The organism is Ruminococcus sp. BSD2780120874_150323_B10 (assembly GCF_015553695.1).
In the GTDB taxonomy this organism is placed as follows: domain Bacteria; phylum Bacillota; class Clostridia; order Oscillospirales; family Acutalibacteraceae; genus Ruminococcoides; species Ruminococcoides intestinale_A.
The window spans coordinates 1-57,671 of the sequence record NZ_JADNHD010000014.1 but is presented as its reverse complement, the minus strand read 5'-3'; the positions used below and the strand labels follow the sequence as shown (position 1 = coordinate 57,671).

Genomic DNA, 57,671 nt, shown 5'->3' with positions numbered 1-57,671 from the left:
CAATTCAAATGAACTGTCAGGAAAGTTTTATGCTTTTTCGGCTTTTGCATTAAGCTTTTTATCATGAATTTTTCTTGCAATATAAACGAACGGGGTATCGAGCAAACTTGTGAAAATATAGATAACATAGCTTGAAATGAAAATTGAAATAAGTGTCGGAATATCGTATGTGCCCCAGAAAGCGAATGCTGTGAAAAGAGCAGTGTTAAGAATCTGACTGATAAGTGTTGAACCGTTATTTCTAAGCCACAAAAATCTGCGTTTGCTGCCAAACCTCTTTTCTGTAAAATTCCACCATTTATGGTAAAGCCAAACATCAAACATCTGGCTTACGGCATATACAACAAGAGATGCAAGAATCATTCGTGGTGTGTTTGAGAACACTGCTTTTATTGACGGCATAATTGTATCTGTTGCGCTTGGTGTATAAAGCATCCAGCTTTGCGAAAGCACAAGGAAGAATATTGAACAGAATATACCGGCATATACGGCGGTTTGTGCGGCTTTTTTGCCTTCACATTCCGACAAAATATCGGTTATCAAAAATGTTACGGCAAAAAGAACATTACCAAGTGTTTGTTCCATTCCGAATGCGTTTATCATTATTGTAACTTCAATATTTGCAAGAATAGTTGCAATTACAGATATACAATAAAGTCCTGTTTTTCCAAAAAATTTGTATCCTAAAAGTGCTGCACCGTAAATAAATACTACGGAACATATAAGTATAAGTTCGTTTGGCATATCAGTCACCCACTCCAAAATCAGTATTGTTAATTAAAATATCGGCTCTGTCGTTATCCTTATATATAGGATAAATTTCTTTTATAAAAGCCTTTATAAGTTCTTTATCGGGTTTTACGCTTGTGGAATTTTCGCACATTATATTAATGCAAATTCGTTCAAAATATTTGAGTCCAAGTTCAATATCGTTTCTTATAGACTCAACGGTCTGACCTTTAATTCCAAAAAGGAAATTAGCTTCATCGAAATTTTCAGAGATTTTTTCGGGATTTTTTTCTTTGATTCCCTTTTTAAGCACATTCTCTCTGAAATCATAATCAAAGGTTTCAAGACCGAGTTTCATTTTAAGCGTAAAGTCGGAAAACTCTTTTCTCAAATCAGCAATTCTGTTGTTGTAAAGATAGTGCGACTCAAAATGAATTGTGTGGATATTCTTTTGTTTGCAAACCTTTTTTATAAGCTCGACGGTATTTTTGTCAAGTTCAAACACCGACCCCGAGTTTATTACTTCAAGGTTTTGATAGATGCCTGTTACATTTTCAAGCACCTTGCTGTTCAGCCTGAAATTTTCTTCTTCATTTTTACAGCTGTCACTGTAATAGTCGCAGAATGTGCATTTGGTATAAACACACCCACTGCCACGCAGAAGGACAATTTCACGACTGTTTTTTTTGTGAATTATACTGTACCTTTCCATAAATTTGGCATAAAAAAACACCCACAGGGGGTGTACGGACACAGTAAGTCCTATGCCTTTCCTCCTTAGTTTTGATTGAGCAAGCCCCTTTTGGTTAATTGCTCGAGCAGGATGGTTACGAACTGCTTGACTAATATGTTATCACAATAGAGGCTTTTTGTCAAATTATCAAGAAAAATATATTTAATAGCAATTATACTTGAATTTATAAGCAAAATTGTATATAATTTATATGGCAAATGATAATATGAAATTGTCGTTTGTTGATAAATATTTTATGAAGTTTTGAAAGGTGAAAAAATGAGAGGATTTAGTTTTTATGGAGATACTACTGACAGATTTCCGTTTAGCGGAAAAGAAATGCAGCAGTATCAGGAGCAGGTAAAGCGTATTCGCAGTAATCACAGACTTACGGTGCTTTCTTTTGTACTGTTGGTACTTGCAATAGTCGAAACTATGTTTTTTGTTACGGTTCAGTTAATGCTTAAAAGTTCGGAGTATGTCGGTTTGCTCGTCGTAATTCTTGAGGCTCTTACATTAATAATTGTTGCCGCCACAGTACATGGATACAGAAAAATGTCAATTGACTTGCGTTCGGTTGATTTAGCGGTTCTGATAATAGCGGAATTGCTGTTTGGTTTTTCCGAATTTATGATGTATGTATACAAACAGCCGTTTTATATGTATGTCATTGCAGGCATATCATTTGTACTGATTTTGTATATTCTGCTTTTTGTTAAGGCAAAAATAAAAGAAAGAGTTACTTTTGCCGCTCTGCCGCTTGTAATGCTTGTTGCGGCAGGTTTTTTGAGTATAAATACATCAATATTTACGGTAAGATATGTCTATCTTTCTTCCGATGGTTATTATAATGATGTGAGCAATAATGATATGGCTCATTTTTACTACACAGAGTCTGTTAATGTAACAAACTTTTCAAAGCTCCCGTCATACGGCACAAAAGGAATATACAGTATGAGCGAGTATGAAAATTTTTGCAACTCTTACAAAGGTTCGGTAAATATGAGTGAATTGCTTAATTTCAGCCGCAACTACAGTGACGGATTTTTTAACAGCAATTGCCTTTATGTTGCTCCTGTTGAGCTTGAATCGTCGGCAGACAGAGTCAGCTTTAGGGGACTTAGCTATGCAATCAGTTCGCAGGTTCCGTGTGTTCAATATCAGAAATCAAAGGACAGCAATCAATCAAAGGGCGTTTGTCTTATGCTTATTGAAGTACCTCTAAAAGATGACGAAAAAATCAATAACATAGTAGAACTTAAAACCGATAGCGTGATTATGGCTCGATAATTTTTTAAAATCAGATTAAATCAGTCCTAAGTGTCATATAAATACATTACATTATATCTACTCATAAAACAGGAGATTTGCTATGAAAGCAGTAAAAAAAGCTTTTGCTTTTTATGATAAAATAATGAAAAAATATGATCCTATAATAAGCAAATGTATTCACGATAATATTTTTGCCATAGCCGGACAGTCTGCTTTTTTTATTGTGCTTTCATCTGTTCCTTTGTTAGCGTTTTGTTTGTCGATTCTGCAAGGCTTGCATATATCGACTTCGTTTATTGAACAGGCGCTGCAAAGTGTATTTACAGATGTATTTCTTACACAGATAAAGTATTTTTTAACCGAAACATATCAGAATACTATCGGAATTTCTTTTGTTTCAATTGTGGTTACATTGTGGTCTGCATCGCAGGGAATACATGCAATCACTAACGGACTTAACAGAGTTTATGATGCATATGAAAACCGTATGTGGATAGTTTTGCGCTTTCGTGCAATGTTTTATACTGTTATTTTCTTTATATTAATGTCTGCGTCGTTGGTAATAATTGCTCTCGGTTCATATCTTGACGATTGGATCCAACCGTTTATAAGCAGTTTACCAAACATAATTACAGCAATTTTCAGATCAAGATATTTACTTGTATTTTTAATTCTGACTTTTACTTTTGCGTCTATATACAGGAATTTCCCGTGTATTTCCAAAGAGCAGAAAAAGGAATATAATTTTAAATCTCAACTTCCGGGTGCGGTTTTGTGTACAATTTCGTGGTTTGTATTGGCTCTCGGAATCTCAATATATGTAAAAAGTTTTAACGGCTTTTCTGTTTACGGCGTAATTACAGGTCTTGCTATCATAATGGTTTTGCTGTATTTTTTAATGCTGCTGTTAATGATATGTGCTGAAATAAATTATGTTTATCACGACACTATAAAGAAATTTTCATTTAAAAAATTAGTTTCACTGATAAAACGGAAAGTTAAAAGGAAAAGTAAATAATAAGTGTGTTAAAGCGCCTTTTTGAGTTATACTAACTCAGGAGGTGCTTTTTATGTTAAAAAAATTTACCTGTACGGCACTTGCTGTTTTAATATTGATTTCCGGTATGATATGCGTATCTGCAACTTCAAAGGCAGATTTTTCACTTGAAAATGCCAAAGAATACTTTACACTTATGAACGGATGTTCAAGGACCGCTCTGAAAAATTATAATGACGAAGATACTGTAGACGCAATTGTATATTGCGGTCTTGATTTAAGCAGTCCGAAAATAATGTTTTATTTATCAATGTTTTATATTGCAAATGATATTGATACGGAAAAAATAACCGCAGACCCCGCATATTGTACACAGATAATCGGTAATCTTAACGCATATCTTGAGAAAAAAGGTATTGTAAACGGCAAGTCGGACGAGTTTTTCAGTAATTATAAAAATGAAATTTCACAGAATAAACTCAGGTTTTCAACGGTAGGCGCATACACTTTTAAGGCTAAAAAAACCGTAGTGCAAAAAATGCTTGATGACGGCAATACGGATTTTGTGATTGTGGGAACAGGATTTATGCTGAAAGAGTGCGATGTAAATGCCGACGGTAAAATTAACGATAACGATGTTAAAACAGTGCAGAATTTGAGTGCGGATATTATTAAAACAGAATGTTCTGATGAAGAAAAATTTGTGTTATATTCGGCAGATTTAGATGATAACGGAAAAATTAATATAAATGACGCTACAGCGCTACAACAAAAAATGACAGCGTAAAGCTGTCTTACATAAAATTAAAATTAGTTCTTGACAAATAAAAACAAAAAGACTATAATGTTATAAAAGTTCGGTATCAAACAATTTAATATATAACAGTTTTATACCGAACTTATATTGAGTTACGATTCGGAGGTGTTTTTTAGTGTGTGATATGTTTGGGGAGGACGAAAAATTAAATGCGGATACAGAGAAAAATTTTGAAAAGGATTGCCATATGTGTGACGCAATAGGTCACGAAATTAAGGCGGTAAACCACCTTATGCACAGGAAAATGCTTGAAAGTGCGGCAAAAAACGGTGTGGATAAGGTAACGATTATGCACGGCTGGATAATAGCGTATCTTTACAATAATCAGGACAACGATATTTTCCAGAAAAATCTTGAAAGCGAGTTTTCAATTTCACGCTCATCCGTAACTAATATTTTACAGCTTATGGAAAAAAAGGGGTACATAAAGAGAGAGTCTGTTGAAAATGATGCAAGACTTAAAAAAATTGTGCTTACCGAAAAGGGAATGAGCATAAAAAGCTCGATAGATAAAGCAATTATATCTAACGAGCAGGAATTTGACAGTATTTTTACACCCGAAGAAAAGCAAACCTTTTTGTTTTTAATACGAAAACTTAAGGCAGGCATTTCGGGACAATAATATGGTAAAGGAGAAAAAGTATGATAAAAACTTTATCAAAACAGATTAAGGGATTTGTAAAAGAATCTGTACTGACGCCTGTTTTTATGATACTTGAGGTTGTTTTTGAAACGCTTATCCCGCTTCTTATGGCCTCAATTATTGATGACGGTATCAACAAAGGCGATATGAATCATATTCTCTTTGTCGGAGGAGGAATGGTTCTTTGTGCTATCGGCGGACTTATCTGCGGTATTCTCGGCGGCAGCTTCGGTGCAAAGGCATCAGCCGGTTTTGCACGAAATCTTCGCCGCTCAATGTTTGCGAATATTCAGACATTTTCGTTTTCAAACATTGATAAATACTCAACCGCAGGTCTTGTTACAAGACTTACTACCGATGTAACCAACTTACAAAATGCGTATCAGATGATACTCAGAATGTGTATGCGTGCACCGACAAGCCTTATTTGTGCAATGGTTATGGCATTTATAATCAACGCAAAACTTGCAAGTGTGTACCTCGTTGCAATTATTTTTCTTGCGATTGTTCTTGCTTCCCTTATGAAATTTACTATGAAATACTTTAATCAGGTATTTAAAAAGTACGATGATTTGAACGCAAGCGTTCAGGAGAATGTATCTGGTATCAGAGTAGTAAAGGCTTTCGTTCGTGAGGATCACGAAACCAAAAAATTCTCAAAAGCCGCAAACAACCTTTACAAACTTTTTGTTAAGGCTGAAAACTGTATGGTATCTGTAACGCCTATAATGCAGCTTACCGTTTATGCTTGTATCATTGCAATAAGCTGGTTTGGCGCAAATATGATTGTCGGTTCAACACTTACAACAGGTGAGCTTACAAGTATGCTTACATATTGTATGAACATTCTTATGTCACTTATGATGCTCGGTATGGTATTTGTAATGATTACTATGAGTGCCGCAAGTGCAAAGCGTGTAGCAGGTGTTCTCAACGAGAAGAGTAACCTTACAAACGGCGAAAATCCTGTTAAAAATGTGCCTGACGGCAGTATTGAATTTAAAGATGTATATTTCAGTTATAACAAAACAGGCGCAGAACCTGTACTTGACGATATTAACTTAAAGATCAAGTCAGGCGAAACAGTCGGTATCATTGGCGGTACGGGCAGCTCTAAAACAAGTCTTGTAAACCTTATCGGCAGACTTTACGATGTAACAAGCGGTGAAGTTCTTGTCGGCGGCAGAAATGTTAAAGAGTATGACCTTGAAAAGCTCCGTGACGAGGTATCTGTAGTTCTTCAGTCAAATGTACTTTTCAGCGGTACAATTTTAGATAACCTCCGTTGGGGTAACGAAAACGCAACGGAAGAGGAATGTGTAAATGCCTGCAAACTTGCGTGCGCTGATGATTTTATTCAGACATTCCCCGAAAAGTATAATACATTTATTGAGCGTGGCGGTACTAATGTATCGGGCGGTCAGAAACAGCGTATCTGTATTGCGAGAGCATTACTTAAAAAGCCTAAAATTCTTATTCTTGACGACTCTACAAGTGCGGTCGATACAGCAACGGATGCAAAGATAAGAAAGGCTTTTGCAGAGGAAATTCCTAATACAACAAAGCTTATTATTTCACAGAGAATTTCAAGTGTTCAGAATGCCGATAAGATTATAGTTCTTGATAACGGTAAAATCAGCGGCGTAGGCTCACACGATGAACTCTTGAATAAAAATGATATTTACACCGAAATTTATGAGGCCCAAACTAAGGGCAGCGGTGACTTTGACGCAAAGGGGGAGATGTAATGCCGGGTCCTATGGGTGGCAGAAGACGCCAGATGGGTGCAAAACCTAAGGTTAAAAATCCGGGTAAAATTCTCGGAAGAATTTTAGGATATACCTTTAAGAATTATAAAATTCATATGATAATCGTGTTTATCTGTATTATCGTAAGTGTTCTTGCTAATGTTCAGGGTACTTTGTTTATTCAGTCGCTTATTGATGATTACATCACTCCGCTTATGAATACAAGTTCGCCTGATTTTACTCCCTTGCTTTTCGCAATAGCAAGAGTAGCAGGTTTTTACTTGCTCGGTGCTGCTTCAACTTTTGCGTATTCAAAACTTATGGTTTATGTAACACAGGGTACAATGCGTAATTTGAGAATTGATATTTTCTCACATATGGAGAGTTTGCCGATTAAATTCTTCGATACTCATTCTCACGGCGATATTATGTCGGTTTATACAAATGATATTGATACCCTCCGTCAGATGATTAGCCAGAGTATGGTTCAGCTTTTCTCAAGTACAATTACAATCGTATCTGTAATTGTAAGTATGATTTCAATCAGTATTCCGCTTACACTTCTTACACTTGTTATGGTTGCGGTAATGTTTATTGTATCGGGCAAAATCGGCGGCAAGAGCAGTAAATATTTTACGGCTCAACAGGATGACCTCGGCAAGGTAAACGGCTACATTGAAGAAATGATGAACGGTCAGAAAGTTGTAAAGGTATTTAATCACGAGGGTAAGGCTGTTGAAGAATTTAACGAACTCAACGATAAACTTTTTGACAGCGCATATAATGCAAATAAATTTGCAAATATTCTTATGCCTATCAATGCACAGCTCGGTAATATCAGCTATGTGCTTTGCGCAATAGTCGGCGGTGTGCTTGCTTTTAATCACTTTGCAGGACTTACACTTGGCGGACTTGTGGCATTTATGACATTTAACAAAAATTTCAGTCAGCCAATTAATCAGATCAGTATGCAGCTCAACAGCATTATTATGGCTCTTGCAGGTGCAGACAGAATTTTCAAACTTCTTGACGAAAAACCTGAAGAGGACGACGGATATGTAAATCTTGTCAATGCTAAAATTGTTGACGGCAAAATCGAACCGTCTGAAGAGAGAACAGGTGTGTGGGCTTGGAAACATACTCACAGCGAGGACGGCACAACAGAGTACCGTCAGCTCAAGGGCGACCTTGTAATGGACGATGTTGACTTTGGTTATACCGATGATAAAATGGTTCTCCATAATATTGACCTTTATGCAAAGCCGGGTCAGAAGATAGCATTTGTCGGCTCAACAGGCGCAGGCAAAACTACAATTACTAACCTTATCAACAGATTTTACGATATTCAGGACGGTAAAATCCGTTATGACGGCATAAATATCAATAAGATTAAGAAAGCTGACTTAAGACGCTCTCTCGGTATTGTATTGCAGGAAACGCATCTTTTCACAGATACAGTAATGGAAAATATCCGTTACGGCAGACTTGACGCTACCGATGAAGAAGTTATTGCGGCGGCTAAACTTGCCAACGCAGACAGCTTTATCCGTAAACTTCCGCACGGATACGATACGGTTCTTACAGGTGACGGCGGAAACCTTAGCCAGGGACAACGCCAAATGCTTGCAATCGCAAGAGCCGCAGTTGCCAATCCGCCTGCACTTATTCTTGACGAGGCAACAAGTTCAATTGATACCCGTACAGAAAAGATTGTACAGGACGGTATGGATAAGCTGATGAAGGGCAGAACAACATTTGTAATTGCTCACAGACTTTCAACCGTAAGAAATTCAGATTGTATTATTGTTCTTGAGCATGGCAGAATTATAGAAAAGGGCACACACGAACAGCTTATAGAGCAGAAGGGTAAGTATTATCAGCTCTATACGGGTAAAACAGCTTAAGGATAGTTAAACACTTTATAATATAGCGCCGACCGATACATAAAAACTGTATCGGTCGGCGTTTTTTAGTAAATATTAGGTTCATCACGATTTTTTGTGGGATGGTGAACGGACAGAAGGAATAGAAAGATAGCGAATCAAGGTGAAGAAGAAGTCGTCGTCACGGTAACCGTAGCCGATTCGTTTAGCGACCTTGATCTTGTTGTTGAAACCTGCGAGCTTCATCCAGACGAACAGCGCCGAGAACATCTCTGCCAAATTGCGACTGCATATGAAACCGATCATATACAATCCGTGCTTTGGGCAAATGCTTTGTTACAAGCTTGTTGTAAGATGCGTTCATGTCCATCGCTACCACGATGACTGCCGATAAGGAGTCGGAGGGCACATCTTCAAAGAACTTTTCAAAATCCTTCATCGCTCTGCCCTCTCCGACCCATAAGATATCTCCCTGCTCCAGATCCATCACGCAGGTTGCGTAACTATGTCCTTTATGGATTGCAAATTCATCAACAGCAAGTATCCTCGGCTTGTAGCCTTCCTCTCTTAACATTTTTTCGTGATGAGGGAATTATTTAAAATTTATTCTAAAATTTCAAAAACTCGAAATCCGGTCAATCTGAATTTCGAGTTTTTCTACAGGCTGAACTGCATTCCTACCTTTAGGTTAGAATGCAGTCGTTTTTTATTTGGGCTGTTTTTTTACAGCTCACTTTTTTTACAGCTCACTTTTGATTATTTTTATTCTTCACCGTTCCAGCAATAAGTACAGAGTTTACATTTATCTATACCGCAGGAATCAAGCATATCGTCAAGGCGGTTAAAGCGAAGTGAAGTAAACTTGAGTTCCTTACAAATCTCGTCAACCATCTTTTCATATTTTTCGGAATCCGGATTTGTGTATTCCTTTAAAACTTCATCGGTAATATTGCCGTTTTCAAGTCTTTCGATAACTCGTCTTGTAATAAGATCCATCTCAGAAGATGAGCGTGAGAAATTGAGATACTTACATCCGTAAACAAGAGGAGGACAAGCAGGTCTGATATGAACTTCCTTTGCACCGCTTTCAAAGAGATACTCTGTGGTTTCTCTAAGCTGAGTACCACGCACGATTGAATCGTCAATTAAAAGCAGGCTCTTATCTCTGATTAAATCTTCAACTGCAAGCAATTTCATCTTGGCAATAAGATTACGCTGGCTCTGAATTGTCGGCATAAATGATCGTGGCCATGTAGGAGTGTATTTAATAAACGGTCTTGAGAACGGAATACCGGAAGCATTTGCATAACCTACTGCGTGTGCAATACCCGAATCCGGCACACCTGCAACAACATCAGGCTTTACATTATCTCTCTTTGCCATTTTTGCACCGCAGAGGTAACGCATCTGCTCAACGCTCATTCCCTCGTATGAGCTTGCAGGGTAGCCGTAGTAAACCCAAAGGAATGTGCATATTTTCATATCATTTCCGGGCTGTTTTAAGGTAACGCAGTTTTTATCTGTAATAACAACAATCTCACCAGGGCCAAGCTCTTTGTAATTGCTGTAACCGAGGTTTTTATATGAAAAGCTCTCAAAAGCGGCACAGAAAGCGTCCTCTTTCTTGCCGATAGCAATAGGAGTTCTGCCGTACTTATCTCTTGCGCAGTAAATGCCGTTTGGATTCATAAGCAAAAGTGAAAGTGAGCCGTCTACCTTTTCGAGTGCGTAATTAATACCGTCAATAAGATTTTCTTTCTGATTTATAAGTGTTGCAACAAGTTCTGTAGGGTTGATTTCACCGCCGCTCATTTCAAGAAAATGAGAATTGCCGTTTGAGAAAATCTCCTGAACGAGCTCGTCTGTATTGTTAATTTTACTTACGGTTGTGATAGCGTATGTACCGTGATGTGAACGCACCATAAGCGGCTGCGGCTCATAATCGGAAATACAACCGATGCCAAGTCTGCCTTTCATACTCTGCATATCTTTATCAAACTTAGTTCTGAAAGGTGCATTTTCAATATTATGAATAGATCTGTCAAACCCCTTTTCGTCATCGTAAACTACCATACCGCCTCTTCTTGTGCCGAGGTGTGAGTGATAGTCAATACCAAAATACAAATCAAAAACGCAGTCCTCTTTGGCTGCTACTCCCATATATCCGCCCATATCTTTTCTCCTTTTTAATTCTGTCTGCCATATGCAAACTAATATAACAGTAATATTAATTATATTATTATTTCTTGCTGTTGTCTATACAAAAATAAAATAAAATGTCATAATTAAGGTAATATTATCATAACTGATTTTTAACATATATACTTTTTTGCTTATTTGTTTATTATATATAATATTTCACGCAAAGAATCACAATTATTTTTAAATAAGAGATTTACACAATTTATATTTTATGTTATAATATAGTAAATTCCTATCAAAACAGTAAACATTAATTTTAAATAAAGGAATATTAATATGACTCTGCAACAACTGAGATATGTTATCACGGTTGCTCAAAAAGGTACAATAAGCGAGGCGGCAAAGGAACTTTTTATTTCACAGCCGAGCCTGACCAATGCAATCCGTGAACTTGAAAAAGAAATGAACATTACAATATTTAACAGAACCAACAAAGGCGTTGCTGTTTCTACCGAGGGTGAACAATTTTTAGGCTATGCAAGACAGGTGCTTGAACAGGCTAACCTGCTTGAAAGTGCATATAAAACCTCGGTAAGGGATAAGCAGCGCTTTTCTGTTTCCACTCAACATTATGCATTCGTTGTAAATGCGTTTGTAGATTTAATTAAAGAGTTGCCTCAAAACGAGTATGACTTCTCAATCAGAGAAACTCAAACTTACGAGATAATTGACGATGTAGCTACAATGAAAAGCGAAATCGGAATTATTTATTTAAACGCTTTTAACGAAGCGGCTCTTACGAAAATCATTAAATCAAAAGGTTTGTGCTTTAATGAGCTTTTTGTAGCAAAGCCTCATATTTTTGTAACGGCGGAACATCCGCTTGCAAATAAAGAATCCGTTACTATGGAAGAGCTTGCAGACTACCCTTATCTTTCTTTTGAACAGGGCAATCATAACTCTTTTTATTATTCGGAAGAAATTTTCAGCACTGTAGAACGCAAAAAAAATATTCGTGTAACAGACCGAGCCACACTTTTCAATTTATTGATAGGTCTTAACGGTTATACGGTTTGCAGCGGAGTAATTGACAGCGGTCTTAACGGTTCGAATATTATTTCAATCCCATTAATCAAGGAAGGAGATATGCGTATAGGATATATCAGTCATAAAAAATTAGTTTTAAGTCCGCTTTGCAAAAAATTCTTAAATCACTTGAACAAATACATTAAGTGATATTTAATACAAGGAGGCATAAATGAAAAATTTTATCAGTGCATTTAAAGAATTAAAAATAGTAAATTTCCTGTTCTTAACGCTTGCAGGCATTATAAATGCTTTTGGCGTAGTTGTGTTTCTTGCTCCGGTAAAACTTTACGACAGCGGAATTTCAGGTACATCAATGCTTATTTCGCAAGAAACTCCTGCATGGTGCAGTTTATCACTTATACTTATTTTACTTAACATTCCTCTGTTTCTGCTCGGTCTTAAACGAGAGGGACTAAAGTTTACCGTATATGCAATTTACACGGTATTCATTTACTCTTTGGTTGCATGGATAATAACTGATATTTTACCGATAGATGTCAGCTTTATATCTCCCCTTGCGGGCAATGACCTGTTCTTATGCGCAATATTCGGCGGTGTAATTTCAGGCTGCGGCAGCGGTCTTGCAATGCGCTTTGGCGGCGCTATGGACGGAATAGATATTCTCGCCGTAATGTTTGCAAAAAAACTTCACTTAAGCATAGGCACATTCATTATGATTTACAATGTAATTCTCTATATCATTTGCGGCATAGTAATAGGCAGTTGGATATTGCCGCTCTATTCCATAGTAACTTATGCCGTGGCTGTTAAAATGATAGATTTCTTTGTAGAGGGTTTTGACCGTGCAAAAGGCGCTTTTATTATTACAACCAAGTCAGATGCTGTTTGTGAGAAACTTTCGCAAACATTTGAAAACGGTATTACTATGATAGACGCCAAGGGTTACTATTCAGGTTCAAAAAAGACAATGATTTACTTTGTAATAAACCGTTTTCAAGTTGATAAAATGAAAAGACTTGTACACGATATTGACCCGAAAGCCTATATCTCCATAAATGAAATAGCCGATGTTTATTCGGCAAATTCCGACGATAAAAACTAATATTTTTATTAACGACAGGTGCAGTCGGTTATAGTTGAAAACTATAGCCAACTGCACTTTTTATGTATTTTACAAATATTGATTTTCGCCTTATACTTTTAACAAATGAACAAGGAGGTAATATTTATGAGTAAAAATAATGTACCATTCAGATTTGACTATGTAGGAAGTTTTTTAAGACCGGATTATCTAAAAAAAGCCAGAGCAGATTTTGAAAAAAGAAATATAACAAAAGAAGAACTTACAGAAGTTGAAAACAAAGCCATTACAGACCTTGTAAAAAAGCAGAAAGAATTAGGATACAAGGTTATAACAGACGGTGAATTTCGCAGAGCAACATGGCATCTCGACTTTATGTGGGGATTTAACGGTGTTGCACACAAAAAGACAGAAAAGGGCGTAGCATTCCACGGCGAACCTGCGTTGATTGACGATACATGGCTTACAGGTAAAATCTCGGCTGACAACCACCCGTTTGTTGAGCACTACAAATTTATAAAAACTTTTGAAGACGAAAACACTGTTGCCAAGCAGACAATTCCTGCACCTGCTCAGTTTTTCCAGCAGATGATTATTCCTGCAAATATTGAAACAACAAGAAAATTCTATGCAACCGATGACGAGCTTATTACTGACATTGCAAACGGTTATAAAAAGGTTATTAACGATTTATATAACGCAGGTTGCAGAAACATTCAGTTTGACGATTGCACCTGGGGTGTACTCGTTGCCGAGGGCAGTGTAATTCGTTACGGCAAAGAAAACAACCTTGAAGATATTAAAGAAAAGCTCTTAAAAGTAAATAATCTTGCAATTGAGGGCAAGCCTGAAGATTTGGTTATTACAACACACATTTGCAGAGGTAACTATCATTCCGCATATTTCTCAAGCGGTGCATATGACTCAGTTGCAGAGCCACTGTTCGGCAGAGAAAATGTTGACGCTTATTACCTTGAATTTGACGATGAGCGTTCAGGTGGTTTTGAGCCTTTAAAATATGTAAGCGGCAATAAAAAGGTTGTGCTCGGTCTTATTACAACAAAGTCGCCAAAGCTTGAGGATAAGCAGACAGTAATCGAAAGAATACACGAGGCAAGTAAGTACATTCCGCTTGACAGACTTTACCTAAGTCCGCAGTGTGGCTTTGCGTCATGCGAAATCGGCAACAAACTCACCGAAGAACAGCAGTGGGCTAAACTCGCACTTGTAAAGGAAATTGCAGAAGAAGTTTGGAAGTAAATTCTTTATCAAAAGTTGGGGTAAATTATGGTTTAGCAAATTGATTTGCCAATTAATTATAAAAGTTTGGTCGACCTTTTCAAAGGTCGTGGGTGTGGGCAAAGCCCACAAATACTTTCCGCTTACGAAATCTAACGATAGTCAAACAGCTCGCTGTTTGGCGGCTTGAACACAACGGCGTTAGCCTTTAAAAGTGCGATAGCAACAAGGAAGCCATTCGATATACAATGAAAAGTTAATCATTTCTTTTATAAAAGGCTGTCGCCTGTTTTAACAAACTTAGTTTGCGCCTGATAAATTGTTGTATCGGAAGATTTTATGGGCGCTGCCCAAACCCGCAATTTTTGAAAAAATTGAGTAAACTTTTTTTGTTTTTGGGAGGATAATTCAGCGTTAGCTAAATTTCAATCCCCTACCGACACTCCGCTAAACCATAATTTAAAATAATAGACTTATAATAAAAGCAGTTGTAATCTTATTTGGATTGCAACTGCTTTTCTGTTATTTAAATTATAAAAAATGAAAAATAGCCATAAAGAAGTGAGATTGCCATACCTGCTATGACATCGCTTATAAAATGCACCCCGGCAAGGACTCTTGAAATCATAATCAAAGTGCTGATTATAAGATAAGCAATTCCGAGCGGAATACTTACATACATAAATGCCATTGCAATTATAAAGGCGCAGGCGGTGTGACGGCTCGGCATACTTTCGCCTTTCTTGTTTTTACCGAATACAGATGTAGTAGCAAATTTTTCGTACGGTCGAGGTCTGTTAAATATTTTTCTGAAAAAAGTAACTATTGCAAATACTGTAAGCGGTGACAGCGTAATTCTTGCAAAAATTTTAATATCGGAAAAAAACATAAAAACAATAAGAATGCCATACGATACAAACATTATAAGCGGGAGAAAGTTATAGCATAATTTTAATACGGTATTGCAAGTCTTATTTCTTTTAAAGAAACCAACAATGCTTTTATATGTTTCCGTACTTATAACAATCACCCCGTTTGAACATTCTTACGCTATTTTAACACAAGATTTAAACTATTTCAACATTATATTTTTCAAACCAATAATCAAGTTCAATAATATACGCAAGTATTTGCGGTGCTTGCATAAGCTGACCGTACCAAGGTGTTGTTATACTGTCGGGATTTTCGATTATATTCATTATACCTTCTTTGCTTAGCATTTCGGTAAGTGGATTTTTCTTTTGCAGAATATTTATAACTCGCTCTTTACAGATGTCAAAATATATCGGGTTGTGGGTTTTAGGGTAAGGACTTTTCTTTCGCCAACAAATTTCTTCGGGCAAAATATCCTCAAAGGCTTTTCGCACAATTCCTTTTTCACGGTTATTATATGCTTTGATTTTCCAAGGCATATTGTATGCATATTCCGCAAGTCTGTAGTCGCAGAACGGTACACGCACCTCAAGTCCGTTATACATTGAACAGCGGTCTTTTCGTTCAAGCAAACATTGCATAAACCAGTAAAAATTAAGATAAAACATCTCTCTCATTCGTGCGTCTGCTTTTGAATCTGTTTTCAGTTTTGGGGCAAGGTTAATTGTATCAAGATATTTTTGCCGCACATATTCTGCACCCTTTGGCAAAACTCCGTCTTTTAATATTGAGGAGCGGACATCCTGACTTTTTGACCATGGAAAATTATCTTCAAATAAAATTTCTTTGTTGTGGTACCACGGATAACCGCCGAAAAGTTCATCAGCACATTCACCCGACAACGCAACGGTATAATCTTTTTTGATTTCGCCACAGAACAAAAGTAACGAGGAGTCAACATCTACATAACCGGGCAAATCTCTTGCTATTACACTGTCATAAAGTGCGTCGGCAACCGCCTTGTTATCAAGTATAATTTCCCTGTGCCGACTGTCAGCATTGCGTGACATAAGTGAAATATATTCAAAATCGGCATTTGGCTGAAACAGACTTTTCTTAAAATATTTTTCATTGTCACGATATTCAACCGAATAAGTGTTGATTTTGCCGAGCTTATTTTCCTTATAATATTGCGAGGCGGTTTTTACAATTATGCTGCTGTCAAGTCCGCCCGACAGGAAAAAGCAGAGCGGCATATCGCTGACAAGCTGCCGGTTTATAGCGTCGGTAAGCAAAAAGCGTGTTTTTTCAACAGTTTCTTCAATGCTGTCCGTGTGTTCTTTCGCTTGAATTGTAAAGTAACTTTTTTTAGTCAGTTTTTGATTTTTATAAAGTGCCGATTCACCCGGTTTTAATTCTTTAATTCCCTTAAAAACGCCGCATGACGGAGTACGGGCAGGACCTAAGAAGAAAATTTCATATAGACCTGTTTCGTCAATCTGCGGTTTTACAATTTTACTTGCGAGCAGAGCCTTTATTTCTGACGCAAACAAAATTCCTCCGTCGTATTCATAATAAAACAACGGTTTTACTCCGATTTTATCTCGGCAAAGGAAAATACTGTTTTCGCTTACATCATATATCGCAAAAGCAAAAATGCCGTTGAGCATATCGGCGCATTTCTCTTTGTATTTCATATATGATTTAAGCACAACTTCGGTATCACTGTGCCCTCTGAAATGATAGCCGCTTGCTTTTAAATCTTCTCTTAATTCATCGGTGTTGTAAAGCTCTCCGTTATAGACGATTATATATGTTTTTCCTCTGTGTCGTGCCGCCATAGGCTGTTTGCCGTTTTCTTTGTCAATAACAATAAGCCGTCTGTGCAGCAGAGCACAACCTTTATTAATGTAAAGCCCGTTTTCGTCAGGACCTCTCTTGATAAGAGTTTGTGACATTTTATATAGAACAGGAATCTGTTTACTCATATCAATTTCGTTGTCAAACCAACCTGCAATACCACACATAAGTAACCTCCGTTAATTGTTTCTGTAATTTTTAAGTAAAAATAAAAAGCAAATCATCAGCGCCGTAAGTGCAATTCCCGAAAATGCCGTGCCTCCGTAAACGGAACTGCCTGAAACCGTACCTACGGAAAATACGCTTTTGGTATCGTAAAATATCAGCATACCGATATAGGTGAAAAGTGCGGTTAATATTCCTTGAATAATTCTGTAACAGAAAAATATCAATTTATTAATCTTAAGATTGCCAAGCACTGAAAAAATTTGAAAGTGTACGCATATTCCGCCAAATCCCGCCACAAACGCAACTGCCCATACAGGTAATTTGGAAGAAGCCGTTTTAACACCCGTGCACACTTCAAATATTGACAGCACGGCGGTTTTTACAAATCCGTCATCAAGCACTGTCGAAAGAATACCTGCGACGGCGGAAAAAGCTATAACAAACGAGCATATTGAAAACATACCTTTTGATGCATCGTACACCGCTTCCACAAGAGATTTTGTAAAGCTTAGCCTGATTTTATTGCTTCCTTTGGCAGTTACGAAAATTTTCCCTCTGTTTATTATTTTATTCGCAATGCCTGTAATGAGTACCGACAAAATTTGTGAGCAGAGCATTATTATGCCGATTTTTTTATCGTTGTAAATTGACATTCCTATAAAGCTTACTAAAAAACCCGGACCCGCACACACCATAAACATACTTGCTCTTTTACATTCTTCTGTTCCTGCATTTCCGCTTTTGTAAAGTTCGTTACAGCTTTTTGCACCGATAGGATAACCTCCCGTAACCGAAAGCAGTAATATGGGTGCAAAGCATGGACTTAGACCGAATACCGATTTCATAATTTTGCCGAAAGGTTTGCCTAAAAAATCGGAAATACCGCTTTTTACCGTAAACGATGACACTGCCATAAACGGAAACAGAGAGGGGATAAGCACATTTATGCACATTTCAATTCCAGAAAACGCTCCGTCTGCACATTCTTTTGAAAAAATTAAAAGCATTATGCATACAATAACTATTGCAAGCGAAAGCAGTGCGGCTGTAAATTTGTGAAAATTTGCCTTAATAAACATAGCAATCACCATTAATATATATGTAACACTCTGCATAAAAATAATAATAAAGCTATGAAACGGGAGAGATATATTTTGCAGAGAAAAAACGATAAGCCGAAAAACGAATCGGCAAGTTCGCTTACGCTTGATTTAAATTCAGGTTTGCCGACACTGGATATGCTTGGCAACAGGCGAATAACAATCGAGGGTTCGACAGGCGTGTTGAGGTATGAAAGCGAAAATATAAAGATTAACACAAACAAAATGGTTGTTTCCGTATGCGGCAGAGGACTTACGGTAAAGTGCATTTCTGCAGTTGATGTTGTAATTGAGGGATTTATAACGGGAATTGATTTTATTACATAAAGCGGGGCGTTAATATGCTGTTAAAGCTTATAAGATGGAGCAAGGGCTATGTCGATTTTTCTGCAAGCGGAAAATTTCCCGAACGATTTATTAATCTTACCACCCGTAACGGAATTAATGTATGGAATTTAAAGCCCACAGAAAAAGGCTTGACCGCTACAATGCAGGTGTATGATTACAAAAATATACGCAGTATAGCTTATAAATCAAAACTGAAAATGCGTGTTACAGGCAGACACGGACTTCCTTTTTATGTACAACGCTATAGGCAGAGAGTGGGACTTTTGATTGGAGCAATAATCGGAATTGTTTTGATTGCGGTCTTGTCAAAATTTATATGGTATATTGACGCACCGCCTACAAAGAGTTTGAGTACCTCACAAATTCTTTCCGCTCTTGAGGAGGATAATGTAAAAGTAGGTTCGTATATAAATTCTATAGATACCGAAAATACCGAGCGCAGACTGATTTTGAAAAACGAGCAGATTGGCTGGATAAGTCTTAATATTACGGGCAGTACGATGAGTGTTAATATTGAAGAAAAAGCTCCGAAACCCGATACTCCGGACTTTAAAACTCCTTGTAACATAAAAGCAAATAATGACGGAGTAATAACAAGTATAAAGACATCAAGAGGGGAAACAAAGGTAATGAAAGGCAGCGGAGTTGTAAAAGGAGATCTGCTTGTAAGCGGTATAGTGGAAACAAAGCAGGAAACAATAGAATATGTGCACGCAAGTGCCGAGATAATGGCGGATGTAATATATAAAAAAGAATATACATTGCCCAAAAGCTATGATTATTATTCGATAACCGATAACCGAACCGACAGATATATGTGCGGCTTTTTAAATTTTAAATTTCCCTGTTCAATAAGTTTTTTGTCTTATGATGACAGTGTGTTCGTAAAAAATAAAGAGAAATTGTGTTTTAACAATACAAATATACCGATAGAGTTTACGACGCAGAGTGAAATTGAAGTTAGTAAAAGCTGTGTAAATATAGATAAAGCCGTTCTTGATAAAAAATTACTTGCACAGTCAATGCTTTATGAAGTGTTTGAAAAGCAAGATAGTACGCTTGTAAGCAGGAAAATCAATATAAAAAAGAGCAATAATAATTTTAATGCTGAAATCAGCTATATTTTTAACGAAAATATAGCACAAACATCAGAATTAAGTGTGACAGATTAAAATATATGTGGTATAATTAAACTTATCAGATTATTATAGGGTGATATTATGCGGATTTTATGTATAGGTGATGTCGTAGGCAGTATAGGCTGTCGCTTTTTGCGTGATAAGTTGCCGACTTTGAAGAAAGTAAAAGGAATAGACTTTGTGCTTTGCAACGGAGAAAACTCGGCAGACGGCAACGGAATTACACCGTCATCTGCAAATTATCTTCTCGACAGCGGTGTAAATGTTATTACTCTCGGCAACCATTCTTTCAGGCGTAAAGAGGCTTATGACTTTATTGACGAAAATCCGTTTATAGTTCGTCCCGCAAATTTTCCTGACGGAACTACTCCGGGTATGGGAATTGTAAATGTTGATACAGGCAGAAAGATAATTACCGTAATCAATATAATGGGTAATACCTTTATGGACAACAACCTTGATTGTGCGTTTGATTGTGCCGAAAATATGCTTAAGAAAGCGGAGAGCAATATTATTATAGTTGACTTTCATGCTGAGGCTACGGGCGAAAAAAGAGCTATGGGATATTTCCTTGACGGTAAGGTATCTGCAATGTTTGGTACACATACTCATGTGCAGACTTCTGACGCACAGGTTTTGCCTAACGGCAGCGGATATATAACCGATGTAGGTATGACAGGAACAATTCATTCGGTTTTGGGTGTAAAAAGCGAAATAATTATCAATAAATTCAAAACCAAGCTGCCTGCAAGATTTGACCTTGCGGACGGTGAATGTAAAATGGAATGTGTGCTTTTCGATATTGATGACAAAACAGGCAAAACATTGACCGCAGAGTCATTCAGAATTGAATAAGGTAACCAAAATTTTAAATTTGCTATATTTTTGCGAATTTCACTTGCAAAATTTCGTTCTAAAATATATAATAACTATGTCTATGAATTTAATTGTATGATAAAGGATGTGTTCGCAATGTTTAACGGCGAAATCTTAAAGAATGCGATAATTTCTGGTGCAAACAATATAAGCTCACAGAAAAATCAGATTAATGATCTTAATATTTTTCCTGTTCCCGACGGTGATACAGGTACAAATATGTCTATGACTATAATGGCTGCCGCAAAAGCTCTTGCCGATTATGACGGTGACGATGCAGGCGAGGTAGCACAGATTACAGCTTCCGCTATGTTAAGAGGAGCAAGAGGTAACTCGGGTGTTATTACATCTCTTATTTTCCGTGGCTTTGCACAGGGACTTAAGGGTATGAAAGAAGTAAACGGCAAAAGCCTTGCCGCAGCTCTCGGTATCGGTGTTGACGCAGCGTATAAGGCTGTAATGAAACCTACAGAGGGCACAATCCTTACAGTAGCCCGTATGGCTTATGAAGAGGGTGTAGAGGCTTCAAGAATAAACTCCGACAGCCTTTATGTATGGCAGTGCATTTGCAATAAGGCAAACGAGGCACTTGCAATTACTCCGGAACTCTTACCTGTTCTTAAAAAGGCAGGAGTTGTTGACGCAGGCGGTAAGGGCCTTTGTGTAATCTTTGAGGGTATGCTTTCCTACCTTAAGGACGGTGTAATGATTGAGTACACCGAGGCAAAAAAAGAGGCTACTGTTGATAATTTTGAAAGTGCGGCTGCTGAATTTGACGATGATATTCAGTTCACTTACTGCACAGAGTTTATTATAGGCAGAAATATAGAGGACGCTCCCGACCCGGACGAGCTTAGATCTTATCTTCAGACTATCGGCGACTGCGTTGTAGTAGTTAATGACGAAGAGATTATTAAAGTTCATGTTCATACCGAACAGCCGGGTAAGGCTCTTACGAAAGCTCTTTTGTTCGGTCAGCTTTTGACAGTAAAAGTTGAAAATATGAAAGAACAGCACAAAAATGCCAAGGCTGCCGCTAAACCTAAGAAAGAAACCTTTGAACCGGCAGAACCTGTTGAAGATTTCGGCTTTGTTGCGGTTGCGGCAGGCGAGGGACTTAAAAACCTCTTCAAGGATTTAGGTTGTGCCAATGTTGTTTCCGGCGGTCAGAGTATGAACCCGAGCACAGACGATATTTACGCAGCGGTAATGGCTACACCGGCTAAAAATGTATTGGTGTTCCCAAATAATAAAAATATCATTCTTGCTGCCGAGCAGACTATACCTATGGTTAAGGACAGAAATGTTGTTATTGTTCCTACAAGAACAATTCCGCAGGGTATGACAGCACTTCTTAATTTCGATTCGGAGATTTCCCCCGAAAGCAACGCTCAGCTTATGATGGATGCCGCAACAGGTGTAGGCACAGGTCTTGTTACATTTGCAGCAAGAAACAGTGAGTTTGGCGGTAAGAAGATTAAAGAGGGCGACATAATTGCTCTTGAAAACGGTAAGCTTACCATTACAGAGAAAAATCCTGTAAAGGCAGTTGTAAAGCTTGCCAAGAATATGGTAACCCGTGATACTTCGTTTATCACACTTATTTACGGTAATGACATCAGCGAAGAAGATGCAAAGACAGCATTCAACGAGCTTTCGGATAAGTTCGGTTCACGCACAGATGTTACTCTCGTAAAGGGTGATCAGCCGGTTTATTACTTTATCCTCAGTGTAGAATAATTTTGTAAGCATTGTCTTGCTTGCCCTGTGGCTGAGTATAAAAGTAGAAAGTTATTTGATTAAAAGGGGCGTGCATTCACGCCCTTTTGTTTTTCGGTGGAATTATGGCTTCTCTGTATAAAATTTCAATTGATAAATTAAACGGAATAGGCAAAAAAAGAGCCGAGCTTTTTAATAAGCTGGGCATTTACAGCATAGGAGATTTGCTTAGTTTTTATCCGAAAGGATACGAGGATTGGAGTTCAACCGTTAAAATCGAAAGCTTGCAAGACGGTATGAATGTATGTATCAAAGCGGTGCTCGGAGCACAGATAAAAGACGGAGTCTTGCCCGGAGGACGAATTATATCCAAAGGTATGGTGTATGATGACACGGGTACACTGCAGCTTGTCTTTTTTAATAACCGATACATAAGCGCTATGATTCACGCAGGTGAAGAATATTATTTTTACGGCAGAGTTACAGGCGGAATAGGCGGTTGGCAAATGATTTCTCCGACTTTTTCACCTGTCGGCGAGGGCTCAAAAATTCACCCGATATATAAGCAGACAGCAGGTCTTAATTCAAAGATAATTGCAAATGCGGTAAAGCAGGCTCTGTCGTATTTGCCTGAAAAGGTAAACGACCCGTTGCCCGAAAGCGTACGAAGCACATTTGCTCTGTGTGATTTGAAATATGCAATACAGAATATACATTTTCCAAATAATTCAGAGTCGCTTGCGTCGGCAAGAAAAAGGCTTGTTACAGAGGAACTCCTTGTGCTTAATCTCGGTATGCGTTCACTCAAAGAACACAGTCGAGGTGAAAGCGGAGTTGATATTACTAAAAGTTATTTTGATGAATTTAAAGAACTTTTACCTTTTACAATGACGAATGCACAAAGTCGGGTTGTAGGCGAATGTATATCTGACCTGACAAAAGGTACAAAACCGATGAACAGACTTGTTCAGGGTGATGTAGGTTCCGGAAAAACGGCTGTTGCAGCCGCCGTTTGTCATACTGTAATACGCAACGGATTTCAGGCGGCTTTTATGGCTCCCACCGATATTCTTGCAAGACAGCATTATAAAACCTTTACCGAACTTTTTAAAGGTACCGATATAAAAACAGCTTTGCTTACGGGTTCAATGAAAGAGTCCGAGAAAAAAGCTGTAAGAGCGGAACTTGAAAACGGCGACATCTCTTTTGTAGTCGGCACTCATGCACTGATAACCGAAAAAACCAATTTTTACAATCTCGGAATAGCTGTAACGGATGAACAGCACCGTTTCGGAGTATCACAGAGGGCAAAACTTTTATCAAAAGGCAGTAATCCGCATTTGCTTGTTATGAGCGCAACCCCTATTCCGAGAACTCTCGGACTTGTTATTTTCGGCGATCTTGACATTTCGATAATCGACGAACTTCCGCCGTCAAGAAAACCTGTTAAAACCTATGCAATAAGCACGCTTAAGCGTAAAAACTGCTATGGATTTATAAAAAATGAAATAGCACAGGGCAGGCAGGCATACATAGTTTGCCCGCTTGTCGAAGAGGGTGAACTTGAAAATGTAGCCTCGGCGGAGGAATATGCGGCGGAGCTTATGCTGAATGATTTTTCCGATATTTCAGTCGGTATTGTTCACGGACATATGAAACCTGCCGAAAAGGACGAGGTTATGAAAAAATTTGCGGATAACGAAATTTCTTTGCTTGTTGCAACGACTGTAATTGAGGTAGGCGTAGATGTTCCGAACGCTACCGTTATGACAATAGAAAATGCTGAGAGATTCGGTCTTTCTCAACTTCACCAGCTAAGGGGAAGAGTAGGTCGAGGTAAGTATGATTCTTATTGCTTTTTAATAAGCAATAACAGAAATCCCGAAACTATGCAAAGACTGAAGGTTATGTGCAGTACGAATGACGGCTTTAAAATTGCCGACGAAGATTTAAAATTGAGAGGTCCCGGCGACTTTTTCGGAGAGCGACAGCACGGTCTGCCGCAAATGGCGATTGCCGATTTTGCAGATACCAAAAGTTTGGAGCTTTCGCAAAAAATGGCTGATTTTATTATATTTAATTATAAAAATCTTTATCATGATGATTTAAGATTGTTGAGGGCAGAGGTTGACCGACTTTTCTCTTCAAACGGTCATAATTGTCTGAATTAATATATTATTAGGAGTAATCGAGTTTATGAAAAGGAAATTTATCAGGGTATTGTCAGTGCTTTGCACGCTTGTTGTGCTTGCCTGTGTATTTGCACCAACAGCAGGAGCTGCTTCGTTTACAAACAGCGTTGCAACAAAATCGGAGTCAATCTTACTTGTAAATACGGATACAGGTCAGACTGTTTATGAAAAAGAGGCTGATACCAAGCGCTATCCGGCATCTACCACAAAGATTATGACTTACATAGTTGTTATTGAAAATGTGGACGATATTGAAAATACAAGGGTAACTATCAAAAAAGATGTTCTTGACAAGCTAAAGGGTACGGGAAGTTCTGTTGCCAACCTTGAGGCTCATATCGGAAAAACAATGTCTGTTAAAGATTTACTTTACAGTATGATGGTTCCATCCGGCAACGACGCCGCAATGACTCTTGCCGATTATGTAGGCGGCGGAAGTATTGACAAATTTGTTGATATGATGAACGATAAGGCAAAAGAGCTTGGCTTAAAGAATACACACTTTAAAAACCCCGACGGCTTGCACGATGAAGACCACTACACAACAGCAAGAGATATGTATACTATGGCTTCATATGCATTAAAACTCCCTTATTTTGAAGAAATTACAAATACAACCGAGTATTATTGTGAGGGCGATGACGAACCGCTTACCACAACAAACTACCTTATCGACCAGTGGCGTGGCGGAGATTATTACTATATGTACGCAAAGGGTATAAAGACAGGTACTACAGACCAGGCGGGCAGATGTCTTGTTACATCCGCATCGGCAGACGGATATTCGTACTTGCTTGTACTTTTAAAAGCTCCTTATAAAGAGGGTGTTGAGGAAGAGTATTATACCTTTACAGATGCCGCCGACCTTTTTCGCTGGGCGCTTACAAGTCTTGAACTTAATACCGTAGCATCAACAAAAACTCCTATTTGTGAGCAAAAAGTTAAACTTTCGTGGGGTAAAGATTCTGTTCTCCTCGTTCCCGAAAAGAACTTCAGTGCTATTGTTCCATCGGACTATGAGGAAAAATGGATTACCATAGAAACCAATGTTCCGGACGAAGTTGACGCACCGCTTGATACAAATACGGTTGTAGGCACAGCTACTATTTATTACCAGGACGATAAAATGACTGAAAAACAGGAACTTGCTACAGTTAATCTTGTGCCGAGTGAAAAGGTAGAACTCAGCGGATTCCTTTATGTAATGAATGTAATCGGCACAATTATGAAATCTTATTGGTTCTTGGTAGCAGTCGGAGTTATTGTAATAATTCTTGTAATTTACTATATTACCTCTAAAATCAACCGCAAAAAAGCCAAAGCAGCCAAAAAGGTAAAGCATTACCGCAATCTTTAATTTTTAAACTAAGCCACCGCAAAGCTAAGCGGTGGCTTTTGTAATGCCTATAAATAAGATTTAAGCTCTCCTATGTTTTCTTCTTCGGTATCCAGCATCTTTTTGGCGAGCATCGTTATATGCGGGTCACTGCCGTCGTATTCACGCATATGTCTTGCCATTTTGTTTACGCCCATTGTGTTGCCTTTAATCATCATTTCCGCAATGTGCGAGGCTGATGAATCACGCTTTAAATCACGGTTTGCGGCATAGCTTGTCATTGCCTTTGTCATCGGACTGACATGGTGTACATCCGCACCTCGCCTTTTAAGCATTGTATTTGCACAATGGTATAACTTGCTGTATTTTATAAGCTGTTCGCAAAGTACACCGTCAACTTTGTTGTCCTTTAATTGCTTGCGAACAGCAGAAATACCGTTGCAGCCCATCTCGGCATTTTGCAGAACATAATTAAGCATTTCGTTATCGTTAATCACAAAAATCACCTCTGAAAATATTATTATTCAACATTTGGAAAATATACATCTTGCAAGAGGCTTTGATTTGTGGTTTAATATAAATGGTGATATTAATGGTTAATTCAGAATTAAAAACTTTTACACTTCCATTTCCGAACGAAAGAGGAGAGCGTAAAATTTGGGTATATATTCCAAGTCATAGCGAAGATGAAAAATTACCTGTAATTTATATGACTGACGGACAAAATCTGTTTGACGAAGAAAGTACGGAATACGGAAGTTGGAATGTTATTTCTGCTGTTGAAAATGAGCAGAATAACACAGGACTTTCAGCCGTTATAGTCGGAATTGACAACGGCAATATATATCGTGACAGTGAGCTTACTCCGAAATGCATAGGTGAAATTCAGCACAGAGATTATTTTAATGATATTTTCTCTCCCGAGGGCGAGGTGTTTGACAGCTTTCTTACGGATACTGTTATCCCTTATATCGAAAATAATTTTCCTGCAAAGAAAAATAAAGAAAGCGTTTCGGTATGCGGAAGTTCATCGGGCGGTTTGCAGGCTTTCTTTGAGGGAATGGAGCACAGCGACAAGTTTGGATTTGTAGGAGCATTGTCGCCTGCATTTGCAGTTTATACGGAAGACGATTGGAGAGCATATTTGCTTTCAAAAGTGAACGATGATATGCCGTATATTTATATGTATTGCGGAAATGCAGACCCACTTGAAGAAATCTTGATGCAGAGCACGGAAATGATGTACGACCTTTTACCGGAAGTCGGTTATCCGTACGATATGTTCAACGAAGTTTTGCTTTTTGAAAATGCACATAATGAAAAAGCATGGAGAGAAATTTTCCCTGATTTTCTGCACACATTTCTTGATAAAGCAAGGTAAAAAAGCTGTGGAAATCTTGAGAATTTATATCGGTAAGTTTAAATAAGCGATAAAAGCAACAAAAAACGCTCTGCCTTTAAGACAGAGCGTAAATGCCGATATGTAACTATTAAAGAATAACCTCGCCGTCAACAGTACCGCTAAGACCTGCTGCGTTTGATTCATCGGTATCAATGTGCATTGCAGGAGCATAGCTTGGGCTTACTCTTACAACAACATCACCGAATGTTGTTGCTCTGCCTGTGCTTTCGCCAACCTTAACAGAAACAATCTGCTTATCGGTTACGCCAAATTCAGCGGCAGCTTCCGGAGTAAGGTGAATGTGTCTTTTAGCAGCGATTACACCGCACTCAATTTCACACTCGCCAACAGGGCCAACGAGCTTGCAGCCCGGTGTGCCTGCAATATCGCCTGACTCACGAACAGGAGCAGCAATACCGAGTTTTCTTGCATCTGTAAGAGCAACCTCAACCTGTGTAGCGCTTCTTTCAGGGCCAAGAATTGACATCATCATTTCACCCTTAGGGCCAACAACCTTAACCTTTTCCGCACAGGCAAACTGACCGGGCTGAGAAAGATCTTTCTTTTTAGTGAGAGTTGCGTCTGCACCGAAAAGTGTTGCGAAAACTTCCTTTGTCACATGGATGTGACGAGCAGAGGTTTCTACCATAATTTTCATATTTTTTACCACCAATCATAAATAAATACAGCCAATGGCTTTGAATATATTTTACTACTAAATTATTTAAATTTCAACACATTTACGCTAATGTATTTAATTTTCGGACATATTTTAGTTTGGAAATTTTAATTTCTAAAAATAAGGAATGATAAGAAAATGTATAGAACATGGGAAGAATTATACAGCGAGTGCAAAGCGTGCCAAAAGTGTGAACTTTGCAAAACACGCACAAATGTAGTTGTGGGCGTGGGAAATCCGAATGCCGATATTATGTTTATAGGCGAGGGCCCGGGAGAGAACGAGGACTTACAAGGTGAACCTTTTGTGGGCAGAGCAGGCAAACTGCTTGACAAGATGCTTGCTGCGGTTGACCTCGACAGAAACGAGAATATTTACATTGCAAATATTGTAAAATGCAGACCGCCGCAAAATCGTGATCCTAAACCCGAGGAACAGGAAATGTGCATTGGTTGGCTGCGCTCACAGGTAAAACTGATTAACCCTAAAATAATAGTTTGTCTTGGAAGAATTGCAGCGGCAAAACTTATTAAGCCTGACATAAAGATTACCAAAGAACACGGAATGTGGTTTAAAAAAGGTAATTTTGAAATGATGGCTATGCTGCATCCTGCCGCTGTTTTAAGAGATCCACGCAAAAAGCCCGAGGCTTTTGACGATTTTTTAAAATTGCGTGACAGACTTGAAGAATTAAATAAAGGAGACGTTTAAAATGAATGAAACAGTAAACCTGATGATTACAAGAAGAAGCGTAAGAAAATTTAAATCTGATATGATTCCAAAAGAAATTATAGATGAAATCATTACAGCCGGTACATATGCGGCATCAGGCAGAAACAGTCAGTCACCTATCATTATTGCCGTTACAAATAAAGAATTAAGAGATAAAATTTCAAAAATTAATGCGGAGATTATGGGTAAACCCGACGGTTTTGACCCGTTCTACAATGCGCCCGTAATGCTCATAGTTCTTGCGGATAAAAGTGTACCTACTTATCTTTATGACGGTTCGCTTGTAATGGGCAATCTTATGCTTGCCGCTCACGGACTCGGTATAGGCAGTTGTTGGATTCACCGTGCCAAAGAATTTTTTGAAAGGGAAGAGGGCAAAGATTTGCTCAAATCGCTTGGCATAGAGGGCGATTATGAGGGTATCGGCAACTGTGCGCTCGGTTATGTTGACGGTAATTATCCCACAGAGCTTCCACGCAAAGAAAACAGAGTTTTTTATGTAGATTAAGAGGTAAGTTCTATGATTATTCTTGCATCGGCATCTCCCCGCAGACAGGAGCTTTTAAAGCTGATTACCGAAAATTTTATTGTGATACCGTCCGATATAGACGAAGGAGTGCCAAATAATATTGAAATCGAAAAAAGTCCCGAATACCTTGCTGTGAAAAAGGCAAAGCATATATATGAAAACGGACATAGAAATGATGTTGTAATCGGTTGTGATACAGGAGTTTTTATTGACGGTAAAATGCTTGGCAAACCTAAAAACAAAGAGGATGCAAAGCAAATGCTGACTGAACTTTCGGGCAGAAAGCACAAGGTAATTACAGGCTGTTGTATTTGCGGCAACAGTAAAGTAAACAGCTTTTCACAAGTTACGGAGGTTGAGTTTTACGAACTTACCGAAGAAGAAATCGAAAGCTATATTGCCACAGGAGAGCCGATGGACAAGGCAGGCTCATACGGAATACAGGGCAAAGGCTCATTGCTTGTGAAAGGCATTGTCGGCGATTATTTTAATGTGGTAGGTTTGCCTGTTGCAAGGCTCAATAAAGAATTAAACGGATAGGATAAAATGAATATTGAATTTAAAAGAGTAACAAAAAAACTTCCCGAATATAAGCAAATCAAACAGCTGTATTTTTCGGCTTTTCCGTCTGAAGAAAGAGCACCGTTTTATTTGATGATAAAACGAACCAAAAGAGAAAATGTCGATTTTCTTGCAATTTATTGTGAGAAAAAATGGGTCGGAATGATTTATATAATTAATTATCTTGACCTTTCGTATGTTTTCTACTTTGCTCTTGATGACAGTCAAAGAGGGCAAGGAATAGGCTCTGCCGTGCTCCGAGAGATTCATAAACTTTACAGTGGCAGAAGATTTTTTCTTGCACTTGAACAGCTTGACAAAAATGCGGAAAATTATGCTCAACGCCTTAGCAGAAGCAGATTTTATCTGAAAAACGGACTTAAAAAGCTCAAAATTTCCATTAAAGAGGGAAATGTGGTGTATGATTCTATGGGCTTTGGCGGCGAGGTTAAACCTGACGAATATATGGCAATGATGAAAAATTACACAGGCTTTTTCTTTTCAATGCTCTATAAGGTTGAAATGTTTGAGAACTGATATAAATTATGGTTTAGTGCACAGTTTAGCCAAGCAATCAGTTAAACCATAAATTACTCCAACTTTTGATAAAGATTTCTTACAAAAAGCAAAAAAGCTATCACAAATCGATGTGATAGCTTTTTCAGCGTTAATATTCAGTTGTTGGCAAGTGCTCTTTCGAGCCAGATGTCAGCAATATCCATTGCAACAAAAAGTCCGTGCTTTTCGCTTGATTTTACAAGCTTCTTTCTTGGTGAAAGGTCAGGGTCAGTAGCAAGTAACTGAACAGTAACTTTATCCGCAACCTGAAGTCCGTTTACCTCGTTTTTGCTTTTTACCTGAAGTCTGATAACATATGGTTCAGACATATTGCCGTAATAAATCTCATCGCCACACCTTACGAGCGGTCTGCCCTTATAGGTGGAAAATTCCTGAGCTGTTTTTTTAGCTTCTGCCACGAAGCATCAGTCCTTTCTAAACATTAAGGTAAGATTTTACGAGTGCTTCAAGTAAGTCGTCACGGTCAATTTTACTGATAATGTTGCGTGCGTTGTTGTAAGTTGTTATATATGTGGGATCCTCACTAAGAATATAGCCTACTATTTGGTTTATTGGGTTATAGCCCTTTTGTCTGAGAGCGTCATAAACGATGGTAAGACTTCTTTTAATAGCATCGTCCCGTTCCTCACCAAGTGAGAAAATCATAGTCTTATCCAACATACCGAAACACCTCCTGTAAATTATTCTTTTTATATTATATACTAAATCAGTTAATTTTTCAAGCCCATTTTCGTGAATTTTATGTGAATTGTTTAAATTTGCTATTTTATTGGTTTTTATAAATCAAAAAGCCTCCCAATTCAGGAAGGCTGTAGATTGTGCCACAAATATGTAGCACATAATCAGACATTAAGTCCGAAAGAAATAGAAATTGCGTCATTTATTTCGCTCATATAGTTTTGGTCAACCGAGCCCATTTTTTCTTTGAGTCGTTTTTTATCTATGGTGCGGACTTGTTCAAGCAAAACAACGCTGTCTTTGGCAAGTCCCGAAGAATCTGCATTGAGCGGAATGTGTGTGGGCAGATTTGCCTTTGACTGCTGACTTGTGATGGCCGCCGCTATAACGGTAGGACTGAATCGGTTTCCCACATCGTTCTGAACTATAAGTACGGGTCTTATTCCGCCTTGTTCAGAGCCTATCACCGGACTTAAATCTGCATAAAAAATATCCCCTCGTTTGATATTCAAGACTTTCACGCTCCAAATAATTAGATTACTGATATTTTTCCCTTTCCAAAAGTTTTTATACAGCTACTATATAATATTTTTGGGCGTAAAAATTGTGAAGGCTTTTAGTTTGCATTTTATTAACCAAGCTCGTATTGATTGCTGAAATCAATACGAAAATTTTTAGAATTTATTTGCGCAGATAATATATATCCGTTTTTATCTACGGAATATGTGCATTTGCCCTTTGAAGTTTCCAGTATATATGTATCGGATTCATTGTTTTTTTGATAAAGAATTTCTCTCCCGTCACAAATCTCTGTTGCAACACAATGTATAAGTTGCAAAAGATTGTCATTTGGCAAATATGCCTCGTCTGCAGTACTTGTTAAGTCATCTATTTCAATGGATATTTCACCTCCGTCATTGCCGATTTTTAACCCGTCAACAGTTTGCGGTTTGTTAAAAACAAGTTCGGTTTGACCGTCATTTGCCGTTATACTTCCTCCTGCCGAAAAATCTCCTTTGCTTGCCGTAAAATCGGCATTAAAATTTGTAATTATACTTTTTTTAACTTCATTACTTTGGCAAGCAGAAAAAATTATTGCCATTAAGAAGAATAATACAAAAAGCCTTAGTTTTTTCATATTACGCCACACTCCTGTCTTTGCTTAATTATATGTAAAAAACAAGGCAAAAATTATTTATACAAAAAATAAATGGCAACATAAATAACTTTAATTATCTATGCTGCCAATATTTAATTTGCTTTTGAATTGTCAATTAAAACAATCCATTTACCGTTTCTTTTTCCGCTTTCACGCTTTATAAAGCCTTTTTCCTGTAAAAGTACGGTTTTCCTTTTTATAGAGCGTTCTGATTTTCCTACCTTAACGGCTAAATCCTTTTGAGTGATTTGCGGATTTTCTTTTAACGCTTTTATGATTACTAAATCTTCAAGAGATAATTCCAAAGTGCCATTTTCTTTTCCAAAAGTGTCATTTTGGCACTTTGAAAATTTTTATTATAGTCGATGTGTAAATACCTGTTTTTTAAATCATGGTTTGCGTTTAATAAGAGATTATATTTTGATTCTAAATCAATATATGCGATTTGTGTAAAGGCACGCAGTTGCAAGTCATTATACATTTCATTTCACCTCTGTTATATACTCAAATTCATGTAAACTTGGTGTACTTTCTCCTTTGCTTACACACAAAGTAAAAGTTTTATAAGGATTATAACGCTTTATTAATGTATCTCCGTAAGAAGGATAAGTATCAAATTTTTGTGAGCATTGTCTATAATTTTCAATATCAAAGAAATAACCGTTTATTACAAGTTTAAAACTATAACTCTTACTAATATTTTCAAATATCGTAACCAATTGTTCTTTACTTATATTATCATCACAGTAGATTGCCTTTACATACATACCGCTAACATTGTGCTTTTTAACAAACTCTTCAATTGATAAATTTGTATTGATTTCAGGCTTAATATCCGTAACTATTTCAACATCAACCGCACAGTCTATGTTATATTTATTAAAACTCTCTACAATATCATTTTGAACTTTATATGTCATAATATTGCTCACATAATCATCTGTTACATTGCCGTCATTATCTATTACAGCTGTAAACATCAGTTTAGGGGTATCTTTCGGATGCACATAAAGTGTTGCGGAATTAGTATCTATTCTGTTTCCTATGTATTCAGCCTCAAACTCCTCGTTGTATTTTTCATTCAGCCTTTCGCATACTGTATTTGCCGTAGTCTTGTTGAAAGTGCCGAGCATTGAGCAAGCACCCATTGATAAAGAAAATCCTAATGTTAAAGTTAAAACAACTGCCTTTCCTATAAATTTTATCATTTTATTTCTCCCAACTTTTTGAAAATATAGTATTGTTTTTAATTTTATAAATATTACATTAGTTTCAAATAAGCTGTTGGAATCATATCTATCATATCGGTTGGCAGCATTGATATTTTACCGAGTTTTTCTGCGGCAAGGTCGCCGATTGTGCCGTGAAGAAATACTCCTGCCGCTGCTGCATTGATAGGGGATGCACCTTGAGCGAGCAGTGAGCCGATTATTCCTGACAAGACATCACCGCTGCCTCCGGTTGCCATTCCCGAATTGCCTGTGTGATTAATATAAACTTCACCGTCAGGTGATGCTATTATTGTTCCCGCACCTTTTAAAACAGTTACTACACCGAATTTTTTTGCAAAATTAATCGCAGTATTTTCTCTGTTTAAATTAACCGTCTTTGGAGTTGAATGTAAAAGTCTTGCCATTTCGCCGGGATGAGGTGTAATAATGGCAGGCGCTTTTAAATTTTTAAGAATTTCCGGTTTATTGCAAATGCAGTTCAATGCGTCGGCATCAATCACAAGTGGCTTTTCGCAATTTGTAATTACAGATTGTACTAAATTTTTTGTGTCATCACAAACCGAAAGTCCGCAGCCTATTACTACGGCAGAAGATTTTTCGCACATTTCAAGCAAAAAAACGGTGTTTTTACTTGAAATTACACCGTTTGAAGTTTCTTCAAGCGGATAATATACGCTTTCAAGAATATTTGTTGCACAGACAGGATAAATGCTTTTCGGTACGGCAATTTTCAATAAACCGATTCCGCATCTTAAGGCTGCCTTACCTGCCATAATTGCAGCGCCTGCCATTCCGTAACTGCCGCAAATGCACAGTAAACTGCCGAGAGTACCTTTATTGGAGTCATCGGGACGGTTAAAAACAGCCTTGTTAAAAAGCAATCTATCTGTTTCTTTCATAATTTAGCCTCTTTTGTAAAAAATCTTGAGTACAATGTCTTTCTTAAGATGACCTTTCATTGCATTGAGAATTTTCTCGTTAGGCGCAAATACAAGCAAAGTTTTGCCGTATGCCGCAGAATTAAAAACAGCATAATAGTTGTTTTCGTCATTAATATCGGCACAAGCCTCAATGCGCTTAGCAAATCGCATTGTATCAATTACTTTTTCATCTTTGTCAAGAATTTCAATGTCGCTTATCTGCAGTTTGCACATTGTTTTTCTTTTTCTTAGAGCAATAATCTTTGAAACCTCAATAATTCCGCCTGAAACCGAATATTCATATTCTACACGCTGAATACTGAAAACATACCAAACTATGTATATTCCTATAAGGAAAATAAAAAACGCCACATAGATAAGGTAAGCAAGGCGGAGCGGATATGCAAGCGCAATGCAAAGGGCGGGAATTGTTATAAGCAATGCTACCGATAAAATTTTAATGATAAGCTGTTTTGGCTTTTTAACTCTTTTTACAAGCTGTTCGTTAAATATTTCCAATTTTTTTACTCCTTTTTTAAGTAGATTAATAGTATAATAACATAATAAGCGTTTTTTTTCAATAAAACTATTGCAAAATCAAAAAGAAAATGATATTATACTAATGATAACACGCTGACGAAGAGAGTAGCGTTTTTTATGCCGAAAAGAGAGCAATGTCAAGGCTGAAAGCATTGTGCGGCGGAAATTGCGTGAAGTTCACTTCCGAGTGGTGAGACTGAAATAACAGTAGGTTTCAACGGCTGACTCCGTTACAGGTCGGGAAGTGTTTGCTTCTTTAAGCAAAAATCAGGGTGGTACCACGGATATTATTCGTCCCTGCGTAAGTGATTACGCAGGGATTTTTATTTTTACGGAGGTATGTATGAACGAGAAAATCATAAGCCTTATGGGCGAAATCAACGCCAAGGTTTCAGAAATTTCCGATCTTGTCGAGCTTGACAAGCTCAGAGTTGCTTATCTTGGTAAAAAGGGCAGTATTACTGCACTTTTAAAGGGTATGAAAGATCTTTCTCCGGATGAGAAAAAGGCTTTTGGCTCTGAAGTAAACCAGCTTAAGGCTATGGCGAGCGAAAAGATTGAGCAGAAAATCGAAGAACTTAAGAAGAAAGAGGTAGAAAGAGAAATTGCCTCTATGCGTCCTTTTGATATTACCGCTCCGTCAAATATTGTAAAAGGCTCATATCATCCAATCACACTTGTACAAAGACAGTGTGAGGCTATTTTTAAATCAATGGGCTTTACTGTAGAAGATTATTCTGAAATTGTAACCGATTACGAATGTTTTGAGTCACTTAACATTCCTAAGCATCACCCTGCAAGAGATATGCAGGATACTTATTATCTTGATAACGGTCAGCTTTTGAAGTCACAGACTTCTGCCGCACAGAACGCTATTCTTAAAAAATACGGTAAAAACCTTATTGAAAACGGTGTGCCGATTAAGGCAATTTTCCCGGGCAGATGTTTCAGAAATGAGGCAACCGACGCTTGTCACGAAAACACATTCTTCCAGATGGAGGGTGTAATGGTTGACAAAAATATTTCGATTTCAAACCTTATCTTCTTTATGAAAACTATGCTTTCGGAAGTTTTCCAAAAAGATATTAATGTACGATTAAGACCCGGATTTTTCCCATTCGTTGAACCGGGATTTGAGCTTGATATCAGTTGTCTTATCTGCGGTGGCGAGGGTTGTCCTTCATGTAAGCACAGCGGTTGGCTTGAGCTTTGCCCATGCGGTATGATTCATCCGAATGTACTTCGTGAGGGCGGTATTGACCCGGACGAATACACAGGCTTTGCGTTTGGTCTTGGCCTTACAAGACTTGCAATGATGAAGTACGGCATTAAAGACATCAGAGATTTGAACAGTGGCAGCTTAAAGGCATTGTCACAGTTTACAGACGATAAGTAAGGGGGAGAATAGTAATGTTTTTATCAATGAACTGGATTTCAGACTTTGTTGATTTATCGGGACTTGACAAGGTTGAGCTTATACATCAGTTTTCTCTCTCTACAGCCGAGGTGGAAAACGAAATTTTCTTCAAGGGTTCAGAATTAAGCGGTGTTGTTGTAGCTGAAATTAAATCAATTGAAAATCATCCTGATTCTAAGAAACTGCACTTACTCAAGGTTGACGCAGGTGAAAGCGAACTTGTTGATGTAGTTTGCGGTGCACCGAATGTAAGAGTAGGTATGAAAACCGCTTTTGCAAAGGTTGGCGCTAAACTCGGTGAAATTACCATCGCACCTCGTCCGCTCGCAGGTTATACTTCATACGGTATGTGCTGCAGTGAAGCGGAAATCGGAATCAGTGACGATAATTCGGGTATTATGGACATCACAGATGATGTTGCAAACGGTACAGATATTAAAGAAGTTTACCAGATTGACGATATAGTTTTTGAAGTTGACAATAAGTCACTTACAAACCGTCCTGACCTTTGGGGACATTACGGTATTGCAAGAGAGTTTGCCGCACTTTCGGGCAGAGCATTAAAGCCGCTTGAGGTTGAAGATCTTACTCCGTACAATGAGCTTGCAAAGGTTGATATGAAGATTGAAGATCCGCTTTGTCAGCGTTACAGCTGTTTGCAGGTTGAGAACATCAAGAGAAATGTAAGCCCCGTAAATATGAGAATCAGACTTTACTACTGCGGTCTTCGTGGTATTAATTTCCTTGCTGACCTTACAAACTATCTTATGCTTGAAATGGGTCAGCCAATGCACGCTTTTGACTCAAGAAAAGTAGAGAAAATTCGTATTAAGCGTTTTGACAAGCCTTTTGTATTCCGTACACTTGACGGTGTGGACAGAAACATTGACGAAAATACACTTATGATTTGTAACGATAATACTCCTGTTGCAATCGCAGGTATTATGGGAGGTCTTGATTCGGAAATTGTTGACGATACAACAACTCTTACTCTTGAGTCTGCTACATTTAATGCAGTATCGGTTCGTAAGTCAACAGTAAGACTTGCTCACAGAACAGACGCATCTATTCGCTACGAAAAGTGTCTTGACCCTGAAATGACAACTGTTGCAATCGCAAGATTTGTTAAACTTTTAAAGACATATGACAGCGATATTAAGGTGGTTTCAAGCCTTACAGACGAGTATGCTTTCCACTATGAAAAGATTACTCTTGAATTTGACAAGGCATTTGTTGACCGCTATACAGGTATTGAAATCAGCAAAGAAAGAATCGTAAAAACTCTTGAAAGCCTTGGATTCGGTGTGCAGCTTGCAGGTGATGATTTCACAGTAACCGTTCCGTCATGGAGAGCTACAAAGGATGTTACAATCAAGGCTGACATCATTGAGGAAATCACAAGAATTTACGGTTATGATAACTTTGCCGTCCATACAACCCGTTCACCTCTTTATCCTGTAAGAACAGGCGAGTTAAAGAGTAATGAAGATAAAATCAAGGATATTCTTGTTCAGAGATATAATCTTCATGAAGTCCATTCATATGTATGGGCATATAACGACGAGCTTAAAGCACTTGGCATTGAAGTTGAAAACAATGTTAAGCTTGCAAACGCTACTAACCCTAACATTGAAACAATCAGAAATTCAATTATTCCTACACAGCTTTGTCAGGTTAAGTCAAATATTTCGTATTCAAATGATTTCGGTATTTTTGAAATTGGCAGAGTTGTAAAAGGCCTTGACGAAAAAAACCTTTGCATTGAGCAGAAAAAACTTGCAATCACACTTTTCAGCAAAGTTAAGGATATTAAAACACTTTACTTTGAGCTTAGAGATATGCTTGTTGTACTTTCAGAGGACATTAAGCACAAATCGCTTGGCTTTAAGAAAGCAGAGCCGACACACAGCTATGAACACCCTGTGAACCTCTACACAATTATGATTGACAATGAGGAAATCGGTACAATCGGTATTGTTCACCCGACTGTGGGCAAAAAGCTTGACAAGAAAGCAAGCGTGGTATTTGCTGAGGTTGATATGAATGCATTTACCGATGCGCAGACCGCTCCGATCGTTTACGATGAGCCGTCAAAATTCCCGCCGATTGATTATGATATCAGTGTAGTTGTTCCTGATAAACTTTTCTTTGAGGATCTCAGCAAGTGCTGGATCGGCAAGGGCGAGGGTATCTTAAAAGGAACAAAAATTGTTGATACCTACGATACAGACACAGTACACAGTATCACAATCAGATTTGAATTTTCATCAGCCGAGAGAACTCTCTCATCAGCAGAGGTTCAGACTGTAATGGACGAAATCATTGCAGAACTTGCAAAAATCGGTGCAAATTTAAGATAATAAATTAAAACAACCGACCGTAATTAATTTTTACGGTCGGTTTTGCTGTGTTGTTATATTGACAGTGAAAGAAATAATTTTAAAATAAAATATATGAAAAATTTACATATTATAAAAAGAAAACTACCGCAAACAATACTATTGCGGAAGGAAATCAAGAGGTTGAACCTGACGCTTAAAATATAAAATTAACTAAAAAATAATTAAAAAGGAGAAAACCAATATGTCAAGCAATAACAATCAGCTTAATGTACCACAGGCAAAGGAAGCAATGGAACGCTTTAAGATGGAATGTGCAAACGAAGTGGGCGTAAACCTTAAACAGGGTTATAACGGCGACTTAACATCAAGAGAAGCCGGTTCGGTAGGCGGACAGATGGTTAAAAAGATGATTGAATCATACGAAAACAGTATGAAATAATTTGATTTAATAAATAAATCATAAAAATATATCGGGGCATATGGCAACAGCTGTATGCTCCGATGTTTATTATGCAATATTATTTTTAAAATATCAGTTGATTTTCAAATTATGCTCTTTTATGTACTCAAAAAGTGCTCTGCAACCATTGTCAATGTCGGTGTAAGTAACATCAAAATTGCCTGTGTACCATGGATCTGCCACATCTCGTGAATAATTGGTAAACTCAAGCAGGCGGTGAATTTTCTTTTCATTGTCAAAACCGACTATCCGCTGTAAATTGCGCAAATTCATAGAATCCATAGCAATTATGTAATCATAATTTTTGTAATCGTCTTTGGTAATCTGCACAGCATGGTGTGAGGTGAACGGAATGTTCATTTCTGTTAATTTTGCCTTTGTTCCACGATGAATACCGTTGCCGATTTCCTCCGTACTTGTCGCAGATGAATTAATTAAAAATTTATCGGCAAGCTTGTTATCCGCAACAATTTTTTTCATTACAAATTCCGCCATAGGTGATCGGCAAATATTCCCATGGCACACAAACATTATCTTAATCATAACAAAATTCCTCCCGATTTGCCGTAATATGCGTCATTTGCAAGGATGAATTGAGTGTAACAGGAATGAGTATCACTTTTAAAATTCCCTCAAAACACGCAAATCAAGGCAAAATGTGGCATATTAGATTTTCCAAAAGTAGTCAAATAGTAGTCAGTTAGGGGGGGCAGACTACTTTCAAAATCAACAGTATAACGATAGTTTTTGAGTAGGGGGGTGCAAAATGGATTTTACATCAAAATAATTCTTTATCAGAACTATAATTCCGATTCAATCTATCATCAACGGCATTAAACAGTAATTATATTATAGCATATAAGAAGTTGTTTTCCTATACTTTAGTTAGCATTCATTCCTAGAAAGATGTTACATATTTTTATTGCATAGTAGTTAATAGATTTTTTAGTGTGAACTCTTGAAATACTTTGAGAAAAATGGTAATATAATAAACATAAAATACTTTATAAAAGGATTTTGATTATGAATTCTGTTCCAACAAACAATATGGATGTAAAAAAGCAAAATAGAATAAATACTCTTAGATGTCTGCTGAAATATGATAGAATTTCACAGCCTGAGCTTGCACAAAAGCTTAACCTCAGTTGGCCGACTGTTTTGCAAAATGTGAAAGAGTTAATCAATCTTGGATTGGTTCATGAGGTTGGTGCTTACAAGTCTACAGGCGGAAGGAAAGCAAAAGCTTATGCTTCAATTCCTGATGCAAAATTAGCCATCGGAGTTGATATTACAAAAAATCACATAGGTTTTACGCTTGTTGATTTGTCCGGAATGGTTATAAGATATACAAGAAAGACAAGAGCTTTTTCTTCTGATGAAAATTATTTTAAAAACTTAGGCGACTTGATGAATAGTTTTCTAAAAGATGATGAGTTTGACAGAATTATAGGAGTAGGTATTTCTATCCCCGGTATTATAAGTGATGACGGAAAGAGAATAATTTTTTCTCATGCACTTGACATTTATGATTTCAGCACAGAAAGATTTGTTGAATTTATCTCATACCCTTGCTTATTTATCAATGATGCAAATGCTGCCGGTTTTGCGGAAATGTGGGATAAGTCAGATATTGATAATCTTATTTATCTGTCATTAAGCAATACTGTCGGCGGTGCAATTATTTTTTCGGGAAAGTTGTTTTGGGGCAATAATCTTCGAGCAGGTGAATTTGGTCATAATACATTAGTTCCTAACGGAAAACAATGCTATTGCGGTAAAAAAGGCTGTCTTGACGCATATATTTCGGCAAAGGTATTATCTGGGCAGGCTGACGGAAATCTTGCAATGTTTTTTGAAAAACTCCGATGCGGTAATGCTGAAGCCGAAAAGGTATGGGACGATTATCTTAAGTATCTTGCAATAGCTATTAATAATCTGAGAATGACTTTTGACTGTGATATAATTGCCGGTGGATATGTAGGAGCTTTTCTCGAGGAATTTGCACGGGAATTAAAAAATTATGTTGCTGAACGAAATACATTTGAAAGTAATGCCGATTTTTTGAAATACTGTACCTTTAAATTAGAGGCATCTGCAGTAGGTGCAGCACTTATGAAAATAGATTCGTTTTTACAGGAAATATAAATTATTAAAAGCAGTGATTCTGATAAATGTCGGAGTCACTGTTTTTTTGCACAAATCATAGTGTTAATATTTAGCAAATGTGATGATTTTAAAAAAATCTATTGACATCAATGTGTGTTTGTGATTTAATATAGTCACTTAATAAAACACTTTATAAAAGTATTTTTAAACAGGAGGACTAATTATGAAAAACACTATGAAAGTTGCTGTAATGACAGGCATTAAAAAAATGGGATATGTTGATCGTCCGGTGCCGACACCAAAGCCTAATGAGGTATTGGTAAAGCTTGAGTATATCGGCATATGCGGCAGTGATATGCACTATTATGAGACAGGTGCAATCGGTGACTATGTTGTAAAGCCCCCTTTTGTTCTCGGACATGAACCGGGCGGTGTTGTCGTTGAGGTAGGTTCAGATGTAAGTCATTTGAAAGTAGGTGACCGTGTCGCTTTAGAGCCGGGGAAAACTTGCGGACACTGCGAGTTTTGTAAAACAGGCAGATATAATCTTTGCCCCGATGTAATCTTTTTTGCTACCCCCCCGGTTGACGGAGTATTTCAGGAATATGTAGCTCACGAAGCAGATCTTTGCTTTAAACTTCCCGATAATGTATCGACACTTGAAGGTGCTTTAATTGAGCCTCTTGCTGTTGGTTTCCATGCTGCAAATCAGGGCAATGCCCACGCAGGACAGACAGCGGTTGTTATGGGTGCAGGATGCATCGGTCTTGTAAGTATGATGGCACTGAAAGCAGAGGGTGTCAGTAAGGTATATGTGGTTGATATTATGCAGAAAAGACTTGATAAGGCTATGGAACTCGGTGCTGATGGTGTTATAAACGGTAAAGACGAGGATGCTGTTTCGTTAAATGAAACTACAGCAACATAATTTTCACCTTTAGCATTAATTAAATCCATGAGGAAACTGTTTGCAGACTGCTTAACATACTCTATAGCTGAGGGTGCTGTGTAAATGGTTTCTCCGTGCTCACCGATAAAACTTGCTGTGTCAGAAACATCTAAAACAAGTACAGAATATCTTTTAACAGTGTTTGTTTCTTCAGCACTAACAGCAAAAAGAGATAATGGCAAACAAGAAAGTGTAAGAACTAACGCAATCATAATCGAAAAAATCTTTTTCATTAGACAACCTCCTATTTTATGTTTGGTATATTAATTTTTTAAAATAAATACTTTCTCACCTCCTATTATGTTTTCACATTCCTCAATTTCTGTGTCAATTGGAATGCAAAAAGCTGGTCTAACCGCATTTTCACATAAACCGTCTAAACCATTTATCCCTCCTATCCCTGCACATCCAGTTTCGGAAATTCCAACAATACTGTTCCCACCGTTAAAAGCAGCAGAACGAAGCATCCAAGATCCTGGACATGAGTTTTCATAATAAGCAATTTTGTTTTCATTTTTCTTAAAAAAATTAATTGGAATACCTTCCTGTGCTTGAGAAGAGCCTAAAGTGGAATTCACTTCAGTAGCTGACAATAAAAATATTTTCCTTTCTATTGTTTCTGTGGAAGAATCATGTGTATCGATAGCGTTTTTTGTAGCAATTAGTATAGATGAGTTAACTATTATTTTTCTTGTATTCTCATGAAGAGTATAGAAATATGAATTGTTTAAAAAATCATCTATTATGCTTCCACTATAATATGATCCATATTCACCTGATGAATTATATGGCTTAGGTTCATCAAGTAAAAATTCTCGTAGCAAAAGACAATTTTTTGAATAATCAGAAGATAAAACTAAAAAAGGAACATATTCATTATTTTCATTTATATAAATCCTGTATCCATATAAATTATTTGTATCATAGCACAAATCTTTTATACAACATGGTTTATTAGACTCCGGATTGTTATAAATAGTTTTCTTATTAAATTGTTTGTTACAAGATGCTAAAGATAATGAGCCAAACAAGCAAATCAAACAACAAAAACATTTTATTATACTAAAACTCAAAAATCTTGTTTTTTTTATCATATTAAACCTCATCGAAAGCAAAATTCTTTCGCAGAATATATTACTTCTGCGATATTGTAATTATATATAAAACTACTGTATAATTATATCATAGGTTGATATAAATGCCAATATGTGTATTATAAATATAGAAAAAGTTGTGTAAATTAAACAACATCGCCATAGACATTTTATGCAATTCGCCGTCAAAATTCTGGTCAAAAAAGAAGTAAAATCATTTGCACGAAATCCGGGGGGAGCACCGGCAAATGTTCTTGCAATGAACAGTAAGCTTGGCGGTTCATCGGCTTTTATCGGTAAGGTCGGCAACGATGCATTCGGTTCTTATTTAAATGACACATTAAGCAACCATAATATTGATATTACAGGTATGGCAACTGACAGCAATGTGCCGACAACACTTGCTTTTGTTCAGCTTGACAGCAAAGGCGACCGTTCGTTTTCTTTTTATCGAAATCCAGGAGCAGATATGATGCTTAATGCCGATGAAGTGAAAAAAGAACTTATTGATGAATGCAAAATTTTCCACTTCGGTTCATTATCTTTGACAGATGAACCTTGCAGGAAGGCGACATATGATGCTGTAAATTATGCAAAGAAACTCGGAAAAATAATTAGTTTTGATCCTAATTATAGATCTCTTTTGTGGAGTGATAGGGAAAAAGCGGTAAATGAAATTTCAAGAGCGATTACAATGGCGGATATTTTGAAAGTGTCTGAGGAAGAAATGTATCTTGTTACAGGAGAAACAAATCTTGAAATCGGCTCAAAAAAGCTTTTAAATATGGGTGCGTCATTAGTTTTGGTATCGCTCGGAGAAAAAGGTGCTTGCTATCGCAACAAAAATCATTTTTGTGTATTTCCTGCATACAAGGTCGATGCGGTTGATACCACAGGTGCCGGGGATGCTTTTGTAGGTGCAATGTTGTGGCAGTTAAAAAACTATAAACCCGATGAGATTGCTGATATGGTGCTTGATGATAAGATACTTTTTGCAAATGCTGCGGGTGGACTGACTGCAACAAGAATAGGTGCAATTCCTGCGTTGCCCACATTAGATGAAATTAAAATATGTCAGAAAGGTTGACAAGTATATGAAAATAGCAAAAATCAGACTCACACAAGTGGATCAGGTCAGAGAATTTGTTGAATTAACTTCCAACTGTAATTATGATGTTGATTTAGTTTCAGACCGTTATACAGTTGACGCAAAATCTTTACTGGGCATTTACAGTCTTGATTTAAGTAATCCATTGCAAGTTGTTATATACGGTGATGACAGCGAAGAATATGAAAAAGCATTGGAAAAATATAAGATTTGATGATCTGCGTTAAATAGTTTATAAGTTAATATATAGCTTTCCTTAAAACAAAAGTCATGTTGCAAATTTGCAGCGTGACTTTTGCTATTATGAACTAAAAAGCAATCACATCAATTTTGACAATTTCAGCAATTCAATAAGAGTACATATTTCTGCATTACGAAAGAAACTGCGTGCGGCGCTCGGCTATGACCCGATTCGCAATCGCATTGGTGAAGGATATGTTATGGAGGAAGAAAAAGAATGAAAAAGCTATCCTTGCAATGGCGCATAACTTTGATGACTGCACTTCTTATCGGAGCTACCTGCATTTTTATGAATGTTCTTATCGGCTATTCCGGCAGCCGTTACATGGATTCCATAGGTTCTTATGTTACAGGTTACGGAGATACGGACAAAGGAGAACCCGAATTTTTCGATCCCGAACACGAAAAGCTTGATCGTGAATTGACTATTGTAATTAACGGAGTACAGGAATCCTTTATCGCTACCAATTGGTATATTACGGCGGCGGCAACATTGTTAGGCGGTGTGCTTGCGTATTTTTTAAGCGGGCATGCGCTGAAGCCTCTGCGTACTTTTACAGCTCGGGTTGAGAAGGTTCAGCCTAACAATTTGACGGATATGAAGATAACCGAAGAGGTTTTGCCTGAAATGAGACAATTTGTCAAGTCATTCAATCTGATGCTTGACCGTCTTGATGAGGTATTTACCGCTCAACGACAGTTCACGGGAAACGCGGCGCACGAGTTGCGTACGCCGCTTTCGCTGATGCAGGCACAGCTTGAACTTTTTTCGGCAGAGCATCCCGAGGTATTGCCGGAAACGGCTGAGTTTCTCCGATTGTTATGTGAGCAGACCGAACGAATGACGCAAATGACAAAAACCTTGTTGGAAATGAGTAAGCTTCGTACAGTATCGTGTGCCGACCGCATAGAGATATGACCTATGGTAGAAGAAATTTTCACTGACCTTGCGCCCCTTGCAGAGAAGAACAATATTGCACTTGAAAGCACGGGCGACGCTGTTATGACAGGCAGTGACACGTTGATTTACCGTTTGTTATATAATCTGACCGAAAACGCTATACGCTACAACCGTTTTGACGGTACAGTGAATATTACCGTAACGCACAAAGACAATCAGCTTGTTATTACGGTTGCGGATACCGGCTACGGCATCCCCGAACAATACAGAGAAAGTATTTTTCAGCCCTTCTTTCGTGTGGATAAATCTCGAAGCAGGGAATACGGTAGCGTAGGCTTGGGACTTTCTTTGGTGTGGAAAATCGTCACATTGCACAATGGTAAAGTCCGTGTGGAAGAAAGTTCGGAAAAGGGTACGGCTATAGCCGTAAAGTTTGCGACAGATACGATAAAATTTTAATATTTTGCAAAATTTTTTTAATAAATTGTTGAAATTACCGTAGTCGTGTGTTATACTATAGTTAATTAATTGATTAGTTATCAAAAGGAAGCGAACATTATGAGAACAACAGAGGAACAACACAACGAGCGTAAGCGGGAAATGATGGAAAAATGCTTTGAATGTTATGCTGAAAACGGGCTGACCGGTACGGGTATCAAGGCTTTGGCGGCAGCGTGTGGGTGTACAACGGGAAATCTGTATTCCTATTTCAATAATGTGGATGAACTGATTATTGAGTCAACGGCCTACTGTATGGAAAAGGTCGAGGACGATTTCATGGAAATGGCGCCCACCGACCCGAATGATGTTGTCCGATTTGTGAGAGAGGTTCCGTATTGGACCGCAAAGAAGCACGGCAAAAAATATCGGCTGATGTATCAGGTCTATACTCATCCGAAATATATTGAGCACGGCAAGAAATTCTTTGAGGGAGTGAATGAGCGCTATACCGAATATGCCAAGCGGTTGGAGCCGAAAATCGGTATTCCATACACGGTGATTACACCGTTGATTTTTATATTTGTTCGTGCCTGTGTACACTATGCTATGTTTGAGGATGAATATTATTTAAAAACCCAAATGGAGGTCTTAAAACAGGGTGTCGCTCTGTTTGCGGATAAATACCGTTCACAATATTTGAAGGGAGGAAACGGAAAATGAAAAAACGAATACTTTGTACCCTGCTCACCCTATGTATGGTGATGTGTGTTGCTTTACCTTTTATGAGCTATGCCACTCTGGGAGTATCGGCATCCGACTCGAGTGCATACGGCACACTGCTCACACCCGACACAACCCCACCGGTCGGATGGGCAGAGGATGAAAGCAACCCGTACGGCACAAAAAAGGGTCAGCCCTTTGCCATCACCCCATGGTATGAGCCGATCATTTACAGCTATCGCAACGCAGAGGGGCAGGCGGCGCAGGATCATACCAAGGTATACAGTAAGTGGAATTTCGGTATCAACATTGCCGAATGTACACCGAGTGCCCATCGGGTTTCTGCTGTCGATAATGTTGCATTTGCTGTTGGAACAGCTTACGACCCACTCGGCACGGGCAGAAACGATCATGCCATCTTTGTCGGTCTTTGCGATATGGATAATTCCAAGAACACTGCGAAGATCTGCTACTGGGTACAAAACCTTGTAAACAACAAGCGCTCCGAGCTTCAGAAAATTGCCGACGCTCCGATGTGGGCGTGCAAGAAACCCGGTTACGGCGAGCTGGAATACCAGGAATTCCGCCACTATTTCAATGTCACGGCGGGCGACTATGATGGTGACGGAAAGATGACCGCCGTTATCACCTACGTCGGCAATGATGATTTATGGGGAATCGCCGGCACGGGAATTGCCGGAGAGCAGGGACTTTCAAGAAAATCGTTTGTCAAATCCAAGGGCAGCGGCAATGCCTATTTCGACGGCTGGAACACGACTCTGTATGAGCGCGACCAGATCACGAAGTCGCTTGTCTCGGCGGATATTGACCGTGACGGCTGCGATGAGCTTATCGTGTACGCAGGCATTGCCGAGCCGGATAAGATCGAAGGCAGGGACAAGGAGATTTCCGGCGATTCCTTCCGTAAGGCTGTTTCAAAGCTCTCGGTATACAAAGCCGAAAACGGAAACCTCAAAAGAGTGGATCAAAAGTCCCTGATGACCCTGAACCGCGAGGATGAAAAAGCGGACGGCAGCCGTTACTACGATCATATCCGCTACGGAAACCTTGCCGCGGGAGACATCGACGGCGACGGCTGGCAGGAAATCATAATTGCCGGATATTTCCGTGAAGTCAGGGAAGAAAAGAAGAAGGGCTTTATCTGGGACAAGAAAACCGACAACGAAAACATGGGCTTTGCCGTTTATTACGGTCAGAACAAGTCAATAACGAATGTGCAGAAAACCACCATGAGCGGTTATACCGCAAACGGAACAAATGATCTGGGCGTGAAGCCGAAGCCCGCTATGACAAGCGTTGCGATCAACGGCAGAGGTACGCCGGAGCAGGTATGGATCGCAGGCGGACTGTATGAGGTTCAGCAGAACGGCGCGCTTAATCTTCTGCGCGACACCGCGCGCGAAAAGAATTCAAGCGCGAGATGGTGGTGGTATCAGGATGTCATCGCAGGCAATTTTGACCACAACACGGAAGGCCGCGAGCAGGTGATCGCGCTTGCCGCCGAAAGGCAAAAGGGAAGCGGTTCGGCGCGTAAATTCGACCTGTTCACCGATGTTTTCTACGGCGAGGATTTCGGCAGCGGCACGCTGTCGGTCGCCGGCAAGTATACAGTGACAGCCGAAAAGGACGAGTTTTCCAAGCTCTGCCACGATGCCGACCTAGCATGGGATATGCCGTATAACTGCATACTGCTTGCGGCGGATGTGAATAAAGACGGTCTGTTTGCTCGCTATGAGGGCAAGGGCTACGGATATTCCGATGCACAGGTGCAGGCGGTGCTCCAGGCGGCTCCGTATTTCTCGGAGCTCGGTGACTATGATCTTGATTTCTCCGACGGCTCAACCACCTACACCTTCTCCTCAGGCTATTCGGACACGAAATCCTCATCGCACAACACCTCCTTCGGTGCGTCCATCGTCGCGCAGGGAGATCTGAAGGTGTGGAGATACGAGGCGACCCTCGGATACACCATGGATTTTACAAAGAGCACCGAGGATACCCTTTCTAAGGAATACAGTGCCTCATTCAATGCCGGAGGCAACGATTCTGTGGTGCTGTACCGCGTGCCGGCAACAACCTATTATTACTCGCTTTATGACCCGCAAAAGGGCGATTTTGACCTCAGCGAGCGAAATACCATTGCCCTGATGATCCCCGGGCAACCGGTTTACACCATGCTCGACCGGGAGTATTACGATGAGTTTGCGGTACTGTACAACGAAACCTACAAGAAAGACATTGCAGCGGGAAAGGCAAAGGCTTTGCCGATACTGAACAGCCATGTACTGCCGGAAAACGCCGAGGGCGACCCGTTCGCCTATTGGTCGAATACCGCTACTACCGCCGACTATGTTTCGAAATTTGAGTCGCTGAGTAAGCAAAAATATGAGCTTGGCTTCGGTGCAAGCAGTATCACGAACGACTGGACTACCACATCTGAGCATGCCGAGGGAGTTGAGATGGCTCACGGCTTCTCCGCTTCGATGAAAAGCACATGGGGCGTAGACGCATTCAATATGGGTTTTGTAATCGATTTGAGCTACAGCAAAGCAACAGGTACGGTCTACACCACGACGGAAAGCAGCGGCGCCAGCGGTACGGTAAACAACATCGACCGCCGTTCGCTCCTTGCCTCCTACGGAATCGGCTACGATGTTTCGAGCCAATACGGCTTTACCTGGGATTTCGGTATGCGCACATGGACGGCAGGAGATCAGAAGATTCCTGTGTTCGGATATGTGCTGACCAATCTTCGTGCCGCACCGCCCGTACCTACACTTACAGGCGTATCCGTAACAGACAATCAAAGTGCAAAAATCACCTGGAAGGCACCGACTGCAGACAGCAGACGCCCCTATACAGGGTATCATATCTGGATGCGTATGGATGACGGCGATTTTGTGCGTGTGACTGATGCTCCGCTGTCAGACACGACCTTTGAATATACATACGATACTCTGGAAGAGGATACCACCTACACCTTTGCGGTTTCCTCTGTCGGCAATAACGGAACGGTATCGGCATTATCCAATACCAAAACCTTCTCAACCTTTACGGGATCGGACGGCAGAGAAATAGAATTACGCAGTGACGGCAACAGTATCCAGTGGAGATATGAGGGTGAAAGTGATGACGCTTACCGTGTTCTTGTATCACTTTCCGAGTTGAAGGGAAATGACGGCGCAGATGGAAAACAAATTGAACTGAATGTATATAATGGATTTATACAGTGGAAGTACAGTGATGATTCTGCCTGGAATAATTTGATTGCCTTGTCGGAGCTGACGGGCGATAAAGGCGATAAAGGTGACAAGGGTGACAAAGGCGACAAGGGTGACACGGGAGAGACAGGTGCGCCCGGTCAGGACGGAAAAGACGGTGTAACGCCAAAGCTTAAAATAGGTGATGATAACTTCTGGTATATCTCCTATGATGACGGACAGACATGGGTATCCCTCGGTGTGAAAGCCACCGGAGAAAAGGGTGATACCGGTGAAACCGGACAACAAGGCGACAAGGGCGATAAAGGCGACAAAGGTGACAAGGGCGAAACAGGTACACCCGGTCAGGACGGAAAAGACGGTGTAACGCCTAAGCTAAAAATAGGTGATGATAACTTCTGGTATATCTCCTATGACGACGGACAGACATGGGTATCCCTCGGTGTGAAAGCCACCGGAGAGAAGGGTGATACCGGTGAAACCGGACAACAAGGCGACAAGGGAGAAACAGGTGCACCCGGTCAGGACGGAAAAGACGGTGTAACGCCGAAGCTTAAAATAGGTGATGATAACTTCTGGTATATCTCCTACGACGACGGACAGACATGGGTATCCCTCGGTGTGAAAGCCACCGGAGAGAAGGGTGATACAGGTGAGGCCGGACAAAAGGGCGACAAAGGCGACACCGGCACTGACGGACAGGATGGTGCCGACGGAAAAGACGGTGTTGACGGTAAGGACGGAGATAAGGGCGGCAAAGGCGTTAAGGGCGACACCGGCAAGGACGGAACAAATGGAACAAACGGAACAAATGGTGCAAACGGCTCTGACGGCAAAGACGGTAAGGACGGCATAGGAATAGCCAAAGCGGAGATCAACGCAGACGGCGAGCTTGTTATCACCTATACCGACGGCGAGGTAGTCAATCTTGGTAAAGTTGTCGGTGCGGACGGCAAGGACGGTCTTACCCCATTTATCGGTGAAAACGGCAACTGGTGGATTGGTGAGAAAGACACCGGTGTGAAAGCGGTGGCAGATGTAGCCGTTCCCGCAGGCTTCGGAAACATATCCGAAGGAAACATATCCGAACCCGCAGCTTCACCTGCTTTGGTTGCAATAGGCTCTGTTGCAGGAGTTGCGCTGCTTGGCAACCTCGGCTTAATCTTATACATTGTACTGAAAAAGAAAAAAGTATAGTTTGAGATTGCAAAACGGAGGTAACAGAATATGAAAAAACGAATACTTAGTATCTTGCTGACTTTATGCATGACGCTCTGCCTTACGCCGATAAGCGTATTCGCCGAGGAGGTTGGGGCAGAGGACTCTGCTGCGATACAGCTTGGTACAGATGCACTAAGTGTGTTAAGTAAAAATGTAAACACAGCGACCGCACCGACTGTGTATTTCGGGCAAAACCATGAAAATAATCCCGCTGCATGGCGAGTTATCGGCTATGACGGAAGCGGTGTTACAAGCGCACAAGGGGATATTACCCTGCTCGCGGCAGGCGCTATGGGAGTTATACCATTTGCCGATACCATATTAAACAACGAATACGCACCGAGTAATTTGAAAGCCACAATAGATGCGCTTGCGGAAAAGCTGACGACAGAAGAAAATGCTGCCGTAAAGAAACGGGCGCTTACAAGCGGAAGTTACGACGGAGAGAATACCGACTGTGTAGCGGGAGGGCAGGTGGATAACGCTGTATTCTGGCCACTTTCCGCAAAAGAGGCTATTGTTGTAAACAACGATCTGCGTGCCTTGAATCCTGCACATCCGAATTGGGTGACAACCGCTTGGTGGCTGCGCTCCCCCGGCTCCAATAAATATAATGTCGCCGTCGTGCGTAGTGATGGTTCTGTCGAATACTCTGGGTACACTATGCTCATTTTCAATAATCATCGGACTGTTCGTCCCGCTTTTAACTTAAATCTGAACTCTGTCCTTTTTGCATCTGCCGCTGTGGGCGGAAAGCCTGACGGAGGGCTGACCGAAGTTTCCAAATACAGCGGAAACGAATGGAAACTGACGCTTTTAGATAGTAGACGCAATTTTGCCGTAACGGAAAAAACTGTCAGCGCCGCCCCCGACGATACCGTTACGCTGAATTACAAAGGGGCGACCACAGGGAAAAATGAATATATCTCTGTCATCCTGGCGGATAACAATGGCGCACAGTATTACGGCAGAGTAGCACAGCCTACTGCCGAAAGCGGAACGGTTGAAATCAAAATCCCGTCTGACATTGCACCGGGCGACTATACCATGAAGGTCTTCAGCGAGCAGTATAACGGTGACTGCAAGACCGACCTTGCAAGTGCTTTTGCGGATGTCACGCTGACGGTGGAAAGTCAGCCTGACGAGCAGTTTACCCTCACCCCCGGTGGCAGATACTATTTTGACCTTTCGGCGATGAACATCCCCGGAACGGTAAACAGCAATCTGCCGGACAGCACACTTCATTATGTGCCTTTTACCTATGCAGGCACGGTCAACGCTTATAAGCTCACATCGGAAATGGCAACCACCGAGGAGTATGCTCAGAAGAATAAATATCCCCACAGCCTATTCATTGCGGACTATGTCGTAACGCATACGGTAAGCTGGGATGACTTAAATACGAAAAGTCTGATTTTCGGCAAAGATTATGCCAGCGGCGGCGTGGACTATACCCTGCGCGCACCGTCTTGTGGAAGTGGGTTTACCGGTTCAGACGATTCAGAGCGCGGTACGCCCCAAAGCAATGAGTGGGACGCGGTGCTGGACAAGAACAGCGGCTATGTCAAAAACTGGAACGACATATATTCGTGGGGGCAGGACACAACAAGATACGACTCGTCGCACCGTGCGGTTCGCGGGTGCGATTCGGCCCGCCGCTGGAACAACGGCAGTGCTTCGTACTCCTTTCCGTACGTCGGTTTCCGCCCCGTCCTTGAAGTCCTGAACCCTGACACACTGGATTCTGACGGACTGAAGGTCGTTACCCTTGACCTTGGCGGCGGCACGCTGGGTAATAGCTCCGAGGATATTCAAATCATCGTGAAAACCGGCAGCGAGTTTACCGCGCCTGCGTCCGACGGTCTGACCCGCCCGGACGGAAATACAGGCAGCTACTTTATGTGGCTTGGCAGCGACGGTAAGCTCTACGCGCCCGGTGCCATTGTTCCGGCGGACGTTACCAAGCTCACGGCGCAGTTTGCTTTATCAGAACAGTTTTCCCTCACCCCCGGCGGCACCTATTACTTTGACCTCTCGGCAATGGGTATTCCCGGCACGGTGAACGATGCTCTGCCGGATAATACCCTGCACTATGTGCCTTTTACCTACGCAGGGACGGTGGACGCCTACAAGCTCATGTCGGAGATGGCAACCACCGAGGAATATGCACAGCAGAAAAAATATCCCCACAGCCTGTTTGTGGCGGACTATGTCGTAACGCATACGGTAAGCTGGAATGACTTAGATACTGCGAGTCTGATTTTCGGCAAGGACTATGTCGCCGGCAGCGTGGACTATACGCTGCGTGCGCCGTCCGTGGGAAGTAGTTATACAGGCTCAGGTGATTCAGAACGCGGCACGCCCAAAAGCAACGAATGGGATAAGATACTGGATAAGGACGACGGATATATCAAAAACTGGGGGAAGATGCTTTCGTGTGGACAAGATACTACTATAAGAATTTCGGCGTCGTTCCGTGCGGTTCGCGGGTGGAAGCGTTCGGCCCGTTTCTGGACCAGCTACAATACCTCTTACCAGACCTTCGGCTTCCGCCCCGTCCTTGAAGTCCCGAACCCCGGCACGCTGGGCGCTGACGGGCTGAAAGCCGTTACCCTCAACCTTGGCGGCGGCAAGCTGGGCGGCAGCTCCGATGCTATTCACATCATCGTGAAAAACGGCAGCGCATTTACCGCCCCTGCGTCCGACGGCATGACCCGCCCGGCCGGAGATACAGGCAGTTACTTTATGTGGCTTGACAGCAATGGCAATTCCTACGCCCCCGGCGACAGCGTTCCTGCTGATGTGACGGAACTGACGGTGCAGTGGACAGCCCCGACCTATACCGTAACCCTGCACGCAAACGGCGGCACGATCAACAACGGCAATGTCACCGAATACACCTACGGCGTGGGTGCAACACTCCCGACAGATGTGACGCGCACCGGGTACACCTTCAAGGGCTGGTATTACAACGAAAATCTGACCGGCTCTCCTGTTACGGCAATCGGCGACACCGAAACGGGCAACAAGGAATATTGGGCGAAGTGGGAAATCAATCAATATACCGTCACAGTCAAGCCCGAAAACGGCGAAGCGGATATTACCATAACGCAGGATTACGGCACACCAATTACCGCTCCTGCCGACCCGACAAGAGAAGGATATACCTTTATCGGCTGGGACAGGGAAATTCCCACGACCATGCCCGCCGAGGATATGACTGTCACGGCACAGTGGGAAATCAATCGGTACACAATAACCTTTGATACCAACGGCGGAAGTGAGATTGCACCCATTACTCAGGACTACGGTACGGAAATTACCGCCCCTGACAACCCAACAAGAAAAGGTTATACCTTTAAGGGCTGGGATAAGGAAATCCCCGAAACCATGCCTGCGGAGAATATTACTGTCACGGCACAGTGGGAAATCAATCGGTACACAATCACCTTTGACACCGCAGGCGGCAGCGAGATCGCTCCGATTACGCAGGACTACGGCACGAATATCACCTCCCCTGCCGACCCGACAAGAGAGGGCTACACCTTTATCGGCTGGGACAGGGATATTCCCGTGACCATGCCTGCCGAGAATATTACTGTCACGGCACAGTGGGAAATCAATCGGTACACAATCACCTTTGACACCGCAGGCGGCAGCGAGATTGCTCCGATTACGCAGGACTACGGCACGAATATCACCTCCCCTGCCGACCCGACAAGAGAGGGCTACACCTTTATCGGCTGGGACAGGGATATTCCCGTGACCATGCCTGCCGAGAATATTACTGTCACGGCACAGTGGGAAATCAATCGGTACACAATCACCTTTGACACCGCAGGCGGCAGCGAGATTGCTCCGATTACGCAGGACTACGGCACGAATATTACCGCTCCCGCCAACCCGACAAGAAAAGGTTATACCTTTAAGGGATGGGATAAGGAAATCCCCGAAACCATGCCGGCGGAGAATATAACGGTTAAAGCACAATGGGAAATCAATCGGTACACAATCACCTTTGACACCGCAGGCGGCAGCGAGATTGCACCCATTACGCAGGACTACGGCACGAATATTACCGCTCCCGCCAACCCGACAAGAAAAGGTTATACCTTTAAGGGATGGGATAAGGAAATCCCCGAAACCATGCCGGCGGAGAATATAACGGTTAAAGCACAATGGGAAATCAATCAGTATACAATAGCCTTTGATACCAACGGCGGAAGTGAGATTGCAACCATTACACAGGATTACGGTACAGAAATTACCGCCCCTGACAATCCGACAAGAGAGGGCTACACCTTTATCGGCTGGGATAGGGATATTCCCGTGACCATGCCTGCCGAGAATATAACGCTTAAAGCACGGTGGAAAGACAGCGAAAAGCCCACGGGCGAAATTAAAATCAGCGAGAACAGTTGGAAAGCGTTTCTCAACAACATCACCTTCGGTCTGTTCTTTAAGGACACGCAAACGGTGACGATCACCGCAGCCGACAACAGCGGTGAAACGGTAACGGTTGAATATCTGCTGTCAGATAAGGAATTGACAAAAGCGGAGCTTGACGGCATGACCTTCACAGCGTACACCGCACCGTTTGGCATTGACCCCGATAACGAATACATTATCTATGTCAGACTGACCGATAATGCAGGCAATACGGACTACATCTGCTCGGACGGCATTGTGCTTGACGGCACAAGCCCGGTTATCACCGGCATTGAGGACGGCAAGACCTACTGCGAGGCGCAGATGGTCACGATCACCGAGAAATATGTGGATACCGTTACCGTAAACGGCACGGCGGTCACGCTTGACGAAAACAACAGCTTTACCCTCGCTCCCGCAGACGGCGAGCAGAAAATCGTTGTCACCGACAAGGCGGGCAACACCGCCGAAATGACCGTAACGGTCAACGACGGGCATACCTTCGGCGAATGGACATCAAACGGCGACGGCACACACACCCGCCAATGCACGGCAGACGGCTGTACGGAAGGCATCGAAACGGGTAATTGCGTCGATGAGGATAAAAACCACATATGCGACATTTGCGGAAATATAATCTCCAACCATGAGGATGCGAATCAGGATCACGTCTGTGACCTCTGTGGCAAAGTGATTTCCAACCATGAGGATGCGGATAAGGATCACGTCTGCGATCACTGTGGCAAAGTGATTTCCAACCACGAAGATGCAAACAAAGACCACGTCTGCGACTATTGCGAAAAGGTAATCTCCAACCACGAGGACGCGGACAAAGATCACATCTGTGACCTCTGCGGAAAGACAATCTCCAACCATGATGATGCGGACAACAACCATATCTGCGACTATTGCGGAAAGACAATCTCCAACCACGAGGACGCAGACAAAGATCACATCTGCGATCACTGTGGCAAAGTGATTTCCAACCACGAAGATGCAAGCAAAGACCACGTCTGCGAACTCTGCGGAAAGACAATCTCCAACCACGAGGACGCAGACAAAGATCACATCTGCGATCACTGTGGCAAAGTGATTTCCAACCACGAAGATGCAAGCAAAGACCACGTCTGCGAACTCTGCGGAAAGACAATCTCCAACCACGAGGACGCAGACAAAGATCACATCTGCGATCACTGTGGCAAAGTGATTTCCAACCACGAAGATGCAAGCAAAGACCACGTCTGCGAACTCTGCGGAAAGACAATCTCCAACCATGAGGATGCAAACAAAGACCACGTCTGCGACTATTGCGGAAAGGTATTCTCCAACCATAAGGACGCAGATAAGGATCATGTCTGCGATTACTGTGGAAAGGTGATCACAAACCACATCGGTGGTAAGGAAACCTGCAGGGATAAGGCAGTATGCGAAGTCTGCGGCAAATCCTACGGTAAGCTTGACCCGAAGAACCACACTGACTTAAAGCATTTCCCGGCCAAGGCGGCGAGCGAGGATGCCGATGGCAATATCGAGTATTGGTACTGTAGCGGATGTAATAAGTATTACAGTGACAAGGACGGCACTAAGGAAATCGCCAAGGCCGACACCGTAACGGCTAAGTTGCCGAAGTCTCCCCCGACCGGCGATACAAGCAACCTCATGCTGTGGATCGCACTGCTGTTTGTCAGCGGCGGTGTTCTGACAGGTGTAACGGTATTTGATAAGAGGAAAAGGCATTCCGTCAAATAATCAGAGATAAGTAACAATTAACGATCCATCACGGAAACATCGCAAATACGGCACAGAGGGCATAAAAACCGCTGTGCCGTATTTCTTTCAGGGCGACTGTTTTTGAAAAACTTGGCGAGTATCTTAAAAATCTCTTTTTATACAGACGGCTGCAAGGCAGTCAGAAATTTTACATTTTTTAGATGGTATAATTACATTGTATATTTTAAATTAAATTATGATATGAGGCGATTATATGTCAAATGCAATTCCTACAGAACTTTCGGTAAACGGTAAAAATTACTCCGTAATAAAATT

The 57,671-nt window shown here is 40.3% G+C and carries 50 protein-coding genes, 2 pseudogenes and 1 other annotated feature; of the genes and pseudogenes, 33 read left to right on the top strand and 19 right to left on the bottom strand.

From position 1 onward, the window contains the following. Window positions 1-27: 27 nt before the first annotated feature. Both I2E21_RS09595 and I2E21_RS09590 read right to left on the bottom strand, forming a co-directional pair. A complete protein-coding gene (locus I2E21_RS09595; protein WP_195411190.1) occupies window positions 28-744 on the bottom strand; it encodes a queuosine precursor transporter in 717 nt (238 codons plus the stop codon). A gap of 1 nt (window position 745) precedes the next feature. Further along, on the bottom strand, window positions 746-1,441 hold the full coding sequence (locus tag I2E21_RS09590) for a radical SAM protein (protein ID WP_195411189.1): 696 nt from the start codon (window positions 1,439-1,441) through the stop codon (window positions 746-748). A gap of 300 nt (window positions 1,442-1,741) precedes the next feature. Here I2E21_RS09590 and I2E21_RS09585 point away from each other — a divergent pair, with 300 nt between their 5' ends. The 6 genes from I2E21_RS09585 to I2E21_RS09560 all read left to right on the top strand — a co-directional run bounded on the left by I2E21_RS09585 (window position 1,742) and on the right by I2E21_RS09560 (window position 8,843). Next, complete coding sequence (locus I2E21_RS09585; RefSeq protein WP_022235284.1) at window positions 1,742-2,752, top strand: hypothetical protein; 1,011 nt, start codon at window positions 1,742-1,744, stop codon at window positions 2,750-2,752. A gap of 82 nt (window positions 2,753-2,834) precedes the next feature. Then, window positions 2,835-3,752 carry a YihY/virulence factor BrkB family protein gene (locus tag I2E21_RS09580; RefSeq protein WP_022235285.1) on the top strand — a complete coding sequence of 306 codons (918 nt, stop codon included), beginning with the start codon at window positions 2,835-2,837 and terminating at the stop codon, window positions 3,750-3,752. A 52-nt stretch (window positions 3,753-3,804) separates the two neighbouring features. Then, window positions 3,805-4,518: a hypothetical protein gene (locus tag I2E21_RS09575; protein WP_195411188.1), complete on the top strand. Its 714-nt coding sequence runs from the start codon at window positions 3,805-3,807 to the stop codon at window positions 4,516-4,518. 154 nt (window positions 4,519-4,672) lie between these two features. Beyond that, window positions 4,673-5,170, top strand: a complete 498-nt coding sequence (locus I2E21_RS09570) for a MarR family transcriptional regulator (protein WP_243240619.1) — start codon at window positions 4,673-4,675, stop codon at window positions 5,168-5,170. Window positions 5,171-5,190: 20 nt separating this feature from the next. Beyond that, window positions 5,191-6,939 carry an ABC transporter ATP-binding protein gene (locus I2E21_RS09565; RefSeq protein WP_195411187.1) on the top strand — a complete coding sequence of 583 codons (1,749 nt, stop codon included), beginning with the start codon at window positions 5,191-5,193 and terminating at the stop codon, window positions 6,937-6,939. Further along, window positions 6,939-8,843 (top strand): ABC transporter ATP-binding protein, encoded by a 1,905-nt coding sequence (locus I2E21_RS09560; RefSeq protein WP_022235289.1) that lies wholly within the window; start codon window positions 6,939-6,941, stop codon window positions 8,841-8,843. The genes I2E21_RS09565 and I2E21_RS09560 overlap by 1 nt, the downstream gene beginning before the upstream one ends. A 184-nt stretch (window positions 8,844-9,027) precedes the next feature. On the opposite strand, the gene I2E21_RS09555 is transcribed toward I2E21_RS09560, so the two are convergent. Together I2E21_RS09555 and I2E21_RS09550 are read right to left on the bottom strand one after the other, a co-directional pair. Continuing rightward, the gene (locus tag I2E21_RS09555; protein ID WP_195411186.1) at window positions 9,028-9,396 is read right to left on the bottom strand and encodes a transposase; all 369 of its coding nucleotides are present in this window, start codon (window positions 9,394-9,396) and stop codon (window positions 9,028-9,030) included. Between the two features lie 188 nt (window positions 9,397-9,584). Then, a complete protein-coding gene (locus I2E21_RS09550; RefSeq protein ID WP_195411185.1) occupies window positions 9,585-10,994 on the bottom strand; it encodes an amidophosphoribosyltransferase in 1,410 nt (469 codons plus the stop codon). Between the two features lie 306 nt (window positions 10,995-11,300). Here I2E21_RS09550 and I2E21_RS09545 point away from each other — a divergent pair, with 306 nt between their 5' ends. The 3 genes from I2E21_RS09545 (at window position 11,301) to I2E21_RS09535 (ending at window position 14,355) form a co-directional block, all read left to right on the top strand. Beyond that, window positions 11,301-12,200: a LysR family transcriptional regulator gene (locus I2E21_RS09545; protein WP_195411184.1), complete on the top strand. Its 900-nt coding sequence runs from the start codon at window positions 11,301-11,303 to the stop codon at window positions 12,198-12,200. 22 nt (window positions 12,201-12,222) lie between these two features. Beyond that, window positions 12,223-13,116 (top strand): YitT family protein, encoded by an 894-nt coding sequence (locus tag I2E21_RS09540; protein WP_195411183.1) that lies wholly within the window; start codon window positions 12,223-12,225, stop codon window positions 13,114-13,116. A gap of 126 nt (window positions 13,117-13,242) precedes the next feature. Next, window positions 13,243-14,355 (top strand): 5-methyltetrahydropteroyltriglutamate--homocysteine S-methyltransferase, encoded by a 1,113-nt coding sequence (locus tag I2E21_RS09535; protein WP_195411182.1) that lies wholly within the window; start codon window positions 13,243-13,245, stop codon window positions 14,353-14,355. Window positions 14,356-14,860: 505 nt separating this feature from the next. On the opposite strand, the gene I2E21_RS09530 is transcribed toward I2E21_RS09535, so the two are convergent. The 3 genes from I2E21_RS09530 to I2E21_RS09520 are packed head-to-tail and all read right to left on the bottom strand — an operon-like array spanning window position 14,861 to window position 18,314. Beyond that, window positions 14,861-15,364 carry a phosphatase PAP2 family protein gene (locus I2E21_RS09530; RefSeq protein ID WP_195411181.1) on the bottom strand — a complete coding sequence of 168 codons (504 nt, stop codon included), beginning with the start codon at window positions 15,362-15,364 and terminating at the stop codon, window positions 14,861-14,863. Window positions 15,365-15,401: 37 nt separating this feature from the next. Beyond that, complete coding sequence (gene asnB, locus I2E21_RS09525; protein ID WP_195411180.1) at window positions 15,402-17,234, bottom strand: asparagine synthase (glutamine-hydrolyzing); 1,833 nt, start codon at window positions 17,232-17,234, stop codon at window positions 15,402-15,404. A 12-nt stretch (window positions 17,235-17,246) separates the two neighbouring features. Further along, window positions 17,247-18,314: a hypothetical protein gene (locus I2E21_RS09520; protein ID WP_195411179.1), complete on the bottom strand. Its 1,068-nt coding sequence runs from the start codon at window positions 18,312-18,314 to the stop codon at window positions 17,247-17,249. A 75-nt stretch (window positions 18,315-18,389) separates the two neighbouring features. Between I2E21_RS09520 and I2E21_RS09515 the strand changes: the two genes are divergently transcribed. The 6 genes from I2E21_RS09515 (at window position 18,390) to I2E21_RS09490 (ending at window position 25,966) form a co-directional block, all read left to right on the top strand. Then, on the top strand, window positions 18,390-18,662 hold the full coding sequence (locus I2E21_RS09515) for a YabP/YqfC family sporulation protein (RefSeq protein WP_022233991.1): 273 nt from the start codon (window positions 18,390-18,392) through the stop codon (window positions 18,660-18,662). A gap of 14 nt (window positions 18,663-18,676) precedes the next feature. Beyond that, complete coding sequence (locus tag I2E21_RS09510; RefSeq protein WP_195411178.1) at window positions 18,677-19,855, top strand: sporulation protein YqfD; 1,179 nt, start codon at window positions 18,677-18,679, stop codon at window positions 19,853-19,855. Window positions 19,856-19,903: 48 nt separating this feature from the next. After that, on the top strand, window positions 19,904-20,677 hold the full coding sequence (locus I2E21_RS09505; RefSeq protein WP_022233989.1) for a TIGR00282 family metallophosphoesterase: 774 nt from the start codon (window positions 19,904-19,906) through the stop codon (window positions 20,675-20,677). Between the two features lie 117 nt (window positions 20,678-20,794). Next, window positions 20,795-22,438, top strand: coding sequence for a DAK2 domain-containing protein (locus I2E21_RS09500; protein ID WP_022233988.1), 1,644 nt, complete (start codon window positions 20,795-20,797; stop codon window positions 22,436-22,438). A 104-nt stretch (window positions 22,439-22,542) separates the two neighbouring features. Next, window positions 22,543-24,588 carry an ATP-dependent DNA helicase RecG gene (recG, locus tag I2E21_RS09495; protein WP_195411177.1) on the top strand — a complete coding sequence of 682 codons (2,046 nt, stop codon included), beginning with the start codon at window positions 22,543-22,545 and terminating at the stop codon, window positions 24,586-24,588. A 25-nt stretch (window positions 24,589-24,613) separates the two neighbouring features. Next, on the top strand, window positions 24,614-25,966 hold the full coding sequence (locus I2E21_RS09490) for a D-alanyl-D-alanine carboxypeptidase family protein (protein ID WP_186934483.1): 1,353 nt from the start codon (window positions 24,614-24,616) through the stop codon (window positions 25,964-25,966). Between the two features lie 47 nt (window positions 25,967-26,013). Here the strand turns inward: I2E21_RS09490 and I2E21_RS09485 are convergent, their stop codons facing one another. After that, complete coding sequence (locus tag I2E21_RS09485) at window positions 26,014-26,442, bottom strand: hypothetical protein (protein ID WP_195411176.1); 429 nt, start codon at window positions 26,440-26,442, stop codon at window positions 26,014-26,016. 95 nt (window positions 26,443-26,537) lie between these two features. On the opposite strand from I2E21_RS09485, the gene I2E21_RS09480 reads away from it, so the two are divergent. After that, complete coding sequence (locus I2E21_RS09480) at window positions 26,538-27,326, top strand: alpha/beta hydrolase-fold protein (RefSeq protein WP_195411175.1); 789 nt, start codon at window positions 26,538-26,540, stop codon at window positions 27,324-27,326. A gap of 109 nt (window positions 27,327-27,435) precedes the next feature. Here the strand turns inward: I2E21_RS09480 and I2E21_RS09475 are convergent, their stop codons facing one another. Beyond that, window positions 27,436-28,005, bottom strand: a complete 570-nt coding sequence (locus I2E21_RS09475) for a phosphate propanoyltransferase (protein ID WP_195411174.1) — start codon at window positions 28,003-28,005, stop codon at window positions 27,436-27,438. A 159-nt stretch (window positions 28,006-28,164) separates the two neighbouring features. Here I2E21_RS09475 and I2E21_RS09470 point away from each other — a divergent pair, with 159 nt between their 5' ends. Genes I2E21_RS09470 through I2E21_RS09455 form a run of 4 tightly spaced genes read left to right on the top strand, consistent with a single transcriptional unit; the run spans window position 28,165 to window position 30,385 of the window. Continuing rightward, on the top strand, window positions 28,165-28,737 hold the full coding sequence (locus I2E21_RS09470) for a uracil-DNA glycosylase (RefSeq protein WP_022233982.1): 573 nt from the start codon (window positions 28,165-28,167) through the stop codon (window positions 28,735-28,737). A 1-nt stretch (window position 28,738) separates the two neighbouring features. Next, complete coding sequence (locus I2E21_RS09465; protein ID WP_195411173.1) at window positions 28,739-29,266, top strand: nitroreductase; 528 nt, start codon at window positions 28,739-28,741, stop codon at window positions 29,264-29,266. Between the two features lie 12 nt (window positions 29,267-29,278). Continuing rightward, entirely contained in the window at window positions 29,279-29,827 is a 549-nt protein-coding gene (locus I2E21_RS09460) for a Maf family protein (RefSeq protein ID WP_195411172.1), read from the top strand. A gap of 6 nt (window positions 29,828-29,833) precedes the next feature. Then, complete coding sequence (locus I2E21_RS09455) at window positions 29,834-30,385, top strand: GNAT family N-acetyltransferase (RefSeq protein WP_195411171.1); 552 nt, start codon at window positions 29,834-29,836, stop codon at window positions 30,383-30,385. Window positions 30,386-30,522: 137 nt separating this feature from the next. On the opposite strand, the gene I2E21_RS09450 is transcribed toward I2E21_RS09455, so the two are convergent. The 8 genes from I2E21_RS09450 to I2E21_RS09415 all read right to left on the bottom strand — a co-directional run bounded on the left by I2E21_RS09450 (window position 30,523) and on the right by I2E21_RS09415 (window position 34,935). Then, complete coding sequence (locus I2E21_RS09450) at window positions 30,523-30,825, bottom strand: hypothetical protein (protein ID WP_022233977.1); 303 nt, start codon at window positions 30,823-30,825, stop codon at window positions 30,523-30,525. Between the two features lie 16 nt (window positions 30,826-30,841). Beyond that, complete coding sequence (locus tag I2E21_RS09445) at window positions 30,842-31,087, bottom strand: IreB family regulatory phosphoprotein (protein WP_022233976.1); 246 nt, start codon at window positions 31,085-31,087, stop codon at window positions 30,842-30,844. Window positions 31,088-31,269: 182 nt separating this feature from the next. Continuing rightward, window positions 31,270-31,617, bottom strand: coding sequence for a type II toxin-antitoxin system PemK/MazF family toxin (locus I2E21_RS09440; protein WP_022233975.1), 348 nt, complete (start codon window positions 31,615-31,617; stop codon window positions 31,270-31,272). Between the two features lie 119 nt (window positions 31,618-31,736). Further along, a complete protein-coding gene (locus I2E21_RS09435; RefSeq protein WP_022233974.1) occupies window positions 31,737-32,243 on the bottom strand; it encodes a hypothetical protein in 507 nt (168 codons plus the stop codon). A 113-nt stretch (window positions 32,244-32,356) separates the two neighbouring features. Beyond that, on the bottom strand, window positions 32,357-32,569 hold the full coding sequence (locus tag I2E21_RS09430; RefSeq protein ID WP_195411170.1) for an Lrp/AsnC family transcriptional regulator: 213 nt from the start codon (window positions 32,567-32,569) through the stop codon (window positions 32,357-32,359). Window positions 32,570-32,746: 177 nt separating this feature from the next. Next, window positions 32,747-33,472, bottom strand: a complete 726-nt coding sequence (locus tag I2E21_RS09425) for a hypothetical protein (RefSeq protein WP_195411169.1) — start codon at window positions 33,470-33,472, stop codon at window positions 32,747-32,749. Window positions 33,473-33,525: 53 nt separating this feature from the next. Beyond that, window positions 33,526-34,395: an NAD(P)H-hydrate dehydratase gene (locus I2E21_RS09420; RefSeq protein WP_195411168.1), complete on the bottom strand. Its 870-nt coding sequence runs from the start codon at window positions 34,393-34,395 to the stop codon at window positions 33,526-33,528. Window positions 34,396-34,398: 3 nt separating this feature from the next. Then, window positions 34,399-34,935, bottom strand: coding sequence for a hypothetical protein (locus I2E21_RS09415; RefSeq protein ID WP_195411167.1), 537 nt, complete (start codon window positions 34,933-34,935; stop codon window positions 34,399-34,401). 105 nt (window positions 34,936-35,040) lie between these two features. Next, window positions 35,041-35,258, top strand: a binding site (T-box leader). Between the two features lie 41 nt (window positions 35,259-35,299). Between I2E21_RS09415 and pheS the strand changes: the two genes are divergently transcribed. The 3 genes from pheS to I2E21_RS09400 all read left to right on the top strand — a co-directional run bounded on the left by pheS (window position 35,300) and on the right by I2E21_RS09400 (window position 39,154). Beyond that, window positions 35,300-36,352, top strand: a complete 1,053-nt coding sequence (pheS, locus tag I2E21_RS09410; RefSeq protein WP_195411166.1) for a phenylalanine--tRNA ligase subunit alpha — start codon at window positions 35,300-35,302, stop codon at window positions 36,350-36,352. Window positions 36,353-36,366: 14 nt separating this feature from the next. Continuing rightward, window positions 36,367-38,733, top strand: coding sequence for a phenylalanine--tRNA ligase subunit beta (pheT, locus tag I2E21_RS09405; RefSeq protein WP_195411165.1), 2,367 nt, complete (start codon window positions 36,367-36,369; stop codon window positions 38,731-38,733). Between the two features lie 223 nt (window positions 38,734-38,956). Then, window positions 38,957-39,154 (top strand): alpha/beta-type small acid-soluble spore protein, encoded by a 198-nt coding sequence (locus I2E21_RS09400; RefSeq protein WP_022233969.1) that lies wholly within the window; start codon window positions 38,957-38,959, stop codon window positions 39,152-39,154. 93 nt (window positions 39,155-39,247) lie between these two features. On the opposite strand, the gene I2E21_RS09395 is transcribed toward I2E21_RS09400, so the two are convergent. Beyond that, window positions 39,248-39,718, bottom strand: coding sequence for a low molecular weight protein-tyrosine-phosphatase (locus I2E21_RS09395; protein WP_195411164.1), 471 nt, complete (start codon window positions 39,716-39,718; stop codon window positions 39,248-39,250). 480 nt (window positions 39,719-40,198) lie between these two features. On the opposite strand from I2E21_RS09395, the gene I2E21_RS09390 reads away from it, so the two are divergent. Together I2E21_RS09390 and I2E21_RS09385 are read left to right on the top strand one after the other, a co-directional pair. Further along, window positions 40,199-41,320 (top strand): ROK family transcriptional regulator, encoded by a 1,122-nt coding sequence (locus tag I2E21_RS09390; protein WP_195411163.1) that lies wholly within the window; start codon window positions 40,199-40,201, stop codon window positions 41,318-41,320. Between the two features lie 184 nt (window positions 41,321-41,504). Beyond that, a pseudogene (locus I2E21_RS09385) lies at window positions 41,505-42,182 on the top strand (alcohol dehydrogenase catalytic domain-containing protein); the annotation flags it as partial. A 311-nt stretch (window positions 42,183-42,493) separates the two neighbouring features. Here the strand turns inward: I2E21_RS09385 and I2E21_RS09380 are convergent. Continuing rightward, on the bottom strand, window positions 42,494-43,324 hold the full coding sequence (locus I2E21_RS09380) for a DUF6273 domain-containing protein (RefSeq protein WP_195411162.1): 831 nt from the start codon (window positions 43,322-43,324) through the stop codon (window positions 42,494-42,496). Window positions 43,325-43,496: 172 nt separating this feature from the next. Between I2E21_RS09380 and I2E21_RS09375 the strand changes: the two genes are divergently transcribed. The 8 genes and pseudogenes from I2E21_RS09375 to I2E21_RS12490 all read left to right on the top strand — a co-directional run bounded on the left by I2E21_RS09375 (window position 43,497) and on the right by I2E21_RS12490 (window position 57,374). Next, complete coding sequence (locus I2E21_RS09375) at window positions 43,497-44,411, top strand: carbohydrate kinase (RefSeq protein ID WP_195411161.1); 915 nt, start codon at window positions 43,497-43,499, stop codon at window positions 44,409-44,411. A gap of 7 nt (window positions 44,412-44,418) precedes the next feature. Beyond that, on the top strand, window positions 44,419-44,646 hold the full coding sequence (locus I2E21_RS09370; RefSeq protein ID WP_195411160.1) for an HPr family phosphocarrier protein: 228 nt from the start codon (window positions 44,419-44,421) through the stop codon (window positions 44,644-44,646). Window positions 44,647-44,737: 91 nt separating this feature from the next. Beyond that, window positions 44,738-44,893 (top strand): annotated as a pseudogene (locus tag I2E21_RS09365) (helix-turn-helix domain-containing protein); the annotation flags it as partial. Beyond that, window positions 44,890-45,591: a histidine kinase dimerization/phospho-acceptor domain-containing protein gene (locus I2E21_RS12585; protein WP_347708283.1), complete on the top strand. Its 702-nt coding sequence runs from the start codon at window positions 44,890-44,892 to the stop codon at window positions 45,589-45,591. The pseudogene I2E21_RS09365 and the gene I2E21_RS12585, both read left to right, overlap by 4 nt. A gap of 3 nt (window positions 45,592-45,594) precedes the next feature. After that, window positions 45,595-46,032 (top strand): sensor histidine kinase, encoded by a 438-nt coding sequence (locus tag I2E21_RS12580; protein WP_347708282.1) that lies wholly within the window; start codon window positions 45,595-45,597, stop codon window positions 46,030-46,032. Between the two features lie 99 nt (window positions 46,033-46,131). Continuing rightward, window positions 46,132-46,734, top strand: a complete 603-nt coding sequence (locus I2E21_RS09355; RefSeq protein WP_195411159.1) for a TetR/AcrR family transcriptional regulator — start codon at window positions 46,132-46,134, stop codon at window positions 46,732-46,734. Then, a complete protein-coding gene (locus I2E21_RS09350; protein WP_195411158.1) occupies window positions 46,731-51,173 on the top strand; it encodes a fibronectin type III domain-containing protein in 4,443 nt (1,480 codons plus the stop codon). Before I2E21_RS09355 ends, I2E21_RS09350 begins: the two co-directional genes overlap by 4 nt. Before the next feature lie 30 nt (window positions 51,174-51,203). Then, window positions 51,204-57,374: an InlB B-repeat-containing protein gene (locus I2E21_RS12490; RefSeq protein WP_195411157.1), complete on the top strand. Its 6,171-nt coding sequence runs from the start codon at window positions 51,204-51,206 to the stop codon at window positions 57,372-57,374. Window positions 57,375-57,671: the final 297 nt, after the last annotated feature.

Excerpts from the sequence above, each read along its gene's own strand:
- I2E21_RS09510 (WP_195411178.1), top strand. The coding sequence starts at position 18,677 with ATGCTGTTAAAGCTTATAAGATGGAGCAAGGGCTATGTCGATTTTTCT.
- I2E21_RS09490 (WP_186934483.1), top strand. The coding sequence starts at position 24,614 with ATGAAAAGGAAATTTATCAGGGTATTGTCAGTGCTTTGCACGCTTGTT.
- I2E21_RS12490 (WP_195411157.1), top strand. The coding sequence starts at position 51,204 with ATGAAAAAACGAATACTTAGTATCTTGCTGACTTTATGCATGACGCTC.
- I2E21_RS12585 (WP_347708283.1), top strand. The coding sequence starts at position 44,890 with ATGAAAAAGCTATCCTTGCAATGGCGCATAACTTTGATGACTGCACTT.
- I2E21_RS09545 (WP_195411184.1), top strand. The coding sequence starts at position 11,301 with ATGACTCTGCAACAACTGAGATATGTTATCACGGTTGCTCAAAAAGGT.
- I2E21_RS09480 (WP_195411175.1), top strand. The coding sequence starts at position 26,538 with ATGGTTAATTCAGAATTAAAAACTTTTACACTTCCATTTCCGAACGAA.
- I2E21_RS09425 (WP_195411169.1), bottom strand. The coding sequence starts at position 33,472 with ATGATAAAATTTATAGGAAAGGCAGTTGTTTTAACTTTAACATTAGGA.
- I2E21_RS09585 (WP_022235284.1), top strand. The coding sequence starts at position 1,742 with ATGAGAGGATTTAGTTTTTATGGAGATACTACTGACAGATTTCCGTTT.
- I2E21_RS09380 (WP_195411162.1), bottom strand. The coding sequence starts at position 43,324 with ATGATAAAAAAAACAAGATTTTTGAGTTTTAGTATAATAAAATGTTTT.
- I2E21_RS09375 (WP_195411161.1), top strand. The coding sequence starts at position 43,497 with ATGCAATTCGCCGTCAAAATTCTGGTCAAAAAAGAAGTAAAATCATTT.
- I2E21_RS09400 (WP_022233969.1), top strand. The coding sequence starts at position 38,957 with ATGTCAAGCAATAACAATCAGCTTAATGTACCACAGGCAAAGGAAGCA.
- I2E21_RS09420 (WP_195411168.1), bottom strand. The coding sequence starts at position 34,395 with ATGAAAGAAACAGATAGATTGCTTTTTAACAAGGCTGTTTTTAACCGT.
- I2E21_RS09520 (WP_195411179.1), bottom strand. The coding sequence starts at position 18,314 with ATGTTTATTAAGGCAAATTTTCACAAATTTACAGCCGCACTGCTTTCG.
- I2E21_RS09570 (WP_243240619.1), top strand. The coding sequence starts at position 4,673 with ATGTTTGGGGAGGACGAAAAATTAAATGCGGATACAGAGAAAAATTTT.
- I2E21_RS09445 (WP_022233976.1), bottom strand. The coding sequence starts at position 31,087 with ATGTTGGATAAGACTATGATTTTCTCACTTGGTGAGGAACGGGACGAT.
- I2E21_RS09565 (WP_195411187.1), top strand. The coding sequence starts at position 5,191 with ATGATAAAAACTTTATCAAAACAGATTAAGGGATTTGTAAAAGAATCT.
- I2E21_RS09455 (WP_195411171.1), top strand. The coding sequence starts at position 29,834 with ATGAATATTGAATTTAAAAGAGTAACAAAAAAACTTCCCGAATATAAG.
- I2E21_RS09435 (WP_022233974.1), bottom strand. The coding sequence starts at position 32,243 with ATGAAAAAACTAAGGCTTTTTGTATTATTCTTCTTAATGGCAATAATT.
- I2E21_RS09390 (WP_195411163.1), top strand. The coding sequence starts at position 40,199 with ATGAATTCTGTTCCAACAAACAATATGGATGTAAAAAAGCAAAATAGA.
- I2E21_RS09550 (WP_195411185.1), bottom strand. The coding sequence starts at position 10,994 with ATGGGCGGATATATGGGAGTAGCAGCCAAAGAGGACTGCGTTTTTGAT.
- I2E21_RS09555 (WP_195411186.1), bottom strand. The coding sequence starts at position 9,396 with ATGTTAAGAGAGGAAGGCTACAAGCCGAGGATACTTGCTGTTGATGAA.
- I2E21_RS09535 (WP_195411182.1), top strand. The coding sequence starts at position 13,243 with ATGAGTAAAAATAATGTACCATTCAGATTTGACTATGTAGGAAGTTTT.
- I2E21_RS12580 (WP_347708282.1), top strand. The coding sequence starts at position 45,595 with ATGGTAGAAGAAATTTTCACTGACCTTGCGCCCCTTGCAGAGAAGAAC.
- asnB (WP_195411180.1), bottom strand. The coding sequence starts at position 17,234 with ATGTGTGGTATTGCAGGTTGGTTTGACAACGAAATTGATATGAGTAAA.
- I2E21_RS09560 (WP_022235289.1), top strand. The coding sequence starts at position 6,939 with ATGCCGGGTCCTATGGGTGGCAGAAGACGCCAGATGGGTGCAAAACCT.
- I2E21_RS09540 (WP_195411183.1), top strand. The coding sequence starts at position 12,223 with ATGAAAAATTTTATCAGTGCATTTAAAGAATTAAAAATAGTAAATTTC.
- I2E21_RS09395 (WP_195411164.1), bottom strand. The coding sequence starts at position 39,718 with ATGATTAAGATAATGTTTGTGTGCCATGGGAATATTTGCCGATCACCT.
- I2E21_RS09590 (WP_195411189.1), bottom strand. The coding sequence starts at position 1,441 with ATGGAAAGGTACAGTATAATTCACAAAAAAAACAGTCGTGAAATTGTC.
- I2E21_RS09460 (WP_195411172.1), top strand. The coding sequence starts at position 29,279 with ATGATTATTCTTGCATCGGCATCTCCCCGCAGACAGGAGCTTTTAAAG.
- I2E21_RS09470 (WP_022233982.1), top strand. The coding sequence starts at position 28,165 with ATGTATAGAACATGGGAAGAATTATACAGCGAGTGCAAAGCGTGCCAA.
- I2E21_RS09575 (WP_195411188.1), top strand. The coding sequence starts at position 3,805 with ATGTTAAAAAAATTTACCTGTACGGCACTTGCTGTTTTAATATTGATT.
- I2E21_RS09465 (WP_195411173.1), top strand. The coding sequence starts at position 28,739 with ATGAATGAAACAGTAAACCTGATGATTACAAGAAGAAGCGTAAGAAAA.
- I2E21_RS09350 (WP_195411158.1), top strand. The coding sequence starts at position 46,731 with ATGAAAAAACGAATACTTTGTACCCTGCTCACCCTATGTATGGTGATG.
- I2E21_RS09505 (WP_022233989.1), top strand. The coding sequence starts at position 19,904 with ATGCGGATTTTATGTATAGGTGATGTCGTAGGCAGTATAGGCTGTCGC.
- pheT (WP_195411165.1), top strand. The coding sequence starts at position 36,367 with ATGTTTTTATCAATGAACTGGATTTCAGACTTTGTTGATTTATCGGGA.
- I2E21_RS09580 (WP_022235285.1), top strand. The coding sequence starts at position 2,835 with ATGAAAGCAGTAAAAAAAGCTTTTGCTTTTTATGATAAAATAATGAAA.
- I2E21_RS09500 (WP_022233988.1), top strand. The coding sequence starts at position 20,795 with ATGTTTAACGGCGAAATCTTAAAGAATGCGATAATTTCTGGTGCAAAC.
- I2E21_RS09355 (WP_195411159.1), top strand. The coding sequence starts at position 46,132 with ATGAGAACAACAGAGGAACAACACAACGAGCGTAAGCGGGAAATGATG.
- pheS (WP_195411166.1), top strand. The coding sequence starts at position 35,300 with ATGAACGAGAAAATCATAAGCCTTATGGGCGAAATCAACGCCAAGGTT.
- I2E21_RS09475 (WP_195411174.1), bottom strand. The coding sequence starts at position 28,005 with ATGAAAATTATGGTAGAAACCTCTGCTCGTCACATCCATGTGACAAAG.
- recG (WP_195411177.1), top strand. The coding sequence starts at position 22,543 with ATGGCTTCTCTGTATAAAATTTCAATTGATAAATTAAACGGAATAGGC.
- I2E21_RS09370 (WP_195411160.1), top strand. The coding sequence starts at position 44,419 with ATGAAAATAGCAAAAATCAGACTCACACAAGTGGATCAGGTCAGAGAA.
- I2E21_RS09595 (WP_195411190.1), bottom strand. The coding sequence starts at position 744 with ATGCCAAACGAACTTATACTTATATGTTCCGTAGTATTTATTTACGGT.